This is a genomic window from Micromonospora sp. NPDC049662 (assembly GCF_040675055.1).
Lineage (GTDB): Bacteria > Actinomycetota > Actinomycetes > Mycobacteriales > Micromonosporaceae > Micromonospora.
This window is the reverse complement of the sequence record NZ_JBFAOC010000023.1, coordinates 1-53,657: the sequence shown is the minus strand read 5'-3', so window position 1 is coordinate 53,657 and position 53,657 is coordinate 1. Positions and strand designations below refer to the sequence as shown.

Annotated in this window: 61 protein-coding genes and 1 pseudogene (1 of these 62 running past the window's edge); 46 read left to right on the top strand and 16 right to left on the bottom strand. The window is 69.1% G+C overall.

The window, feature by feature from the left end:
• Both AB0J36_RS18900 and AB0J36_RS18895 read left to right on the top strand, forming a co-directional pair.
• Positions 1-1,439: the 3' portion of an RNA-directed DNA polymerase gene (locus AB0J36_RS18900; protein ID WP_357393498.1), read on the top strand. Its footprint begins 91 nt before the window's first position; only the last 1,439 of its 1,530 coding nucleotides appear in the window; its start codon lies off the left edge, out of view; it ends in the stop codon at positions 1,437-1,439.
• A complete protein-coding gene (locus tag AB0J36_RS18895; RefSeq protein ID WP_357393495.1) occupies positions 1,417-1,911 on the top strand; it encodes an SLATT domain-containing protein in 495 nt (164 codons plus the stop codon). The genes AB0J36_RS18900 and AB0J36_RS18895 overlap by 23 nt, the downstream gene beginning before the upstream one ends.
• Positions 1,912-2,928: 1,017 nt before the next feature.
• Here the strand turns inward: AB0J36_RS18895 and AB0J36_RS18890 are convergent.
• Positions 2,929-3,372 carry a GntR family transcriptional regulator gene (locus tag AB0J36_RS18890; protein WP_357393493.1) on the bottom strand — a complete coding sequence of 148 codons (444 nt, stop codon included), beginning with the start codon at positions 3,370-3,372 and terminating at the stop codon, positions 2,929-2,931.
• A gap of 350 nt (positions 3,373-3,722) precedes the next feature.
• Between AB0J36_RS18890 and AB0J36_RS18885 the strand changes: the two genes are divergently transcribed.
• From AB0J36_RS18885 to AB0J36_RS18870, 4 genes are all read left to right on the top strand, one after another.
• Positions 3,723-4,253, top strand: a complete 531-nt coding sequence (locus AB0J36_RS18885; RefSeq protein ID WP_357393491.1) for a hypothetical protein — start codon at positions 3,723-3,725, stop codon at positions 4,251-4,253.
• Positions 4,246-4,590, top strand: coding sequence for a hypothetical protein (locus tag AB0J36_RS18880; RefSeq protein ID WP_357393489.1), 345 nt, complete (start codon positions 4,246-4,248; stop codon positions 4,588-4,590). The genes AB0J36_RS18885 and AB0J36_RS18880 overlap by 8 nt, the downstream gene beginning before the upstream one ends.
• Before the next feature lie 133 nt (positions 4,591-4,723).
• Positions 4,724-5,545, top strand: coding sequence for a GntR family transcriptional regulator (locus AB0J36_RS18875; RefSeq protein WP_357393487.1), 822 nt, complete (start codon positions 4,724-4,726; stop codon positions 5,543-5,545).
• Positions 5,533-6,309, top strand: a complete 777-nt coding sequence (locus AB0J36_RS18870) for a glycosyltransferase (protein ID WP_357393485.1) — start codon at positions 5,533-5,535, stop codon at positions 6,307-6,309. The genes AB0J36_RS18875 and AB0J36_RS18870 overlap by 13 nt, the downstream gene beginning before the upstream one ends.
• Here the strand turns inward: AB0J36_RS18870 and AB0J36_RS18865 are convergent.
• A complete protein-coding gene (locus AB0J36_RS18865; RefSeq protein ID WP_357393483.1) occupies positions 6,293-6,736 on the bottom strand; it encodes a hypothetical protein in 444 nt (147 codons plus the stop codon). The genes AB0J36_RS18870 and AB0J36_RS18865 overlap by 17 nt on opposite strands.
• 161 nt (positions 6,737-6,897) lie before the next feature.
• Between AB0J36_RS18865 and AB0J36_RS18860 the strand changes: the two genes are divergently transcribed.
• The 9 genes from AB0J36_RS18860 to AB0J36_RS18820 all read left to right on the top strand — a co-directional run bounded on the left by AB0J36_RS18860 (position 6,898) and on the right by AB0J36_RS18820 (position 14,899).
• Positions 6,898-7,293 (top strand): transcriptional regulator, encoded by a 396-nt coding sequence (locus AB0J36_RS18860; protein ID WP_357393481.1) that lies wholly within the window; start codon positions 6,898-6,900, stop codon positions 7,291-7,293.
• 208 nt (positions 7,294-7,501) lie between these two features.
• Entirely contained in the window at positions 7,502-9,094 is a 1,593-nt protein-coding gene (locus tag AB0J36_RS18855) for a cell division protein FtsK (RefSeq protein ID WP_357393537.1), read from the top strand.
• Complete coding sequence (locus tag AB0J36_RS18850; RefSeq protein WP_357393479.1) at positions 9,091-9,333, top strand: hypothetical protein; 243 nt, start codon at positions 9,091-9,093, stop codon at positions 9,331-9,333. Before AB0J36_RS18855 ends, AB0J36_RS18850 begins: the two co-directional genes overlap by 4 nt.
• Before the next feature lie 5 nt (positions 9,334-9,338).
• Positions 9,339-9,530 (top strand): hypothetical protein, encoded by a 192-nt coding sequence (locus AB0J36_RS18845; RefSeq protein WP_357393477.1) that lies wholly within the window; start codon positions 9,339-9,341, stop codon positions 9,528-9,530.
• Positions 9,527-10,066 (top strand): DUF2637 domain-containing protein, encoded by a 540-nt coding sequence (locus AB0J36_RS18840; protein WP_357393475.1) that lies wholly within the window; start codon positions 9,527-9,529, stop codon positions 10,064-10,066. The genes AB0J36_RS18845 and AB0J36_RS18840 overlap by 4 nt, the downstream gene beginning before the upstream one ends.
• The gene (locus tag AB0J36_RS18835; protein ID WP_357393473.1) at positions 10,063-11,811 is read left to right on the top strand and encodes a replication initiator; all 1,749 of its coding nucleotides are present in this window, start codon (positions 10,063-10,065) and stop codon (positions 11,809-11,811) included. Before AB0J36_RS18840 ends, AB0J36_RS18835 begins: the two co-directional genes overlap by 4 nt.
• Entirely contained in the window at positions 11,811-11,993 is a 183-nt protein-coding gene (locus AB0J36_RS18830; RefSeq protein WP_357393471.1) for a helix-turn-helix domain-containing protein, read from the top strand. The genes AB0J36_RS18835 and AB0J36_RS18830 overlap by 1 nt, the downstream gene beginning before the upstream one ends.
• Positions 11,993-13,195, top strand: a complete 1,203-nt coding sequence (locus tag AB0J36_RS18825) for a tyrosine-type recombinase/integrase (protein ID WP_357393469.1) — start codon at positions 11,993-11,995, stop codon at positions 13,193-13,195. Before AB0J36_RS18830 ends, AB0J36_RS18825 begins: the two co-directional genes overlap by 1 nt.
• A 135-nt stretch (positions 13,196-13,330) precedes the next feature.
• Complete coding sequence (locus AB0J36_RS18820; RefSeq protein ID WP_357393467.1) at positions 13,331-14,899, top strand: RNA-directed DNA polymerase; 1,569 nt, start codon at positions 13,331-13,333, stop codon at positions 14,897-14,899.
• 747 nt (positions 14,900-15,646) lie between these two features.
• Here AB0J36_RS18820 and AB0J36_RS18815 read toward each other — a convergent pair.
• Complete coding sequence (locus AB0J36_RS18815; RefSeq protein ID WP_357132656.1) at positions 15,647-15,838, bottom strand: hypothetical protein; 192 nt, start codon at positions 15,836-15,838, stop codon at positions 15,647-15,649.
• Between the two features lie 426 nt (positions 15,839-16,264).
• Between AB0J36_RS18815 and AB0J36_RS18810 the strand changes: the two genes are divergently transcribed.
• From AB0J36_RS18810 to AB0J36_RS18795, 4 genes are all read left to right on the top strand, one after another.
• Positions 16,265-16,666 (top strand): hypothetical protein, encoded by a 402-nt coding sequence (locus AB0J36_RS18810; RefSeq protein WP_357393465.1) that lies wholly within the window; start codon positions 16,265-16,267, stop codon positions 16,664-16,666.
• A gap of 162 nt (positions 16,667-16,828) precedes the next feature.
• Positions 16,829-17,386 (top strand): HNH endonuclease, encoded by a 558-nt coding sequence (locus AB0J36_RS18805; protein ID WP_357173788.1) that lies wholly within the window; start codon positions 16,829-16,831, stop codon positions 17,384-17,386.
• Positions 17,387-17,611: 225 nt separating this feature from the next.
• A complete protein-coding gene (locus AB0J36_RS18800; protein WP_357132665.1) occupies positions 17,612-18,286 on the top strand; it encodes a hypothetical protein in 675 nt (224 codons plus the stop codon).
• 41 nt (positions 18,287-18,327) lie between these two features.
• Complete coding sequence (locus AB0J36_RS18795) at positions 18,328-19,008, top strand: hypothetical protein (protein ID WP_357393461.1); 681 nt, start codon at positions 18,328-18,330, stop codon at positions 19,006-19,008.
• Here the strand turns inward: AB0J36_RS18795 and AB0J36_RS18790 are convergent.
• Positions 18,987-19,100, bottom strand: a pseudogene (locus AB0J36_RS18790) (DUF397 domain-containing protein); the annotation flags it as partial. The gene AB0J36_RS18795 and the pseudogene AB0J36_RS18790 sit on opposite strands and share 22 nt — an antisense overlap.
• Positions 19,101-19,105: 5 nt before the next feature.
• Here AB0J36_RS18790 and AB0J36_RS18785 point away from each other — a divergent pair.
• Complete coding sequence (locus AB0J36_RS18785) at positions 19,106-19,282, top strand: hypothetical protein (RefSeq protein ID WP_357132671.1); 177 nt, start codon at positions 19,106-19,108, stop codon at positions 19,280-19,282.
• A complete protein-coding gene (locus tag AB0J36_RS18780; RefSeq protein ID WP_357173797.1) occupies positions 19,279-19,554 on the top strand; it encodes a hypothetical protein in 276 nt (91 codons plus the stop codon). The genes AB0J36_RS18785 and AB0J36_RS18780 overlap by 4 nt, the downstream gene beginning before the upstream one ends.
• 29 nt (positions 19,555-19,583) lie before the next feature.
• Here AB0J36_RS18780 and AB0J36_RS18775 read toward each other — a convergent pair whose 3' ends face one another.
• The gene (locus AB0J36_RS18775; protein ID WP_357393459.1) at positions 19,584-20,378 is read right to left on the bottom strand and encodes a helix-turn-helix transcriptional regulator; all 795 of its coding nucleotides are present in this window, start codon (positions 20,376-20,378) and stop codon (positions 19,584-19,586) included.
• Positions 20,379-20,446: 68 nt separating this feature from the next.
• Here AB0J36_RS18775 and AB0J36_RS18770 point away from each other — a divergent pair, with 68 nt between their 5' ends.
• Both AB0J36_RS18770 and AB0J36_RS18765 read left to right on the top strand, forming a co-directional pair.
• A complete protein-coding gene (locus tag AB0J36_RS18770) occupies positions 20,447-21,499 on the top strand; it encodes a zinc-binding dehydrogenase (RefSeq protein ID WP_363660918.1) in 1,053 nt (350 codons plus the stop codon).
• A gap of 105 nt (positions 21,500-21,604) precedes the next feature.
• Positions 21,605-22,207 (top strand): hypothetical protein, encoded by a 603-nt coding sequence (locus AB0J36_RS18765; protein ID WP_357132683.1) that lies wholly within the window; start codon positions 21,605-21,607, stop codon positions 22,205-22,207.
• Between the two features lie 128 nt (positions 22,208-22,335).
• Here AB0J36_RS18765 and AB0J36_RS18760 read toward each other — a convergent pair whose 3' ends face one another.
• A complete protein-coding gene (locus AB0J36_RS18760) occupies positions 22,336-22,692 on the bottom strand; it encodes a hypothetical protein (RefSeq protein ID WP_357132686.1) in 357 nt (118 codons plus the stop codon).
• 129 nt (positions 22,693-22,821) lie between these two features.
• Here AB0J36_RS18760 and AB0J36_RS18755 point away from each other — a divergent pair, with 129 nt between their 5' ends.
• On the top strand, positions 22,822-23,406 hold the full coding sequence (locus AB0J36_RS18755; protein WP_363660917.1) for a hypothetical protein: 585 nt from the start codon (positions 22,822-22,824) through the stop codon (positions 23,404-23,406).
• Here AB0J36_RS18755 and AB0J36_RS18750 read toward each other — a convergent pair.
• Positions 23,393-26,188 carry a TIM-barrel domain-containing protein gene (locus tag AB0J36_RS18750; RefSeq protein WP_363660916.1) on the bottom strand — a complete coding sequence of 932 codons (2,796 nt, stop codon included), beginning with the start codon at positions 26,186-26,188 and terminating at the stop codon, positions 23,393-23,395. The genes AB0J36_RS18755 and AB0J36_RS18750 overlap by 14 nt on opposite strands.
• Before the next feature lie 258 nt (positions 26,189-26,446).
• On the opposite strand from AB0J36_RS18750, the gene AB0J36_RS18745 reads away from it, so the two are divergent.
• Entirely contained in the window at positions 26,447-26,620 is a 174-nt protein-coding gene (locus AB0J36_RS18745; protein WP_357132695.1) for a hypothetical protein, read from the top strand.
• Between the two features lie 214 nt (positions 26,621-26,834).
• On the opposite strand, the gene AB0J36_RS18740 is transcribed toward AB0J36_RS18745, so the two are convergent.
• Positions 26,835-27,674, bottom strand: coding sequence for an expansin EXLX1 family cellulose-binding protein (locus AB0J36_RS18740; RefSeq protein ID WP_357393453.1), 840 nt, complete (start codon positions 27,672-27,674; stop codon positions 26,835-26,837).
• A 330-nt stretch (positions 27,675-28,004) separates the two neighbouring features.
• Between AB0J36_RS18740 and AB0J36_RS18735 the strand changes: the two genes are divergently transcribed.
• The 5 genes from AB0J36_RS18735 (at position 28,005) to AB0J36_RS18715 (ending at position 32,283) form a co-directional block, all read left to right on the top strand.
• Complete coding sequence (locus AB0J36_RS18735) at positions 28,005-28,451, top strand: DUF3592 domain-containing protein (protein ID WP_357132700.1); 447 nt, start codon at positions 28,005-28,007, stop codon at positions 28,449-28,451.
• A gap of 191 nt (positions 28,452-28,642) precedes the next feature.
• Positions 28,643-29,044 (top strand): hypothetical protein, encoded by a 402-nt coding sequence (locus AB0J36_RS18730; protein WP_363660915.1) that lies wholly within the window; start codon positions 28,643-28,645, stop codon positions 29,042-29,044.
• Between the two features lies 1 nt (position 29,045).
• Positions 29,046-29,714 carry a haloacid dehalogenase-like hydrolase gene (locus AB0J36_RS18725; RefSeq protein WP_357173825.1) on the top strand — a complete coding sequence of 223 codons (669 nt, stop codon included), beginning with the start codon at positions 29,046-29,048 and terminating at the stop codon, positions 29,712-29,714.
• Positions 29,715-30,102: 388 nt separating this feature from the next.
• Positions 30,103-31,329, top strand: a complete 1,227-nt coding sequence (locus tag AB0J36_RS18720; protein WP_357173828.1) for an epoxide hydrolase family protein — start codon at positions 30,103-30,105, stop codon at positions 31,327-31,329.
• Complete coding sequence (locus tag AB0J36_RS18715; protein WP_363660914.1) at positions 31,330-32,283, top strand: redoxin family protein; 954 nt, start codon at positions 31,330-31,332, stop codon at positions 32,281-32,283.
• On the opposite strand, the gene AB0J36_RS18710 is transcribed toward AB0J36_RS18715, so the two are convergent.
• Entirely contained in the window at positions 32,270-33,154 is an 885-nt protein-coding gene (locus AB0J36_RS18710; RefSeq protein WP_357132711.1) for a transglutaminase domain-containing protein, read from the bottom strand. The genes AB0J36_RS18715 and AB0J36_RS18710 overlap by 14 nt on opposite strands.
• Positions 33,155-33,220: 66 nt before the next feature.
• On the opposite strand from AB0J36_RS18710, the gene AB0J36_RS18705 reads away from it, so the two are divergent.
• Together AB0J36_RS18705 and AB0J36_RS18700 are read left to right on the top strand one after the other, a co-directional pair.
• Positions 33,221-33,832 (top strand): GNAT family N-acetyltransferase, encoded by a 612-nt coding sequence (locus tag AB0J36_RS18705; protein ID WP_357173834.1) that lies wholly within the window; start codon positions 33,221-33,223, stop codon positions 33,830-33,832.
• Between the two features lie 118 nt (positions 33,833-33,950).
• Entirely contained in the window at positions 33,951-34,817 is an 867-nt protein-coding gene (locus AB0J36_RS18700; RefSeq protein ID WP_357173837.1) for an AraC family transcriptional regulator, read from the top strand.
• Between the two features lie 19 nt (positions 34,818-34,836).
• On the opposite strand, the gene AB0J36_RS18695 is transcribed toward AB0J36_RS18700, so the two are convergent.
• Both AB0J36_RS18695 and AB0J36_RS18690 read right to left on the bottom strand, forming a co-directional pair.
• Positions 34,837-35,334: an NUDIX domain-containing protein gene (locus AB0J36_RS18695; RefSeq protein WP_357132717.1), complete on the bottom strand. Its 498-nt coding sequence runs from the start codon at positions 35,332-35,334 to the stop codon at positions 34,837-34,839.
• Positions 35,335-35,393: 59 nt separating this feature from the next.
• A complete protein-coding gene (locus tag AB0J36_RS18690; RefSeq protein ID WP_357173840.1) occupies positions 35,394-36,668 on the bottom strand; it encodes a M48 family metallopeptidase in 1,275 nt (424 codons plus the stop codon).
• Positions 36,669-36,868: 200 nt separating this feature from the next.
• Between AB0J36_RS18690 and AB0J36_RS18685 the strand changes: the two genes are divergently transcribed.
• The 5 genes from AB0J36_RS18685 (at position 36,869) to AB0J36_RS18665 (ending at position 40,794) form a co-directional block, all read left to right on the top strand.
• Positions 36,869-37,072, top strand: a complete 204-nt coding sequence (locus AB0J36_RS18685; protein ID WP_357132722.1) for a hypothetical protein — start codon at positions 36,869-36,871, stop codon at positions 37,070-37,072.
• Between the two features lie 82 nt (positions 37,073-37,154).
• Complete coding sequence (locus tag AB0J36_RS18680; RefSeq protein WP_357173843.1) at positions 37,155-38,042, top strand: histone; 888 nt, start codon at positions 37,155-37,157, stop codon at positions 38,040-38,042.
• 167 nt (positions 38,043-38,209) lie between these two features.
• A complete protein-coding gene (locus AB0J36_RS18675; protein ID WP_357173846.1) occupies positions 38,210-39,640 on the top strand; it encodes an RNB domain-containing ribonuclease in 1,431 nt (476 codons plus the stop codon).
• 89 nt (positions 39,641-39,729) lie between these two features.
• Positions 39,730-40,428, top strand: coding sequence for an NADPH-dependent F420 reductase (npdG, locus tag AB0J36_RS18670; RefSeq protein WP_357132728.1), 699 nt, complete (start codon positions 39,730-39,732; stop codon positions 40,426-40,428).
• 24 nt (positions 40,429-40,452) lie between these two features.
• Positions 40,453-40,794 carry a hypothetical protein gene (locus tag AB0J36_RS18665; protein WP_357132730.1) on the top strand — a complete coding sequence of 114 codons (342 nt, stop codon included), beginning with the start codon at positions 40,453-40,455 and terminating at the stop codon, positions 40,792-40,794.
• Positions 40,795-41,043: 249 nt separating this feature from the next.
• On the opposite strand, the gene AB0J36_RS18660 is transcribed toward AB0J36_RS18665, so the two are convergent.
• The gene (locus AB0J36_RS18660; RefSeq protein ID WP_363660913.1) at positions 41,044-42,294 is read right to left on the bottom strand and encodes a DUF222 domain-containing protein; all 1,251 of its coding nucleotides are present in this window, start codon (positions 42,292-42,294) and stop codon (positions 41,044-41,046) included.
• Positions 42,295-42,464: 170 nt separating this feature from the next.
• On the opposite strand from AB0J36_RS18660, the gene AB0J36_RS18655 reads away from it, so the two are divergent.
• From AB0J36_RS18655 to AB0J36_RS18645, 3 genes are read left to right on the top strand one after another with little or no spacing between them, the layout of a single operon-like run.
• Complete coding sequence (locus tag AB0J36_RS18655) at positions 42,465-42,893, top strand: hypothetical protein (RefSeq protein ID WP_357132734.1); 429 nt, start codon at positions 42,465-42,467, stop codon at positions 42,891-42,893.
• Between the two features lie 23 nt (positions 42,894-42,916).
• Positions 42,917-43,114: a helix-turn-helix transcriptional regulator gene (locus tag AB0J36_RS18650; protein WP_355051501.1), complete on the top strand. Its 198-nt coding sequence runs from the start codon at positions 42,917-42,919 to the stop codon at positions 43,112-43,114.
• Positions 43,111-44,088 carry an NAD(P)-dependent alcohol dehydrogenase gene (locus tag AB0J36_RS18645; RefSeq protein WP_363660912.1) on the top strand — a complete coding sequence of 326 codons (978 nt, stop codon included), beginning with the start codon at positions 43,111-43,113 and terminating at the stop codon, positions 44,086-44,088. Before AB0J36_RS18650 ends, AB0J36_RS18645 begins: the two co-directional genes overlap by 4 nt.
• A 135-nt stretch (positions 44,089-44,223) precedes the next feature.
• On the opposite strand, the gene panB is transcribed toward AB0J36_RS18645, so the two are convergent.
• Complete coding sequence (panB, locus tag AB0J36_RS18640; protein ID WP_363660911.1) at positions 44,224-45,069, bottom strand: 3-methyl-2-oxobutanoate hydroxymethyltransferase; 846 nt, start codon at positions 45,067-45,069, stop codon at positions 44,224-44,226.
• A gap of 117 nt (positions 45,070-45,186) precedes the next feature.
• Positions 45,187-46,944, bottom strand: a complete 1,758-nt coding sequence (locus tag AB0J36_RS18635; protein WP_357134864.1) for an NAD+ synthase — start codon at positions 46,942-46,944, stop codon at positions 45,187-45,189.
• 237 nt (positions 46,945-47,181) lie between these two features.
• Here AB0J36_RS18635 and glnA point away from each other — a divergent pair, with 237 nt between their 5' ends.
• From glnA to AB0J36_RS18615, 4 genes are all read left to right on the top strand, one after another.
• A complete protein-coding gene (glnA, locus tag AB0J36_RS18630) occupies positions 47,182-48,531 on the top strand; it encodes a type I glutamate--ammonia ligase (RefSeq protein ID WP_355051478.1) in 1,350 nt (449 codons plus the stop codon).
• Positions 48,532-48,631: 100 nt separating this feature from the next.
• Positions 48,632-49,057, top strand: a complete 426-nt coding sequence (locus AB0J36_RS18625; protein WP_355051479.1) for a DUF350 domain-containing protein — start codon at positions 48,632-48,634, stop codon at positions 49,055-49,057.
• Positions 49,058-49,123: 66 nt separating this feature from the next.
• On the top strand, positions 49,124-49,816 hold the full coding sequence (locus AB0J36_RS18620) for a WYL domain-containing protein (protein ID WP_363660910.1): 693 nt from the start codon (positions 49,124-49,126) through the stop codon (positions 49,814-49,816).
• A 127-nt stretch (positions 49,817-49,943) separates the two neighbouring features.
• Positions 49,944-50,321, top strand: coding sequence for a VOC family protein (locus AB0J36_RS18615; protein ID WP_357134861.1), 378 nt, complete (start codon positions 49,944-49,946; stop codon positions 50,319-50,321).
• A 28-nt stretch (positions 50,322-50,349) separates the two neighbouring features.
• Here the strand turns inward: AB0J36_RS18615 and AB0J36_RS18610 are convergent, their stop codons facing one another.
• The gene (locus AB0J36_RS18610; RefSeq protein ID WP_363660909.1) at positions 50,350-50,874 is read right to left on the bottom strand and encodes a helix-turn-helix domain-containing protein; all 525 of its coding nucleotides are present in this window, start codon (positions 50,872-50,874) and stop codon (positions 50,350-50,352) included.
• 83 nt (positions 50,875-50,957) lie between these two features.
• Between AB0J36_RS18610 and AB0J36_RS18605 the strand changes: the two genes are divergently transcribed.
• A complete protein-coding gene (locus AB0J36_RS18605; protein WP_363660908.1) occupies positions 50,958-51,866 on the top strand; it encodes an oxidoreductase in 909 nt (302 codons plus the stop codon).
• Between the two features lie 95 nt (positions 51,867-51,961).
• Here AB0J36_RS18605 and AB0J36_RS18600 read toward each other — a convergent pair whose 3' ends face one another.
• Positions 51,962-52,417, bottom strand: coding sequence for a hypothetical protein (locus AB0J36_RS18600; RefSeq protein WP_357393429.1), 456 nt, complete (start codon positions 52,415-52,417; stop codon positions 51,962-51,964).
• 178 nt (positions 52,418-52,595) lie between these two features.
• On the opposite strand from AB0J36_RS18600, the gene AB0J36_RS18595 reads away from it, so the two are divergent.
• Positions 52,596-53,474 (top strand): virginiamycin B lyase, encoded by an 879-nt coding sequence (locus AB0J36_RS18595; RefSeq protein WP_357170612.1) that lies wholly within the window; start codon positions 52,596-52,598, stop codon positions 53,472-53,474.
• Positions 53,475-53,657: the final 183 nt, after the last annotated feature.

Sequence of the window (53,657 nt, the reverse complement as noted above, 5' to 3'; positions counted from 1 at the left end):
ACCCCATCGCATTCGCTGATATGAAGCATGCGTGGCCGGCGCAGCGCGAGGCCTTGGCCGAACGAATACTCGGTGGTGACACGCGGCCCGCAGACCTCGAAGTCATCGAGATTCCCAAGGATGACTTACTTGTTCGTCCCCTTGCGCGAGTAAGTCTTGAAAGTCGCCTGATGTATGAGGCTGCCATCCTTTCTATCATTGAGCGGATTGATGCAGAGACATCAGGAGCAGTCTTCAGCCACAGGTGGCTCGCATGGGACAAGCGACTTTATGGTCCGGTCGGACGTTGGATGAAGATGTTCGAGGAGGCTGCGAATTTCCACCGATCGAACCCTCATCTGATGATGGCTCGAACCGACGTGTCAGCATTCTACGAAAATGTTGACTTGTCGATACTCCTGCGCGAAGTTGCGGCGCTGGATCCACCTCGGTGGGCGTTGGACACTATAGAAATTTTTCTCAGGGCATTCAACGAAATGAATAACGTCTGGGGCCTTCCGCAGGGCTTCGACGTCACGGGGGCACTGGCGAACTACTACCTGCTTCCGGTTGACAAGCTGCTTCAGCGGGAGGGGGTTACGCATTTTCGGTACTCTGACGATATCCTCCTATTTGGCGAGGATTGGCTCACTCTGCGAGCAACTCTCTTGGAGATATCCCGCGTGCTTCGAGCTCGTCGACTGGTCATTGCGGGATCCAAGACGTCCATAGTTGCGAACAGTGGCGTACTTGATGAGCTTTCAGATGCACGAAAAAATGCCATCAACTATGGAATCGCGACTGGAGATTTCACTGGGAGCAAGAAAGAGCTCCACGGGCTCTTCGATGCTGCTGTCGCGGGCACCCGCATTGATAAGCGGGACTTCACGTACAGCCTCACGAAGCTGGCCTCACTCCGAGACGATTATGCTGTTCCGTGGATCCTAGAAAACATCGGCTCTGCTCCTCATATCATTCGCGAGGCGCTTTCGTATCTCGCACGGTTTCATAATCAGCTGACCATTGGATCCCGAGTTGCGGACCTGCTTCTTAACAGCAAGCTTGTGCATTATCCTTTTGCGCAGCAACACCTGCTTTTGTACTTCATACGGCATCAGGTGACTGAGGAATCTGCACTAAAAAGTGCATGGCAGTTGCTTATTGACAAAAACGTATCAGGCTTCGTTAGAGAGTTTGCCGCCCGATATCTTGGGCGATCCGAGGGGCCGTATGGCCTCTGGCTGAAAAGCCAATTTAAGGAAGAGAGGGACGTTAAAGTTCGGCGAGCGCTTCTCGTTGCTTGCTACGAAAGCGGAAATTATGAGCAAGAATCTCTTGCTTTGATTTCGAGATCCCTCCCTGAACTCCGCCTGACTGCGGAGTATCTCAGATCAAACCCCGCAACCATCCCGGTCCCAACAGCAGGTAGGTTCCCGTATGGTCGTCTCCGAGTCTCGTAGCCGGCTTGAAAGAGAGTATTCTCGCCTCTATGAAGACTGCAATTATTCTTCTCTCACCTATTTCAATGCGGCCAAGTCGACAGATTTCTGGGCCAAGAACGTCGTCTTCGTTCCTGCTGTCGTGAGTGCTGCTGCGTCGCTCCTTGTAGCGCTGGGTCAGTCGAAGCAGTGGGCTGCTGTAAGCGCTCTGGCAAGTGCCATAGTTGCTACGGCTACCTTCATGGGTAGCAGTAAGAGGGCGGACTCGTTGAAGGATTCGGCCAAACGACTGACAAATCTGCGCCACAAAGTCAGGTTAGAGATGGCACTTGCGCCTGATCGTGACCTTGAAGAGCTTGAGCGTACTATCCGCGATCTTCGTGATGAGTACAGTGCAATCGTGGCCAGCAACGAAACAGTGTCCGACCGCTTCTTCACTCGGGCGCAGAAGCAGATGAGCAAGGAAGTGCTTGAGTACGAAGACTTGTCCTAGCTTGGATGGCTGCGGCCCTCACCATTTCTAGAGGCGAGATGCTTCCATTTCTTAACGCGCTCCTTGCGCTGCCCGCCGTAACCGGTTTAATGACCCTTGGGTGGGGTGCGTTCGCGCTCTTCTACAAAACAGTCGAATATTTCGTCTTGCGGAATATGGCTAGCGACGTTTACCGTCTACACGCCTATGAGCCTGATTACATACGATCCGTAATCACTTTGCCCGGTGCGTCGGTGTTCATTGCAATCATTGCGGGGGTTGGAGTAAATCTTGCTACTGGCGATCGCGGCAGCGAGGTAATGACGGCCGGTTTGACCTTGATGGCTGTCAGTTTGCCAATGGCTTGGTGGATTGGATTTGTGATGATAACAGCGTCCAACGGCCAGGTCGGTCGATCTCGTGCTGCGCTAGTTCGAATTGCGCGTGTCTCTGCCGCCTTGGAAGACCCGCTAGTGTCTCCTGAGCAGTTGATTAGGCTTATACCGGAGGTCCGTCGCCTTCGAGGGGCAGGGATGCGACTATCGGCCGAACGTAGCGTGATAGGCTTCCGATCCTGGCTGGGTATAGTGCTGAGAAGTCAGACTGATCGCGTTCTCACCATTACGGCGTATGTGATGCCGGCGTTCACCGTGACGGTGGTAGGGATCAACATCTCTGCTAAGGGACTGCCGCGCAACCCTTGGTCTCTGGGGTTCCTGCTGGCCTTTTTGGTCCTAGGGGCGTGTGGCGGAGCGGCCGGTCCCCTCCTCAGCTGGATGAACTATAGGCTGAGGTGCCTACACTACGGTAACCATCTGAGTTCCGAGGCAGGTCGCCTTCTGCATCGACTAGAGCGGATCCAGGCAAAGGCACTCAGGCCTAAACTGCAACCATCGTCCCCCAAGGGGCCTTCGGATGCTCTTACAGGTTGGTTTCGAACTACGTTGCGGAGCATCCGACGCAACTTCTAGTAGGGTCCCATGGATGACTTATGCTAGGTCGACCTAGAAAAGCGGCGGGCTTTAACTTGAGTCGAAGTTAGTTGGAATCGGTGAGGGACGACTCGCTCTCGATCTGTTGACGTAGTTGATAAGTTCGTACGATTGCTACAACTACGCTTCCACGCCGGGTGATTTTCTCGATCTCAATTATGGGTTCCCCCGCGTCAACGCCAAAGAGGCGTGCGAGCTCAGGACCGGCAGCGAGTTCTCGCTGTTTCGCTCCTACCTCAGCCGTTTCTTCCGCGTCAGCGGGGGGGAGTGCTGCAAGATTGCCGCGGCCATGTTCGGTGGTAACCCAACCATCTTCTCGCAGCACGGCTATGGCATGACGAATGGTGCCGCGACTTGCGCGGAACTCGACAGTCAGGGCGCTTTCGGTCGGTAGAAGCGCGCCAGGCGAGATGCTGCCGCTTTCGATGCGCTGCCGGAGCTGGTCCGCGATGACGCGGTAACGGGGCTGTCCGTAGTGCGGGGTGGGCACCCGGTCACCGTACCTGGCACTTGTCGTATCAAGTGTCAACCAGCGAGCACGTTTCGATGTCTAGACAACTCATTCACTTGTAGGTACGTTTCTGGATGTGCGGTCAGGATGACGGCTCGTATCAGGGGTGGTGTCGCGCTGCTCCTGGTCGCACATGACGCGCGGCGTCCTGTCGGACCGGTTGCGGTAGCTGCGCGTACAACCTGGCTCGGCGATACCCGACCCGTCTGCGTCGGACGGTGCGCCGTGCCCTCATCCGGGACCGGTGGCCGACTGCGCACCTGCGTTGCTGACCACCGGTCCCGGCCTACCCGTGGAGGTGCGATGTTTGGCTCTCATCGTCGGCGGCGTTGGTCCTCGATCTGGCGATTCCGCAAACGTCCGCTGCCCAGTCCCGGCAGGTACGCGGTCACCTCGGGCCGCTCCGCGCCCTGCCGGACCCCAATCCGGGCATGGGCCAATGCGCCAACCCGGATACGGCCGCTGCTGAGGAGTGCGCCCCTGATGACGCCGGCCCAGATCTACCGGGGCAATGGTGGGCGGTGGGTGCGGTGAGTAACGCGGGCAAGCTGACCAGCGGCAGCCACCCGGCATGGTGTGCGCCCGACCGATGCGGCCACCTGGTGCCGCCCGTGATGGCCCACATGCCGCGTCGTCACCGTGGCGCGATGCACCGCCTGGGCGAGAGTCGGCAAAGCGGCCAGGTCGTGACGTACCTCGTCGGCTCCGACGCTCGCGTGCCCCTGGTCGCGGTGCACGTGACGAGCCGGGGCGGGATCGCCTGGGTGGAGCTGTCTCCTTCGCAGGTTGCCCACCTGATCGGGCAGCTTCGCTCCTTGTTGGTGCAGGCCGGAACCCACGCGGAGGCCACCGGTGACTGAACCCGAGGCCACGAACGACCACGGATCGACTCCGTCCACGAGTCCCGCCGACTGCCCGAGCTGGTGTCGGGGCTGCGGCCCGAACGATCCGATGCATCGAGGGCTGCTGCGCACCATCGGCCGGGAGCGAACCGGCTGGATCAGCGTGCAACTGCTGACCGACCGATTCTTTCGCCGCGACCTGGCCGTGGAGCTCGACGCCAGCCGCAGCGGTGCCACCGAATCGGTCCTGCTCTCCCGAACTCAGCTCGACCGGCTCATCTACGAGTTGACCTACGCCCGCCTGGTGATGATGACCAAGGGGCAGCCTCTGGAAGGGTGCCATGAACACCTCTGAGCGTCGGCCCATCGGTCGGATGCCGTCGACGACTACCCGGCCCGTGAAGCGCCCGACGCCCGTCGTGCCCCCGGTGCCGGAGCGGCCGGCCGGTGGGACCGCCTGGCAGACGTTGGAACGTCTAGGGGGTACGGTGACCGGTGTGCAAGGCCGGGACTGGCGCCCTCGTTACCTGCAACTCGCAGAAGAGTTGCGGGCAAAGATCGTGGCCGGAGAACTGGCCCCCGGCACGCTGATGCCGAGCGAGACCGAGCTGGCCGACTCATCCGGCCTGTCCCGCACCAGCGTCCGCAACGCCATCCGCCAGCTCCGCGAGTGGGGCCTGGTCCGCGCGGAGCAGGGGCGCGGCACTTACGTACGGGCACCCCGTCAGCGGGTACGGCGTCGCAATGCCGAGCGCTACCAGTGGGAGAAGGACCGGGCACTGCTCAACGAGTCGGAGCGGCTGAAGACCGGGGCCACCGAGCACGACACCGGCCTGACCGTCGATGACCTGAAGTTCCACGCCGAGTACGCCCGCGTGGAAGCGGATTCGGACATGGCGGCGGCCTTGCAGGTCGAGCCGGGTATGCCGTTGCTGCGGCGGGTCTACTGGACGACCTCCCGGCATGAGAACGCGCCGCTGACCATGTCGTACTCCTATCTGCCCTACGACCTGGTGGCCGCGAACCCGGACCTGCTCGACGCGGGTAAGGAGCCCTGGCCGGGCGGCACGCAGCACCAGCTTCACACCCTCGGTATCGAGGTGGACCGGATCGACGACGAGATCCGTGCGCGCCCGCCGTCGCCGGACGAGGCCGAGCTACTGGACATCGACCCGGGCGTCTCGGTGCTCACCGTGCGCAAGACCTCGATCGACACCAAGGGCCGCGTTGTCGAGGTGGCCGACGTGGTGATGCCGGGGGACCGGACAGAGTTGGTCTACTCCCACAAACTGCAACGGTGGAAAACTTGACGCAGCTCGTCTCGGTCATCACCCCAGTTCACGCGCCCAGCATTGAGCACCTGACCGGCGCGTACGACTCGCTCGTCAAGCAGGAGATGCCGGACGGGTGGGACTGGCAGTGGCTCGTCCAGGAGGACGGGCAGACCGGCGCGCTGAACGGCGTCCTGCCGGACGACCCTCGCATCAGCATCGGCGGCGGTCGTCCCGGCGGGCCAGGTGTTGCCCGTACCTCCGCTCTTTCCCGTGTTGCCGGTCAACACGTGAAGGTCTTGGACGCGGACGACCAGCTCACTCCCGGTGCCCTCGCCCGGGACATCGCCGCCTTCGAGGCGCATCCCCAGATCGGCTGGACGACCTCCCGCGTCCTGGACCTCATGCCGGACGGATCTACTCATGGCTGGGACAAGGACCCGGAAGGCGGAACCATCGCCCGCGGTGCAGTCCTGGCCTTCTGGCAGACCAACGGATACCGCTCCCAGGTGCACCCCGCCACCCTGTGCATCCATCGGGATCTGCTCCTGGCCCTCGGCGGCTGGATGGCGCTCCCCGCCTCCGAGGACACCGGCCTGCTCCTGGCCGCGAGCGCGATCAGCGATGGTTACTTCACCCGGGAACACGGCCTGCTCTACCGCAAGTGGCCCGGCCAGGTCACCAGCCAAGCCGCTCACCGCGAACCCGTCGAGTACGAGGGCCGCATGAAGATCATCGAGGCCCGAGCCGTAGCCCTAGCCTCGATGCTCCCGAACGGCTTGCCGCTCACTCCTGCGGCGTAGCCTCGTGCCCCGGCATCCCGTGGGTACGCCGCCGCTGCTTCATCTCCGCCTCGTAGATGTGCCGACGACCGCCGGCTAGCTTCTCTCGCGCATCCCGCTCGATCTCCTGGAACGCGGCGTAGTACCCATCGTCGAACTCCTCCACGATCTGAAACGTCCACCGGCCGGGTAGCACGTTGCGCCCCAACAGCTCGTGCTCAACTCGGTCGGCCACCTCGTCGTGTCCAGCCTCGCGGAGCAGCCTCACCACCCGATCAAGCGTGAGGTCCGCACCGCCGACGAGCTGATGCGCCGAGTACAGGTGACCGCGCACGCGGTGGATCGTCTCCATAGCTTTGCTCAGCTCACCCAACGCCTCGACGGTCGTGTCGTCGACTCCGGCTGGCCGTGCGTGCGTCTCATCCACTGATCTCAAGTCACCGGGCATGGTGCCCGAGATACCCCAAACAGTCGAGTTAGTACCACCTCTGAAGGCCCGAAAAGCCTTGTGGCTCAACGCATCTGGGCAAACTTGTTGACTTGTCTGCCAAGTGCCGTCTACCTTCAATCGCAACTTGGCAGACAAGTTAACAAGTTGGAGGTTGAGCGATGGCTCTGCGAGGCGGAACGCGGTTCGCTGTGCGGTTCGAGGACGTGTTCCCGGCTGGGTGCGCGCTGGTGCCCGAGTCCCTGGGCGAGGTCGAGGACTACGACGAGAAGACGGGCCGACGGTCGCCGGCCAAGGACAAGGTGACCGGCCAGCGGGTGTGGCAGGTCCGGGTCATGGATCTCGACCCTGAGCTTGGCAAGCGGTCCCGGGAGACGACGGTGAAGATCTCGGCTGATTACCAGCCGGTGCCGCCCACGGGCGGGCTGTTCGAGGCGGTCGAGTTCGACGGGATGACCGTCACGCCGTACGTGGCGAATAACGGTCGGATGGCGTACTCGCTGCGGGCGACCGGGCTGCGTGCCCCGGCGGGCGCCAACCAGAAGGCGTCCGCGTAACCGGTTCTGGTCAGGGCGGGGCTGTCAGGTCTTGGCGGACGGCAGCCCCGCCCCGGTGTCTCTTCCCCTGCTCTGTCGAGAGAGGTACAGACGTGTCCAAGGGTAGGCGTCGGGCTGGCCGTGACTGGCCCCGGTGCGGTGTGTGTCAGGTCCGATCCAACCTGGCCGGAGGTGCCAAGTGATCGGGCGGCCTCGCGGTGAGGTGTTGATGACCTCGGCCGGGGATCTGCTGGTGATCCGGCCGAAGAAGCTCAAGCTGCCGTTCTGGATGGTGCTACTCGGCCTGCTGCTCAGGTGGTCCGGGCGGCTGCTCTGGTGGTGCCTGCGACATCCGGTGGCTACCGCCTCGGTGGTGTTGGCGCTCTGGCTCTACGTCGAGTTGGACTGGCTCGGCCTGGTGGTGCCGCTCGTGCTGGCGTCGGCGGCCTCGGCGGTCTGGCGGTGGCGCGACGAGTCGTCCTGGTGGACCTGGCTGGCGGGCCCGCTGCTCGGCTCGTGGCGGCGGGTGTTCGTCTACCGGCGGGCGTGGCGTGAAGCTATGACCCTCTGCGGACTATCCGAGACGTACGACCACCGTCCGATCCTGCCCGAGCTGCTGCGGGTGCGCTCGGACCAGGCGCTCGACGTGCTGACCGTCCGCATGGTCCGGGGGCAGACGCCGGAGCAGTTCCAGGCGGTCAGTGCCAACCTGGCGTACGCGTTCGGCCGGCGGCACGCACGGGTCTACTCCGAGCGTCCCGGCGACCCGCCGACCCGGACCGGCCGGGGCGCCTGGTTGCTGCGGCTCGTCGACCGGGTCCGGTATCGGGACCGCCCGACGCTGGTCTACCTGGCGTTGGTCCGTACCGATGCGCTGCGGACTGTGGTTCCGCCGTTCGCGGTGCCGGCGGTGCCGGACTTCACCGCGCTTCCGCTGGCGCGGCGGGAAGACCTGCGTACCTGGTCGCTGCACCTGCTCTCCACGCATGTCCTGGTCGGCGGTGCGACCCGGTCCGGTAAGGGGTCGGTGTTGTGGTCGCTGGTCCGGGTCCTCGGTGGTGGCATCGCCTCCGGCCTCGTCCGGCTGTGGGTGATCGACCCCAAGGGCGGGATGGAATTCGCGCTTGGCCGCCCGATGTTCGCCCGGTTCGCCGGCCGGTCGTTCGAGGCCATGGCCGATCTGCTCGACGAAGCGGTAGAGGTGCTGCGGGAGCGGCAGACGCGGCTTGCCGGCCGGGTTCGCGTCCACACCCCGAGGGAAGCTGACCCCCTGGTCGTGGTCGTCATCGACGAGATGGCCGCGCTGACCGCGTACCTGCAAGACGTCGAGCTGCGCAAGCGCATCGCGTCGTCGCTGGGGCTGCTGCTGTCCCAGGGGGCCGGCGTCGGCGTCCTGGTGGTCGCCGCGTTGCAGGACCCGCGCAAGGACGTGCTGCCGTTCCGGGATCTGTTCCCGACCCGGATCGCGCTGGGCCTGACCGAGGCATCGCAGGTCGACATGGTTCTTGGTGACGGTGCCCGCAAGCGGGGCGCGCTCGCTGACCAGATGCCCCGGTGGGCAAAGGGCGTCGGGTACGTGATCCTCGACGGCACTCCCGACCCGATGCGGGTCCGGTTCTCGTACGTCAGCGACGACGACATCCGCGACATGGCCCGGCAGTACTCGGCCCCGGCCGACGCGTCGGACATCCTCGCCCAGGTCGGCCGGGAAACCGCCGCCGAACCGGTCCGGATGCCGCTGCCCCGTAAGCCGTCCGGGCCGCTGCTCCCCGAATCCCTGCGCAACCTGCTCGACCGGGACGCCGGGGGCGACGCCCGATGACGGGCCGCCGTTTCTACCGGCTGCGTACCCCCGAACCGGTCACCGCCGTCTCCGTCCGCGTCGACCCGGAACGGCCCGACCCGTACCCCGTCTATCTGGCGGTCGGTGCCGGCCAGCGACGGATGGCCCTGACCCCCGACGAGGCGTGGGCGCTGTGGCGCTGCCTCTCCGAAGCGGTCGCCGCGCTCGGCACCCCACCCGACTACATCCGCACCGATATCCGACCGGCCCGGAGGTAACCACCGTGAACCCCTTCACCCGCCTCATCGACCGGCTCCGGCGACCGCTGCGCATCCGGCTCGTCGGCCCCTCCGACCAGACCGCCGCCGCCCTGCACGGCGTGGCGCACATGGTCAACCGCCGCCCCGACATGAACGGCCGGCGCATCCGCATCGACCTGACCATCCGCGAAAAGCCGCTGGAGGAATGGCGATGAGCAACGGCACCGAATCGGCGGTACGCCTGCTGATCCTGCTCGCCATCGGCACCATGGCCGGTGCCGCCGCCTTCACCCACGTACACGACCTGTCCGTCGCCCACGGCCAGCCCGACTGGATCGGCTGGGCCAACGCGGTAGCGGTCGAGCTGATGGCGATCTACCTCGGCTTGGAGATCCGCGCCCGGCGGCGTGCCGGTCGCCCGGTCGGCCTGGTCGGCTCACTCCTGGTGGCGTTCGCGCTGCTCTCCCTCGCCGCCCAGGTCGCAGAAGCCGAACCGTCAATGTGGGGCTGGACCGTGGCGGCGGTGCCGTCGCTGGCGTTCCTCGCACTGGTCAAGATCGTCCTGTCCAACACCCCGGCCACCCCGCCGGTCGACGAACCGGACCAGCCGAACGCGTACCAGTACGAGGAAACTGCCACCGTCGAGCCGGTCCGCCCAGTGGAGCCGATGCCGTCCATCGCCCCGGCCGTGGTGCCTCCGCGCGTTGTCGTCCCGTCCAACCGGCCGCACGTCGTCGGGATCATTCAGTGACCGCTCCGACCCTGCCGGGCCTCGAACCCGCCCCGACCCCGGTTGCACCTCGGCCGGGGTCGCGGGCAGCCCGCATGGCGCTACCTCGCTCGGTCGACGTCCTCAAGGAGATCGCCGCCGAGTACGGCGTCTGCGTCCGACCACTCGCCATGCGCCGCACGGACCTCGCCACCGGTTTGACCGAGGTCATCGACCTGCCCTGTGGGGCGACCCGTGAGGACAAGTGCGCACCGTGCGCCAAGAAGAACCGCCGGCTGCGGCAGGCGCAGATTCGGGAAGGCTGGCACCGCGACGACGAGCCGCTGCCGCCGCCGGAGCCGGCGACCGAGGAACAGAAGGCGCTTGTCCTGCTGCGCGGGCACCTGGAGTTCTCCCGCGACGAGGCGTCCCGGGCGAGCCAGTGGGACCAGGTCGCCGACCTCGACGAAGCGATTCAGGAGGTGGAAGAGGCGATCACGGCCGAAGGACTCCGGGACCGGATTGCACCGCCACACTCGACCGGCGACGAGGACCAGGACGACGAGGACACCGGCAGGCGCCGCAAGCGTTCCACCCGGCGACGGCAGGATGCCCCGGACCTGCCCCGGCGCAAAGTCGAGCGCCGCACGGTCGGCAAGACGTACACCGCGCCGGACGGCTCGACCTACCGGCCGTCGATGTGGCTGACGCTCACCCTCGACTCGTACGGCCCGGTCCGCCCCGACGGCACCCCGGTCAACCCCGACCGGTACGACTACCGCCGCGCGGCCTGGGATGCGGTGCACTTCCCCCGGCTACTCGACCGGTTCTGGCAGAACCTGCGCCGCTGCGAGGGCTGGAACGTCCAGTACGCGGGTTGCGTCGAGCCGCAACGCCGCCTCGCCCCACACGCTCACTTCGCTATCCGGGGCACCATCCCGCGCGACGTGCTGCGGACCGTGGCGGCGGCGACCTATCACCAGGTGTGGTGGCCGAGCGTGGATGTGCAGCGGTACACCCTCGACCGGCTCCCGGTCTGGGACGAGCAGGCGTCGGCGTGGGTCGACCCGGACACCCGCGCGCCGCTGACCACCTGGTCGGAAGCGCTCGACGCGATCGACGACGACCCCGACGCGGAACCGGTACACGTGGTGCGCTTCGGCTCCCAGGTCGACGCACGCGGCGTCATGCCTGGCACCGAGGACGCTGAGCGGACCATCCGGTACGTCACGAAGTACATCACCAAGCACACCGGCGACGTCCACACGATCACCAGCGGTCGGCAGCGGGCGCACCTGGACAGGCTGTGGCAGGAACTCCAGCTGACCCCGTGCACCGACCGCTGCGCGAACTGGCTGCTCTACGGCGTCCAGCCGAAGGGGTCGAACGCGAAGCTCAAGCCGGGCCGGTGCAAGGGCAAGGTCCACCAGCGCGACACCCTCGGCATCGGCGGCCGGCGCATCCTCATCTCCCGCGACTGGTCCGGCAAGACGCTCTCCGACCACAAGCACGATGTGCGGGCCTGGGTGCGGGCTCTGCTCGGCGTGAGCGTCGGTCTGGATGGCGTCGACGACCAGGGCGCGACCGTCGAACCGATCCGGCACGCCTGGGAACTCGCCCGACCCGACGACCCCGACGTGCCGGCCATGGCTCACCGGCTGCTGCGGTCGATCAGCGAACGCGCCCGCTGGCGCTCCGAACTCCTCGCCGCGAAGGACCGGGCCGCGCAGCTATCCGAGGCCGGATCGACGACGGGAGCAGACGGCACGACGGGGGAGAGGCTTTGATGGCGGCGACCGATGGGCTCTGGACGATCCGGGACGTGGCGGCGTACCTGCGGGTGCCGACCGAGACGCTGTACCGCTGGCGGAAGGTCAAGTACGGACCGCCGGCGGCCCGGGTCGGCCGACACCTGCGGTACGAGCCGGAGACGGTCCGATCCTGGGTACGTGAGCAGGCGGCGGCCTGATGGGACACGTGGAGGACCGCTGGTACAAGGTGATCCGGCACGAAGGCGGTCGGAAGGAGCGGATCAAGTCGGATCTGTTCGGCAAGGGGATGCGCTACCGGGTGCGGTACATCGGCCCGGACGGCCGCGAACGTAGCCAGTCCTTCCCCGACCGGGCGAAGCGCGAGGCTGACGCGTTCCTCGTCTCCACCGAGACCGACAAACTCCGAGGCTCCTATGTCGACCCTTCCGCCGGTCGGATGGCCTTCGCCGAGTACGCCGAGAACTGGTTGCGTACGCGCTCCTTCGACGAGTCGACCCGGGAGAGCACCGAGTTTCGGGTACGCAAGCACCTGCTGCCGTTCTTCGGCTCTCGGCAACTGGCCTTGATCAAGCCGGGTCATATCCGGGAGTGGGACGCCGGGATGGTCGGCAAGCTGGCCCCGGCGACCCGGGCCGTCGTCTTCGCCCACCTGCGGACCATCCTCGGCGCGGCGGTCGACGACGAGCGGATTGCCAAGAATCCGTGCTCGGCAAAGTCGGTCAAGCCTCCGCGACCGGTACAGCGTCGCGTCGTTCCATGGCGGGCCGACGAGGTTTCGGCAATCCGCGGTGGGCTCGCTGAGCGGTACCGCCCGATGGTCGACCTGGGCGCGGGCTGTGGCATGCGGCAGGGGGAGATCTTCGGTCTGGGCGTCGATGACATCGACCTCGACTCGGGCTGGCTGCATATCGTCCGGCAGGTCAAGGTGGTCCGCTCCCGGCTGGTCTTCGGCCTGCCCAAGAACGATCGGGATCGCCGTGTACCGCTGCCGGACTCGGTAGCTCAGTCGCTCAAGGAGCACGCCGAGAAGTACTCCCCGCTGTCGATCACGCTGCCGTGGGAAGACCCGTTCAGCAACGAGCGGGTGACGGTACCGCTGATGTTTACCACCACTCGGCGGGGAGCGATCAAGCGGGCGACCTTCGACGGCAAGAGCTGGCGTCCGGCGGTCGAAGCGGCCGGCATCGTCCCGACCAGGGCGACCGGGATGCACGCCCTGCGCCACTTCTATGCCTCGGCCTTGCTCGACGCGGGGGAGAGCATTAAGGCACTCGCCTCGTACCTCGGGCACTCGGACCCCGGCTTCACGCTCCGGGTCTACACACACTTGATGCCCGCCAGTGAGGAACGCACCAGGCGAGCCATTGACGATCTTTTTACCGAACATACGAAGTCGTAGGGCCGGCGCATCCTCGGGAAGAGGTTGATGGCCTGTCCGGCAGCGCGTCACCCCTCCGCCTGGTGCTGGTCCGATGGATGTCGGCAGACAAACTACTGCGAATGGCCTACCCTTGCCGGGTTGAGGGGAGGGTGCATGTACTTGGGGTTGGATTTCGAGGCGGGCTGCAAGGTTGCCATTGATGAGATGTACGGTGACTGGTATCGCGATCCGTGGGGTTGGCCGGAGTTTCAATGGTTTAGTAAGAATATAGCCAAGGTCGAAATCGCGTCCTTTATTCGCAAAGGTGGGGGAGTCGGGCATTCATTGGCAAACCCGGCCTCCTTTCATCTGATGGAAGTTCCTAAGAATCGCCTAGCCGTTAGGCCTGCTGTCGTTCAAGACTCGGCCTCCCGCCTTCTGTATGCGACTGCTGTCGCATCTAATGCTCGCGCTTTGCATGACGGCCTAGCTGATTGGGTTTTCGGATGGCGAACCAGAGGCGATGCCTCCTTCGCAAAAAACAGAGACGAGTGGCAGGCGTACATCGCAAGCTTTTCTGAGAATGAGATTGGAGGCCTTGCCGGGCTCCACGTCGATATAGCATCCTGTTTCGCCTCAATTGACGTAGAGCGGCTTAGTGAGATTATTTACGGCAGGCTGGGCAAGACGGCGGCCTCTGGGTTGATATCTGACGTCATGCTAAGCCATGATTCGCTGATTACTAGAAGTGGTATACCCCAACGGAGCTTCTCTTCGGCTGCGCTGGCGCACCTGTATTTCCAGCCGATTGATGACGCACTTCGCCTTGCTCGGCAGGAGGGGGTTCATGTAGTTCGGTGGATGGATGACATCACCGCTATAGGTCCCGAAGAGGTACTGTATGGGCTTTATATGAACCTGCAAGACAAGGCGGCGCAGTTGGGCCTCACTCTGAACGCCGCTAAGAGCCGCTTGGTCGACGCGGATGACGTGATCGGTTCCATTCGCGATGAGGATCTGAAAGAGATCGAAACGGATAGGGTGGTCGAAGGGGACTACGGAACCTTCGGGGTTGTCCGGGATCCCACCCATCTTCTCTCGCTTCAAGAAGAGTTCCTGGAAGACCCTGGGGCTGTTCCCCGAACGAAATTACGCGCAGTTCTAACAACGCTTGTCCGTTGTTCGAGCTTCGATCATTGGGACGACTGGATGGGCGCGGCCCATCGAATTCCTCACGTCGCTGACGCGTTGGGCAGGTACCTCCAAAAAGGCGCCGAACATCTCGACATGCCTGGACTGGTGGAATCGTCGCGGTGGGAGCCGCTTCAAGAATTCGTTGTCGACTTTGCGCAACGCAGATGGGGGAAGGTCAACTGGGTCGCGGCCCAGTTGGCACTTTCGGTACCTGCCGGGAAAATGGGCGCAAGTATGGTTGAAATGATGAAGCTCTGGCTAGCTGAGGGCGATGACGTGCAGAAAGTAGCGATTGCTGTGCAGCGCCTAGCGGCGGAACGTCCGGTCGATTGCCGCGATATTATACGGAGCAAGATAGATCGAACGACGGACCCAGTCCTTCTCCGGGTGCTTGCCCTAGGGCTAGTGGCAGCAAAGGATGAGCGAAGGCTCGTTCGGTCAGTCCTAGACCGCGACCATAGGAATTCGCTCGTGCTTTCGATGCTTGAAGATACCAACTGGAAGATTCCAGAAGTCGCGAAAGATTTCGACATCGGAGAACCCGGCTAATCGGCAATCTCGGCATCTGCGGCGCTGTCCGTTGAGCAGTGCAGGGGTCGAGCGGCCCCGGTGAACGACGTCGTGGGATTTCATCGGTACGGCCTGGCGACGGCCCAATAGCGCCCGGGCCAGGTCCCGCCCCTGGTCATCCGGGGTGTGAAGATCTTAATCCGGCGTACAGGTCGGCTCGTCCGTCGCCCACCAGCTCAGAGCCGTGATCAAGGCTCTGAGCTGGTTCTGTGTGCGGGCATCGATGGTCGTTCGTGGTCAACATTGGGCGGCGTTTGACGCCCTGACGCCCTGGAGACGCCCTGAGCGCGGGCTCAGTTGACCTCCTTTCGCGTTGGGCTGGCTGTGCCGCTGTGGGGCCTCGCGGGGGTGGGCCGCGCCCCTGCGGGTCGATGGCGGACGGCGCGGATGGCCGAGGGCGGACACCACATTGGGCATGATGCCTGTGAGTCATCTTGATGACCCACAGGCATCACGCTCATTGGAGCGGGTGGCTCCGGTCCGGCCGGACCACGGGCCCACGAGCGGCGTGCCACCAGCGGCCGAAGCGGCCGGCGCTCGGTGGTCCTGAAGTTGGGGCCGGCGGCTGTGGGGGAGGGGCGGGCACGTCTTGGCGGTGGAGCCGGTGCCGCGACCCGGTGATGCGGTGGCAAGCCTGTCCCGGGGTTGGACTGGCGCGGCAGTCGGAAGCCCTGCCCCCGATGGCAGTCGAGGTGCCGGCTTCCGTACCGCTCGCTGGCAAACCGGCTACGCGAATCTCCCGGTGCCGCCCAACCGAATGTCCAGGTCTCGCAGGAGGGCGCCGAGCCGTCTGCTGGTCTCGGCGTCCATGGAGGGGATCGGTCTGCCTGCGGCCTGATGCTCGCCCAGGTCGTAGAGCGCGATGCGAAGGTCCTCGGCGGTGGCGAGGTCGAGACGCAGCTCGATCGGGTCGTCCATGCTGTGACCGTAGGACTCTGCCGGGCCACATCCGTGAGTGGGACGCGAACATGGTCGGCAAGCTGGCCCCGGCGACCCGGGCCGTGGTCTTCGCCCACCTGCGGACCATCCTTGGCGCGGCCGTCGACGACGAGCGGATCGTCAAGAATCCGTGTTCGGCAAAGTCGGTCAAGCCTCCGCGACCGGTGCAGCGCCGGGTGGTGCCGTGGACGTACGACGAGGTTTCGGCAATCCGCGGTGGCCTTGTCCAGCGGTATCGCGCGATGGTTGACCTGGGCGCCGGCTGCGGGCTGCGGCGGGGCGAGATTCTGGGGCTCGGTGTCGACGACATCGACCTCGACGCGGGATGGGTACACGTCTCACATCAGGTCAAGCGGCCGCTCCCGGCTCGTCCTCGGCCTACCCAAGAACGACCGGGACCGCCGGGTGCCGCTGCCGGACTCCGTCGCCCAGGTGCTGCGGCAGCACATCAAGGACTGCGAGCCGGTGACGCTCACCCTGCCGTGGGAGAACCCAGCCGACGACGAGCGGGTCAGCGGCCGCTTCTGTTTACCAGCACCCGGCGAGGTGCGATCAACCGGCGCACCTTCGACAACAAGAGTTGGCGCCCCGCCGTGGTGTCGGCCAGCATCACGCCGACCCGGGCCAGCGGCATGCACGCGCTACGCCTCGTCGCTGCTCGACGCAGGGGAGAGCATCAAGGCGCTCGCGTCGTACCTCGGCCACGCTGATCCCGGGTTCACCCTCCGGGTCTACACGCACCTGATGCCGGTCAGCGAGGAACGCACCCGAAACGCGATCGACACTCTGTTCGGTAACGGATTGTGAGCAGGCGCGCTCCCGCCGGCCACTGCCACAGGATGTTCGCTGGCCGAATTTCGTCGTAGGCGTGGGCTAACCTCCCGCCGGGCGATGGACGCACATGGGGAGGACTGGATGGGGCAGAGTCGCGGAGTGATGCCCAGCCTTTACCGGGTAGCGGAGTACTGGATGTCGCGATACGAGGTCGTCTTCCCTGATCTCTACGCCACCTACATCGGTTGGGGTGAGCCGTTCTGCTTCAGGTGCAGCTGGCTGGCACCCGTTGACGACACGCAGGGGAGCCTTGCTGCGGTATGGGGTTCGGCAGGTGGATGGCTGGAGAGAGCGCATCTGCACGACTGGGCGCTCGGTGGATCAAATGAGCCGGACAACTTGGTGCCACTGTGCCGGCAATGCCACGACATCATGCCGGAGTTCTCGTGCAGGCAGTCGGCGATCTCCTATGTTCGCGATGGTGTGCGGAAGAATAGTTGGTGGCAGTTCTATACCGATGGGGCATTTGGGGCAAGCGCCGGTTTCCCTAACCCTCCCTTCAAGGCCAAGCTGATGCGTGATGCCTACGTGCGTTTTATCGAGATTGAGAGGCTGATCGCGGCGGCCACCAAGGGTGATGAGCGCGCCGTGGCGCGGGTGCGAGGGCTGCTGGGCGACGAGTCCTGGCCGGCCCTTCCCCCGGGATTGCGCGATCGTCCGGCCATCGACTCGGACGCCCTGGCCACGCCCTAACGAGGTGTCAGGCGAACGAAGCGCCTGCTCAGGGCACGTTTCGCGTTCATAAACCGGCGTACAGGGTCGACTCGTCCGTCGCCCACCAGCTCAGGGCCGTGATCGAGGCTCTGAGCTCAACGCTCCAGGGAAAAAGGTCGCCCGGCCGGTGAACCATAACGCCGCTCGTCCCGTTGGAGTGCCGACAGGCATCTGCATCGGTAGTCTCCGGGAGGGCCAGCGCTGATGAACAACTCGGGAACTGTCGGCCTTGAATACATGTCAAATGCCGACTCGTACAACGGGCCTTCTGATTTTGTTTCGAACCCCAGCACGTTCTATCGTCCCGTCGAGATGGGCGCGGCCATCCGATTCTCGGCCCCGCCCATCAAATCGCGTGAGTACCGGAAAGCCCTGAAAGAGTTGAAGGACGCGGTCAAGAGGGGTTCGGATCCAGGGCTGCAAGAATATCAACGGAATGATCTGGGTAGGCTAGTGGGAAAGATGGATGCGGGAACGCCTCCACGGAATGCTGATCATGCATTCAACATGATGTGGTACCTTCGCGTCAACGTGCGTGATTACCCGACGAGTGGGCCAACGTTCCAGAAGATTGAAGCGTTCTATAAACTGCACTCTCCACAACTCGTCCACGACAAATATCACCGACCGTCGGCGCAGCACGATATCGAGCCGTCGCGGTCGCAAGGTGAGGCTGCCGCCAGCGGAGACCTCGGCCGTAGGGTCGGCTTGCGCGAGAAGGCCAAGATCGGAACATCCGCCTTCGTGGAATTGGCCTCGATGCAAATGACTGGGACGGCCCATTTGTCCTACGACGGCGATGAAAAGTTTGGAACCCGACTCCGGGACAGGTTTAACAACAACGTCGACGAAACTAGAAGAGCACCTGGTCGGAAGTAGTGATGTCGGCGTATTCGACGTGAGGGCGGTAGCGTCCCGGGGTGAGCTTCGGCACCTACGCCCGCCGCGTGCGCGACGCTGCGCTGCCGTACCGGCACCGGGTTGGCGCGTTGAGGTCGTGCGTGCAGTTGTACCGACCGATCGGCTTCCACGCCACGCTGAGTTTTCTCGAGGAGATCGCTGGACCGTTTCACCGCGACGAGGCCGCGTTGCTGCGCGCGTTGGACGCTCTCGTGGCGAGCCGTGCGGGCTGGCATGCCGATCTCCGCGACTACACCGCCGAACGGAAGCTCGCCAAGCACCGGGGCCAGCGGAGCCTTCGTCCGACTGAGCCGAACCCGAACGGCTCTCCTCGCTGTTGGTACGGCGTTCCCGGAGCGGCTGCCCTGCACGCCGTGCGGTACTGGCAGCGTCATGAGGCACCTGCGCTGCTGGCAGAGCCGGATTCGACCACCTTGGAGCTGGCCGCCTGCGTCACCGCGTCCCTGGAAGCCGGCGGCGCACTGCTTCCCGCCCAACGAGAAATGTTGAGCGCAACCGTCGAAGCGCTACGGCAGCGGATGGGACCTGAGACGTGGCGCGATGACTCGCGCGCCTACTACCGGGCTTTCAACCTGCTGACGGTCGCACGGCACCTTGAGACGGCGGCCGATGCGGCGCCCACATCCGTCGGCATCGCGCGACCTGAAACGGTCGCGGGTTACGGACGCGCGGCGACCTGAGCGACGAACGCCCGCCAAGCCGACGGACCGAAGGTCAGTGCCGGACCAGCAGGGTCTTTGCTGTCCCGTACGCCGACGATGCCAGGCAGATTTATGCGTGATCCGCGAGTTGCCCGAGCGGCACACGTACGACGGGTGGGTCTGGATCGAGGGTTACCAGCTCAACGCGGCGGGCGACGCGGTCGCGCGGCGCGAGTTGTACGTGCGACGGGCGGGCGGGTGGGCGCAGGCCCTGCCGGCCGGACATCGGCGAGGCACGGTGCGGATCGGATGAACGCCCGCCCCCGCCCGCACCTGCCGATGCGTCCGAGGCGGCTGTGCCGCAACTGCGCCGCACCCTGGCCGTGCGGCCCGGCCCAGCTCACTCTCACGGCCGAGTTCTACGGCCACTCCGTCGCCTTGGCGTTCTACCTGGCCGCGTCGATGCACGATGCGGTCGACGACGCGTACGGCCTGGGGTTGCGCCCGAACCTGCCGGCGATGCACGCCAGGTTCCTCGGGTGGTTGTCCCAGGCCCGGCGGCCTCGCCGGTCCGGTCGGGCTTGAAGTCCTGTCGGCGGCCTACACATGACGGCTCACGCGGGAACTGTCGCTCCCGCAGAGAGGTCGGTGCTGTCCGGCAGGTGGTAGACCACCAGCGTCTGTTCGGGTCGCTCGGCGACGTGGAACGCGGCGTGCGATACGGCGATCACACCCAGTCGGGGATGCCGGAGGCGTTTGCGGCCCGCGTGGCTGAACTGGATGTCGTACTGCGGCCACCACTGGCGTACCTCGGGGCTGATCTCGGTGAGTTCGGCCACGAGCCGGGTTACCCGCGGGTGACCGGGATGCTGTCCGGCGATCGCCCGCAGCCGGGCCAGGATGCTGCGCGCCTCCTGTTCCCAGTCGACCAGCACCTGGCGGGCGGCGGGCTCGGTGAATACCCAGCGTACGACGTTGCCACCCGGCCCCACGCCCTGGAACAGCTCCGCTGCGGCGTGGTTGGTCGCGAGTACGTCGTAGCAGATGCCGGTGACGTACGCGGGGTTGTTGCCGAGCAACGCCGGAACACCGGCGATCTCGGGTGTCGCCTCCTCGGAGACGTCCTGCTCCGGCGCGGCTCCTGCGCCGGCGAGGTGGTGCAGGTGTTCCTGCTCGGCGTCGGTCAACCGCAGCGCTCGGGCGAGGGCGTCGAGCACCTGGCCGGAGGGGCGGACATCGCGGCCCTGCTCGAGATAGGTGAGCCAGGTGGCACTGATACCGGCCAGCAGGGCCAGTTCCTCCCGGCGTAACCCTGGTGTGCGGCGGCGCCGCGTGACCGGCAGACCCGCATCGGCTGGGGCTATCCGCTCGCGCCGGCTGCGAAGGAACGTGCCCAGCTCCTTGCTCACCCTGGGACCTCCAATACCAGAATAAAGCGGCTCTGGATACCACTCTAACGAGTCGTCAGGCTTGTCCCATGCGTGCTTGGACTGTTGCTTCAGAAGACGACGACGTACAGCTTTCCGATGTTGCCTCGCCGACCCTTCAGGGCGGTGGCGTGCTCGTGGAGGTGCTCGCCGCGCACCTGCCGGCGTACACGAAAATGGTGGTGAAGGGCAACCGCGGCGGCCTGCCCGTGCCGCTCATCCTGGGTCCCTCCTGCGTCGGCCGGGTGACTGACGTTGCGCCCGACGTGTTCCACGTCGCCCCGGGCGACGTCGTGCTGGACACGGCGCTGCTCGATGCGGGCGGCGGAGACGAGATCCTGGTGGGCTGGGTCGGCCTTGGCGGTTCCGGGGCCGGCAGCGAGCGGACGGATCGCATGCGTACGGTGTGGCGCGACGGTGTCTTCGCGGAAACGGCGCTGTGCGCCAAGGAAACGCTCGTCAAGCTGCCCGGCGCGGAGAACTACCCGGACCCGGCCCGTCTGTCGTTTGTGCCGTGGCTCTGCATCGCCGCCACGGGCCTGCACGCGGCGGGTCCGCTGGCCGGCCGCGACGTCGCGGTGATCGGTGCGACGGGCCAACTCGGCGGCGCGGCGGTGCTGCTGGCGCTCGCTGAGGGCGCCGCGACGGTGACAGCGGTGGGCCGCAACAAGGGGTCGCTCGACCGGCTGGCCGAGCTCGACCCCCGCATGCGTATCCACCGGCTGACCGGCGACCGTACGACGGATGCGGTGGGTATCGGCCCGGTCGACATCGCCCTCGACGCCCTCGGCGCTACGCCAACGGCGGACGCGACCATGGCCGCCTACGACAGCTTGCGGGGGCGCGGCACTCTTGTGCTCATCGGCGGCGTACGCCAAGACCTCACCATCGGGTACGGCGACCTGATGCGCCGCAGGCTCACCCTGCGCGGCTCCTGGATGAGCAACGACGAGACCGTGACCAACGTGTGGAACCTGGTCCGCTCCGGACTGCTGGACCTCTCCGCGATCGAGATGCGGACGGTCGGCCTGGACGACCCGGCGGCCGCCCTCGACCTGGCGGAGCACACGACGGGCCTCAGCTTCGTAGCCCTCGTCCCCTGACCGTCTGAGGGTCGCCACCTGGACGTGCCCGTCGGCAGGGCGGCGCAGGTCAACCCCGGGTGCCGGCATCCGGGGTTGACCACGCCGTGTACGTTCGCCGCCGTTATGACCAGCGACCGCGACGCGACGCCCAGCGAGGTGGCTACGCCGACGTGGCGAGGCAACGTCGGCTGTCTCGCGGCCGTCGTCATGCTGTGCGCCGTCTGGGCCGGGGCGACGTTTGTGCTCGGCTCGGCGATCGACTTCCGGCAACGCTTCGTTCCGTGGTTCGCCGAGCTGGCTTGCCAGGCCTCCGGCTGCGGCCGGCTCCCTATGGTCACGATCGGCTGGGGTGTGCGGGCGACTGCTGTCGTTGTCGTGGCCGTGCTTGCGCTCGCGTTTCGGCCGCGTCGACGGCTCTTCTACGTTCTTTTGCTCCCAGCTGTGGGGCTGGTTGTTCCAGGTCTGTTGCTCTCGGACGTCACGTACAAGACTGGCCACGAGCCGTGGATGAGAGACCTCGTGGTCGGGGTGCCGAACGGAGACGCCCTCGTGGTCGGGATTCACTGCGGGACGTGGGCCGGCTGGTTGGCGCTCTTGACTATGTGGCTCGCGAGCGGCCGCGTGAAGCACGGTTCACCCCGCAACGTCTGGGCGTGGCAGCTCGTCCGCCTTGCGGCGCCCCTCCTGATGCTGCCTGCCCTGGTGATCGCGCTGGTCCTAGCGTAGTTCCCAGCCGAGACCGGAAAGCATTGGCGAGGCATGTTGTCAGGTGTCCGGCTATCTGACCGGACCGCTGAGGCGCAGCAGAGCTGCTACCTCTGGCTGATCGTCCCGACTGCACCACGGGGTGAGGCTCAGGACCCAGGGTCTTCGGCGTCCCAGCCGAGATCGGCGAGTTTACGCAGGACCGCGCCAACGCGCGGAGTCCAGAAGAGCAGAACCTGGTCGCGTCCCTCGACCTGGAAGGAGACGGCGGTCGCCGGCAGCGGAAACCGTCCGTGCAGAGGTCGGTGCGGCAGTGCCTCCACCTGGACGTGCCGCAAGGTGTCCGAGCTGGTACGTGACGACAGGGTCAATGTGCTGTCGTCAACGTGCAGCTTGACCGTTGGCCAGGCCATCCGGCGGACAGCCCTGAGCGGGCTGCCTCGGGTGAAGTCGAGGCGGTCGACGTAGGTGAGCCCACCGCGCGTATCGAAGGCATTCGAGATCACTGAGGGATGGTAAGGGGGCGAGCACCGGGTGGGCGGGGTCGGCTCACCGTCCCGTGCCGCGGGGATGACGGTGGGGCAGTGCCGTTGGGCTTGCATCTGGTACCCGGGTACAGGCTTACCGTCGAGGTTATGAGTGATCGCCACGTCACGGCGGACGAGGCCTGGGTGCCGGATGCCTGCACCCTCCCGACGGCCGAACGGCCGCTGCGGCTCGCCGAGTTCGATCGGTTCTTCACCACCGAGGTACGAGGCGTCGACCGACTGTCGGCGCGGCATCTGCGGTTGCGCCTCGACGGTGCCGCCCGGGTCGAGGAGTTGGCGCGGGACCTGACGGCCCGAGAGTCGTCCTGCTGCGCGTTCTTCACCTTCGGCTTCTCCCGGCCGGACCCCGACCTGCTCGACGCCGGCAGACACCAGCACCGGGGCCGATCCGACACCGGCCTCCAGGCGCGTGCCAGGGAGAAGCTTGTGGAGATCGAGCAGAAGTTGGCCGACCTGACGGTCATCCGCGACACGTTGCGGGACGCCATCTCGGCCGGCTGTGACGACCTGGTCACCTGCGCCGGAAGCACCTGCTGCCCCCTGCCCTTCGCCGAACTGGCGGAGCAACGTCAAGAGGGGAGCCGCGCCCGCTCAGTCCAGCCAAGCGACGAACCGGCCGGGTGGGTTGCCCCACCCGGCCGGTGTCAGGAACGCCGTCTCAGTGCTTCTTGAACACCGGCATGGTGTCCAGGGTGGTGGTGATGTTCTGCGTGGTGCCGCCCCGGTACGTCTTGCCGGTGAAGATGTCCGTCCAGCTGTTGCCCGGCGGGAACCACACCGACGTGGTGGCGGTGTCGCCCGGTGTCGTCACCGGTGCCACCAGGTAGTCCGGACCGTAGAGGTACTGCGAGCCGGCGGTGGCGTACGCGGCCTGCTCGTTCGGGTACGCCAGGTACATCGAGCGGACGATGGGCGTACCCGTGCGGGTGGCCTCCTTGGCGGCGGCGTAGGTGTACGGCTGCAGTTCCTTGCGCAGGTTCAGGAACTTCTTGGCCGACGCGTTGGCTGCCGGGCCGTACTGCCAGGGCAGCCGGTCGCTGTGGTTGGAGTGCAGCCGGTCGATCGGCTGGAACGTGCCGAACTGCACCCAGCGGGCGTACAGGTCGTCGGGCAGCTTGGTGCTGCCCGGCTCGCTGCCCGGCTCCCGCAGGCCACCGGTGTGCCCGCCGATGTCGTGGCTGACGGCGGCCAGCCCGGTCGCGGCCGACTCGCCCGGCGTGTAGCCGACCTCCATCTGCAGGGTCGACCAGTCGCTGGTGGTGTCGCCGGTGAAGTGCAGCGTGGTGCGCTTGTCGGCCCACGGTCCGGTCGCCACCGGGGTCGGGCTGCTGTAGCCGCCGGCCTGCAACGACCCGTACGCCCGGGAGAACGCGAAGCCGGTCTTGTCGGCGTACTGCTGGTTGATCCACGCGTCACCGGTCACGCCGGCGAGCGACGACTTCGTGTTGTCGCAGCACCAGTCCAGCCACCACAGGTCCGGGCCCTTGCTGCCCTTCGGGATCATCCCGTCGTGCAGCTGCATATACGCCTTGAGCTGGTCCGGGTCGCCGAAGTCGAACGTGTAGCAGTCCGGGCCGCCGTTGCAGCCGACGCGCTGGAGCTTGCCCTTCGCGGTGGCCTGCGCCTGGGCGAACTTCGGGTCCGAGCCGAGGATGCTCGGGTGGATGTTGATGCCGGTGTGCAGGCCCTGCTTCTTCGCCCAGTCGAAGAACGCCTTCGGGTCGGGAATGCGGGTGGGGTCGATGCTCCAGCCGTTCCACTTGTCCGGCGCCTTGATGTCGGTGTCAAGGACAAGAACATCCATGGGTACGCCCTCAGCCCTGGCCCGGTCCACCAGTGCCTGGAACTCGGCGGCGGTGCGGTCGTAGTACTCGGAGTACCACACCCCGTACGCCCACTTGGGCAGCAGCTTCGTGGGGCCGGTCAGGGTCGACAGGTCCGCCAGGCCACGGGTGAAGTCCTGCCCGTACGCGAAGACGTAGCCGTCCTGCTCGGGAGCGGGCCGGGGCTTGGTGGTGCGCAGGGCCGAGGCCGAGTCGTCGAGCAGGTACCAGCCGTCCTGGTAGAGCAGGCCCGGTGCGGTGAGCGCGGAGCCGGTCACGCCGTCCAGCCCCCGGCGGTAGCCGCCGAGCGGCGCGTGCGGGGCGAGCAGCGGGGAGTCCTTGCCCGTGACGGCGACCGTGTCGACGTTGATGTTGCAGCTGGCGTCGGTGGGGCAGCCCAGCGTCACGGTGTTGGTGCCACCGTCCAGGTGGACCGGGACGGCCACCGTGTTCCAGTAGTCCCATCCGCTGGTCGGCGGCAGGGTCGCCGTGACCGGTGCCGCCGTCCCCGGCGTCACCGACATGGTGCGCGTCTGGCTCGGCTGGGCGCCGGCCTGGCCGTTGGCGTAGCGGATCTGCACCTGGTAGTCACCGGCGGCGGGTACGTCCGTCACGGTGAGCGCCACGGCGGCGCTGGTGTTCTCCAGGCCGGCCAGGAAACCCGTACCCGAAGCGCCGTTGTGGTCGTTCGCAGGCCGCGCGCCGCCGGCGAGCGCGCCGGTCTCGGCCTCTCCCAGGGTGCCGAAGCGCAGGGGCTGCGGCCGGGGTGCGGACGGCGCGGGGAACGGGTCACCCGGGTTGACCACCGCGAGGCTGTCGATGTTCACGTTGCCGGAGTCGTTGGGACCCCGCACGACGCTGATCTCGTGCCGGCCGGGGGTGAGGTCGACCGGCACGGTGGCCAGGCCCCAGGTGTCCCAGTTCGCGGTCGGCGGCAGGGTCAGCGTGCGGCCGGCGTCGCCGTCGACCTGCACGGTCAGGGTGCGGTCCACGTTCTGGCCGTCGCCGCCGGTGCTGTTGGCGTAGCGGACGGCGAGCTGCCTGGTGCCGCCCTCCGGCGCGTCGAGCGCGAACGTCACCGAGTCGCCGGACGCGGAGAAGCCCGCCGCGAAGCCGCGTCCGGTGTATCCCCGGTGGTCGGTGGCCACGCCGGGACCGTTGAGTTGCAGCGACTCGGCCTCGCAGAGCGCGCCGAACGCGCAGGCCGGCGCGGTGTGGCCGGCCCAGGGCTGGCCCTGCACGGTCTGCTTGCCGGTCTTGAGCCGCACGGTCAGGTTGTCGGCGGTGAACGCGCCCGAGCCGACCTGGTAGCGCAGCGTCATCGCGCCGGTGTCGATGGTGAGCCAGCCGTGCTCGACGCGCTTGGTGAAACGCGTACGGGCGAAGTCGTCGCGCCCGATGGCGTTGAACGTGGCGGCGTCGGTGAACCGGCCGTTCTTCTGGTACTCGGTGCGGATCAGGGTCGGGGAGAGCACTTCGAACCGTGCGTTGCCCGACCGTACGGCCTCGTCCTGCGCGCCGTGAGGTTTGGCCTGGGCGGGCGCGGAGGGGGCGAGCGCCAGGCCCGTGACGAGAATGCCGACCGCGGCGGCTGCTGTCGCCCGGCGGCGGGGTGAGTTCCGATAGAGCAAGATGCGCTCCTCGTCTCATATGGAGGAAATGAGTCGATGACAACGCTGTCACTCGCCTGAAACGCATGTCAACGGGCGGCAGCGGGTGTCTCTTCTCTCTTTCCGGCGCGATGTGCGGGCGGCCGGTACGCGATGTGCGGGCGGCCGGTACGCGATGTGCGGGCGATGTGCGGGCGGCCTGCCTACGGCCGTCCGCTCGCCCGACAGCACGCCTTCTGATCGGTTTGCCGTCGCCGGACCGCGGGGATGGTCTGACGCATGTCTTTCTGGAACCGGTTGAAGCAGAGGCGTAACGAGCAGATCGAGCAACGGCGTCAGGAGGCCATGGCCAAGGCGATGGCCCGTGGCGCCACCCCGGAAGAGGTGGTGGCCGCCGGCGAGCGTGCCGCCCGTGGCAACACCGCCGCCGTGCTGGGCGCCATCAGCACCTGACGCGCCACGGGTGGGCGTGATCCACCCCAGGTCGGCGACGTGGGGGTGTCACGCCGCCCGGATGCCGCCACTTCGGCGATCCGGAGTCGATCACGCCGCAGGCGCAGGCGCAGGCGCACGCCGAGCGCCGCACGCCGGTGGCAGCCGCACGACGGCCGCACTCGCACGCCGGTCGCACCCGCGCGCATGACAAGCGCCGCAGCGGGGCGCGGGGTCAGCAGCGGGCGGCGGCCAGCGGAGCTGCGCCTGCCAGGGCCTCGACCGTCGTCGTGGGCGCGGCTGACTCCGCCGTTGGCGTCGGCGAGGTGGAGAGTGACGGCGAGGGCGACGCGGGCGTTGGGGAGGCGCTGGGCGGGGCGGCGACGAGGGACGCCGTGGTGCGTTGGACCTTCCTCGGCGTCATGCGGATGCCGGTGGCGGTGCTCTGGTGGCCGTACACGTCGGTGACCCGGATCGTGTACGGGCCGGAGCCGATTCCGTCGTCGACGGTCCAGTAGTTGTCGGCCTGGCGGGTCGTCTTGCGGAAGCCGCCGGTCGGGCCCTTGGCCTCGACCGAGCGCAGCGGGTTGCCGTGGTTGCCGACCTGGACCGCGAACCACCACTGCGACGCCCCGCCCTTGATCCGGAAGGTGAGACCGCCGTCGAGCGGCGGGTCGACCACCGCCCGGTACGCCACGGAGGCGATGCCCTGCGAGCGGTCGGCGATCCGGGCGAACGCCTCCTCGGACAGGTCGATCTTGCTGCTTCCGCAGCCGGCGCACTGGTCCATGACGAGCACCCGGACCGTGCCCTTCGGGCCGGTGACGTCCAGGTAGCTGCCGCAGGCGGCCGCGTTGGCGTACTGCGACGAGCCGACAGCCGCGTAGAGCCGGTCGGCCGGCGGGCCCGGGAAGGAACAGGTGCCGCCCGAGCGGCCCCCGTCGTAGAAGCTGGCTGTTCCCCTGTGGACGGTGCCGCCGCTGGGCGGCGCGGCGCAGGCCGGGGCGGCGCCGCCGCGTACGGCGAGGGTGACGCCGAGGGCGGCGGCCAGAGCGGCGATTCCGGTGCCGGCCATCCAGCGTCGGACCCGCCGACTCGACCGGGGTGTTCTGGCCGGGCTGTCGCTTGCGGGTTCCGTGCCCGGTGCCGTCACGCCGCCTGATGTTGCCGCATGATCCGCGGCCAGCGCAAAGCCGGTAAGCATTCCGTCACGCGCCGGATCGACGGGCGCGCAGTCCGTCGCGGGCTCGCCGTAGATCCACTCGACTTCGCTGACGTTGGGGTGTCCGGGGGCCTGGGATAGGCCGGTTTCACGGAAGACGAGTGGATCAAGCCTGCCCGCGCGAGATTCACCCGGCCGCTCGCGGCAACTGGCGCCTTGCGGACCCCTTCTAGAGTCCCGGCCATGAACCGTCGACGCCCGAGTCGGACCTTCCTGCGGGTGTTCTCTGCGTTCTACCTCATCTTCGCGATGACGCTCACAGGCCTGGTGATCGGGTCGATCGTGGCGGACGATCGGGCATCGGAGGCGTCGGCCGTGGTGCGCGAGGTCGAGCATCGCGGTGCGCGAACACTCGTCGCGATTCAATTCACGACCAGCCGCGGCGAGACGTGTGACGCGCACTTTCGGGTGGCGGTCAAGGCGAACCGGACCGTGACCACCGGCGATCGCATCCGCGTCCACTACGCCGAGAGTGATCCCTGCTTCGGGGTGCAGGAGGTCGGCGACCGATCGGCATGGTTCATCGCCCTCATCGGTGTGGTGCTCCTGGCCGTCGCCGCCATCCTGGCGTACGTCGTCTGGCGTCGGCCGCGACCTCCGCTCCCACTCCGGTACGCGGGCATGCCCTGAGGATCCGGCAGCCGCGCGGCGCTGGTGCGCCTCGGCAGGCCCGCGGTCCGTCGCTCGCGCTAGATCTACTCGACTTCGCTGACGTTGGGGTGTCCGGGGGCCTGGGATAGGCCGGTTTCACGGAAGACGAGTGGATCTTGGCCCTCCGTGTTGCTCCGCGTCCGTACCGTGTCGTTGAGGGAGGTACGGGGATGATTGATCTGGTGACGGTCGGTGCGGTCGTGGGCGTACTGGTCGTCGGTGTCGGTGTCGTGGTCCGCAAGCCGGTCGACGCCCGGCGGGTGCTGCGGTGGTCGGCCCTGGCGATCACCGTGCTGGTGGCCGCCGCGCTGACGCCCTTCACCGTGGACGACTCCGGTTCTGCCGCCAGCTACCTGCTCGGCGTTCCGGTCGTCGCCGCGGTGCTGCCGGTTCTTGCGCAGCGATTCGGCCGGCTGGCCGGCGTCGTCGACCTGGTGGCCGCGCTGGTCATCGGCGGGTGGGGTCTGCTGCTCGGGCTGGGCATCGGCGCCGCGTTCCTGCCGGCGACGGTGCTCTTGATCGCCAGCGCCGTTGTCGGCACCAGGCCAGCTCGACCGTCCAACGCCACCTGAGATGGGGCAGGACCGCGAGGAAACGACCCCGACCGTCGTCTTCGATCTCGACGGCGTGCTGCTGCGCGGGGACGCGTTCGGGCTCTTCATGCGTCGCGTCGTCTTCACGGGTGCCCGGCTGCCGCTGGCCGTCGGTCTGCTCGTCCTCCTCGCGCCCATGATCGCCGTTCCCGCCTACCGCGTGCGGGCGGCGCAATGGATGAGTCGGATCGGCCTGTGCGGCCGGAACGCGGATCGGTTGCAGGCCGAGCTGGGGCGTTTCGGCGCCGACCTCGGCGCCGAGCCAGGTCGGCTCATCGCACCGGGTCTGCGGATGATCCGTGCCCACCTCGCGGCGGGTGACCGCGTCGTCGTGGTGACTGCGTGTGAGCACACCCTGGCACGCGCGTTGCTCGACGCCATCGGCCTCGCCGAGGTCGACCTGGTGGCGTCGCACATCCGTGGCCCGAAGCTGATCGTGCACAACTACGGCCCGACGAAGATGGTGCAACTGGCCGCCCGCAGGGTGACGCCACCCTGGCGGGTGGCCTACAGCGACTCGCTGTCGGATCTTCCCATTCTCGCCGCCGCGGAGCAGGCGGTGCTGGTCAACGCGAGCGCCCGTCAGGTCTCCCGGGCGCGGCGGCTGCTCGGTGCCCGGCTGACCACCGTGACCTGGACGGGCAGCTAGGTCCTGTTCCATAAGAACTGGTCGGCCTGCGGCGGGCCCGGACGACGCCCAGCGGCGTTGCGGTGGTGTCCGGATACAACACCGGTATCCGGACGCCACCGCGCCTTGCCGGATCGCCGCCCGGACTCCGCCTCGGCCCGACCGCCTTATGAAACCGGACCCAGGGCGTGGGTCAAGGCCCTCGGCTCGACCGAGGACTTTGACACCCGCTAGGAAATCTCCGCCGACCGCGTGACTGCTCGTATCGCCACGACCGCGAGGTGCCGCGTTCTAGGCTCCGAGACAGGGGGCGGCGTGCCTTTCTCGAATTGGCGCACACATCCGGGTAGTGCCCTCACCCCATGATTCCCCTCGCGAGGCGTGAACTGGTGACAGAGAGGACGAAAGCATGGCGGTCAAGACGAAGACGCGGCCCGGCATCACGGAGATCCGGCCATTCACGGTGGAAATTCCCCAGGCGGACCTCGACGACCTGAAACGGCGGATCGCCGCCACCCGTTGGCCGGAGAAGGAAATCGTCGACGACCAGTCGCAGGGCGTGCCACTCGCGACCATCCAGGCCGTCGCGCGTTACTGGGAAAACGAGTACGACTGGCGCAAGGTCGAGTCACGGCTGAATGCCGTACCGCAGTTCATGACCACCATCGACGGGGTGGACATCCACTTCATCCACGTGCGCTCGAAGCACGAGGACGCGCTCCCGCTCATCGTCACGCACGGGTGGCCCGGGTCGGTGATCGAGCAGATGAAGATCATCGAGCCGTTGACCGACCCGACGGCCCACGGCGCGAGCGCGTCGGACGCCTTCCACCTGGTGATCCCGTCCCTGCCCGGCCACGGCTTCTCGGGCAAGCCCACCGCGACGGGCTGGAACCCGCAGAAGATCGCCACCGCCTGGACCGAGCTGATGAAGCGCCTCGGGTACGACCGGTTCGTCGCCCAGGGCGGCGACTGGGGAGCGGTCGTCGTGGACCAGATGGGCGTGCAGGCCCCGCCGGAGCTGCTCGGGATCCACACCAACATGCCCGGCGCGGTCCCGCCCGAGATCGACCTGCTGTTCCAGGGCGACACCACCGGAGCGAACAACGCCATGGGATCGCTGCCCTCGGGCCTGTCCGACGACGAGATGCGCGCGGCCACCGAGCTGGACTACGTCTGGAAGCACGTCGCGTACGCCCTGATGATGGCGACGCGCCCGCAGACGCTGACCGCCCTGGCGGACTCTCCGGTGGGCCTGGCGTCGTTCCTGCTCGACCACGACGCGAAGAGCCTCGCCCTGATCGCGAAGGTCTTCGAGGGCGCCCAGGCGGGCCTGACCCGCGACGACATCCTGGACAACATCTCGCTCTACTGGTTGACGAACACCGCGGTCTCCGCGTCCCGCCTCTACGCGGAGAACAAGCTCTCGTTCTTCGCCACCAAGGGCGTCAACGTCCCCGTCGCGGTGAGCGTCTTCCCCGACGAGCTGTACGAGGCCCCGCAGAGCTGGGCGGAGCAGGCGTACCCGAACCTCATCTACTACAACAAGCTCGACGTCGGTGGGCACTTCGCGGCGTGGGAGCAGCCGAAGATCTTCTCCGAGGAGCTGCGGACCGCCTTCCGGTCGCTGCGGTAGATGGCCGCGTTCGGTCGGGTGCACCTGCCGCCGCTCGGCGGGGCGGTCGAGTGGCTCAACTCCGAGCCGCTCGGCCCCGCCGAGCTGCGCGGACGCGTCGTACTCGTGAACTTCTGGACGCTGACCTGCATCAACTGGCTGCGCCAGGAGCCGTACGTCCGGGCCTGGTCGCGGGCGTACCGCAACGACGGCCTGGTCGTCGTCGGGGTGCACACGCCGGAGTTCGGCTTCGAGCATCAGGTGGATTGGGTACGCGCCGCGGTGGCGGCGCGCGACATCGACTACCCGGTCGCGGTCGACAGCGACTACGCGATCTGGCGCGCCTTCGCCAACCAGTACTGGCCGGCGCTCTACTTCGTCGACACCGACGGCGTGCTCAGCGACGAGCACTTCGGTGAGGGTCGCTACGAGCAGTCCGAGCGGACCATCCAGCGTCTGCTCGGTGTCGAGCGGGACCTCGTACCCGTCGCCGGGATCGGCCCGGAGGTGGCGGCCGACTGGGACAGTCTGCGGACGCCCGAGACGTACCTCGGGTTCAGTCGCGGCGAACACTTCGCGTCGCCGAACGGCCCCGCGCTCGACGAACGCCGCGCCTACGACCTCCCCGAGAGCCTGGCACTCAACCAGTGGGCCCTGTCGGGCGAGTGGACGATCGGGTCGGAGAACGTCGCGGTCGGTCGAGCCGGCGCCAGCATCGCCGTCCGGTTCCACGCCCGCGACGCGCATCTCGTGCTGGCCCCCGGAACGGGACGGCCGGTCCCGTTCCGGGTGCTCCTCGACGGCGAGGCCCCCGGCCCGTCCCACGGCGTCGACGTCGACGAGGCCGGCAACGGCGTGCTGGAGGACGGCCGCCTCTACCAGCTCGTCCGCCAGGACGGCGCGGTCCGCGAGCGGACCCTGGAGGTCACGTTCGGCGACCCCGGCGGCGAGGCGTACGCCCTCACCTTCGGCTGACGCGCAGATCGACAGTGCTCACCGTGCCGGAGACCGGTGAGAAGCTGCGTACCTGAGCGCCGGGACGCAGACGGCTGTCGGTGGCGTACCGGTCGGCGAGCGCCTTCTCCGCGGCCTCGTCGCCGTCGTCGGCCTTGAGCAGCAGCGCGGCGATCTCGTCGGCGAGCGTGAGGTCGGCGTCGGCGAGGTCGTCGGTCATCGCGCCGAAGCTGTCCCACAGCAGCAGCTCGTCCTTCTGCCGATGGGCCAGCTCGTGCAGGAGGTAGTCGTAGATGAACCAGGCGCCGTGGACCGGCAGGTCGGGGGCCACGCCGTAGACGTCGGGATCGATCGTTCCGGCCCGGTACGCCGACCAGACCCGCGCCGCCGAATCGAAGAGCCCCGCCGTCGGATCGATGTCGTAGCCGTCGAACCGCCGGTCGCCGGCCGGGTCGGCCTCCGGGTCGGCCCAGACCCAGCGGTGGCCGTTCCAGTACTCCACCAGCACGTGATCGTGGTGCCAGTCGGGCGTGAAATAGGAGGCGAAGCCGACCCGGCTGCGGCTCGGGACGCCGTGTTGACGCAGCAGCGCGACCGAGAGCAGCGTGTGGTCCCGGCAGCAGCCGGCCACCCGGTCGACGGCCGGGCGCTCGGTGCGCAGGGGCAGGGCGAAGCGGGACTGGTCGGTGTCGAGAATGCGCTCCACCCAGCGGCTGTTCACCTCCTCCAGCCGGTCGCCGGGCAACTCGACGCCGCCGGCGCGGTAGTGGACTATCAGGTTGCGGGCGGTCGCCGCCACGGTGGCGATGTCGGCGGGCACGGCGTCGAGCAGTGCGGCATGCCGGCCCGGGTCGCTGTACGGGGAGTGCTGTCGGTAGCTGTCGACGTCCATGAGGCGAGTCTTCGTCCTGCCACCGTGTCAGGGTCAAGGCGCTTTTCCCGGCTAGTGTCGACTGCTGTGACAGCGCCCGAGATCACCATCGCCACCCCAGCCGACCGCGATGCGGTGGTCGGTTCACTGGTCGCCGCGTTCGTCAAGGATCCCATCCTGCGGTTCCTGTTCCCCGACGAGGAGACCTACCCGCGCCACGCCGCCACCTTCTTCGGGGACCTCTTCGACAAGCGGGTGCACCTGTCGTCGATCTGGACGACAGGTGGCGGTGCGTCCGTCGCCATCTGGGAGCCGCCGGCCAAGCAACCGACTGCCGGGCCGGCCGACGTGCGGACTGCCGGGCCGGCAGCCGTGCACAGGTCGCCGAAGGAAGGTTCCTACCCGGCCGACGTGCTGGCCCGGGTGCAGGGCTACGACCACACCGTGCACGCCGCACTGCCGACATACCCGTTCTGGTATCTCGGTGTCCTGGGCACCCACCCCGACAGCGCCGGACGCGGCTGGGGCCGCGCCGTCATGCGGGCCGGGCTGGCCCGTGCCGCCGCCGACGGACTGCCGGCGATCCTGGAGACCAGCAACCCGGGCAACGTCGACCTGTACCGCCGGGCCGGCTGGGAGGTGGTGGGCACCCTGTCGGAGCCGGTGCCCACCTGGATCATGCAGCAGCCGCCCCGCTGAGATGTCCCGGTTGGCGGTTCAACCCCGGACCGCGGCCCGACCGATGCGGGCACCGGATGTCGGGTGGACCACCTGGCCCGCCGCCTAGCGTTGCTGCTCGTAAGGGAAGGAGGCCCGGGTGCTGGAGCGGCTCAACGAGGCCATGGCGCACATCGAGCGGCACCTCGACCAGCAGATCGAGGTGACCGACCTGGCGCGGATCGCGCTCACGTCGGAGTACCACTTCCGGCGGCTGTTCTCCGCGCTGGCCGGCATGCCGCTGTCGGAGTACGTCCGCCGCCGTCGGCTCACCGTCGCCGGCGCGCACGTGCTGGCCGGGGAGCGGACGCTGCTCGACATCGCGGTGCGCTACGGCTACGGCTCGGCCGAGGCGTTCGCCCGTGCGTTCCACGCCGTGCACGGCGTGGGGCCCGGAGAAGCCCGGCGTACGGGGGCGGCGTTGCGTTCCCAGCCCCGGATGTCCTTCCGACTCACCGTGGAAGGGAGCGGCAGCATGGAGTACCGAATCGTCACCAAGGACGCGTTCGCGCTGGTGGGGCGCAAGGCCCGGGTTCCGCTGGTGCACGAGGGGATGAACCCGTCGATCGTCGCGTTCGTCAGGAGCATCGACAAGGAGACGACCGCCCGGATCGAGGCGCTCTCCGACCAGGAGCCGGCCGGGATCGTCAACGTCAGCGACAACCTGGCCGACACCCGGGCCGAGGGCAGCGAGCTGGACTACTGGCATGGGGCCGTCACCGGGGCCACGCCCCCGGACGACCTGGACGCGCTGCCGGTGGCGGCCGGGTCGTGGGCGGTGTTCACCACCTCCGGCGCGTTCCCGCAGGCGGTGCAGTTCCTGTGGCGGGACGTGTTCACCCAGTGGTTCCCGTCGAACCCGTACCGCAGCCGGCCCGGACCGGAGATCTCCCGGGTGCGGGTGTCCGCGGACGGGAGCACGGCGGACGCGGAGCTGTGGATCCCCGTCGAACGGGTCGCGGTCTGAGGACGTCGCGGCCGGAGGCTCAGTCGGGTACGTCGTCCCAGGTGGTGCCCGGCGGCAGATAGCCGGCCGACGGGTTGTCGCGCAACGCGTAGGCGATGACCAGCAGCGCGTGCCGGTCCAACTCGGGCAGCCGGTCCAGCGCGAACCACCGCACGTCCAGCGACTCGTCGTCGTTGACCCGCGCGGTGCCGGACACCACCTGGCAGACGAAGCCCAGGTTGAGGTATTCGCAGCGGTCGCCGTTGGGGTAGGTGTGCGGGTGGGAGACGGCACTGGTCAGGCGCAGCGGCGTCACGTCCAGGCCGGTCTCCTCCCGCACCTCCCGGACCAGCGCGGTGGCCGGCTGCTCGCCCGGCTCGACGAAGCCGCTGATCACCGACCACCGCCCGTCGTCCGAGCGTTGGCCGAGCAGCAGCTCACCGGCGTCGTTGCGGATGACCGCGCTGACGCTGGGCAGCCACAGCAGGTCGTGGCCGACGTGCTTTCGCATCCGCACGATGTAGTCCGGTACCGCCATCGGGCGATCATAGGCCGCGCGTCGGCGGCCACCGCCGTCGCGTCGAGGTCGCGTCGTGCTCAGCCCGACCATTCGACGGTACGACGAAAGCGCTTGTACTCCGCGGTCAGCTCGGCGTCGATGCGCTCCAGCCGGGCGGGGGTGAGCACCACCGACGGGTCCTGCCACGGCCGTCCGGCGAGCAGTTGGCGACGCAGCCCGAGCGGCGGGTGGGCGGCGAAGAGCGAGGCCTCGTCACGGACCGACAGTTGGCGCAGCAGCGGCAGCCGGTGACTGTTCGCCGCGCGGGCCTCGGCGAACGCCGACCGCCAACGGTCCGGGCCGTGCCCCGCTCGTGCGTGGACACGTACCGCCAACGCCATCGACTCGCCGGCCAGCAGGGCGTCGAGCAGATCGGTGGCGGCCGTCGTGCCGGCGACCCGGGCGGCCAGGTCGTCGGCGAGGTACTCGGCGCGCTGGCTGTCCCGCAGCGCCACGCTCACCAGCACGAGGTGCGCGCCGAACAGCACCCGGGACACCACCCACTGGAACGCGCGGCCCAGCGCGTCACCCACCATCTCCAGCAGCCCGGCCCCGACGGTGGTCTGCACCGGCCGGAACAGGTCGGCGGCCGAGGCGAGCGTGGTGAACGCGGGTTGGGTGAGCAGACCCCGACGCGGGTCGCCGTTGACGAAATGGCCGAGTTCGTGCCCGAGCAGCGCCACCCGTTCACCGGCGGGCAGCGAGCCCCACAGTGGCAGCCCGAGCGCCAACACCCGGCGGCGTCGCACCCCGACCGCGCCCGCGTACGCGTTGATGGCGTTGTCGACGCCGACCACGTCCGGCACCGGCGCGCCGATCGCCGCGGCCACCTCGTCGATCAGCCCGAACAGCTCCGGCGCACGGTCGCGGGACAGGACCTCCAGATTCGGGTCGACTAGGCCGAAGCGGGGCCGCAGGGCGACCGCCAGGGCGACCATCGCCACACCCAGCACGATCGCCAGGTTGGGAAAGGGGAACGCCACGATCAGCCAACCGCCGACGACCGCGAGGGCGAGCACGGCCGCGATCAGCAGCAGGGACACCACCGCGGTCAGCGTCCGTGCCGCACTCGACCCGCCGTCGCCGAGCGGACGGCCGAGCAACTGGCGGAACTGCTGCCCGGTCGCCTGAAACGCCAACCGGTGGGTCCACCGGTCGACCCAGGTCCAGCCGAACTCGCGCTCGCGCCGCCCGGGGTCGTACGCCTCCAGGTTCCACTCGCAGCCGGGGCACCACGGCGCCGCGTCCCTCAGCGACGCGGTGGTCGTTCCGCATCGCGGGCACGCCCCCGCGCCCGTCACCGTGTTGATCACGGCCACGAATCCTGCCCCGGAGCGTCGTGCCGGGGAATCGACCGTTCGGCCACCGGTGTTCCCGCGCCTTCCAACGCCCCCACCTGCACTTCTTTCGGCGTTTTCGCCCGCGGTGCGGTAAGCGTCTCTACTGTGGAGAGGGTTAGGCGACTTGCGTGATCCGGTGGCGGGCAACCGGTTCGCGGTGCACAGTGTTTCCCATGAGCGACAGCGAACGTAGTGGGCAGTTCTACTGGTGCACCCGACACCACCGGGTCGAGACGGACGCCGACGTGTGTCCGGCGAAGCACGTCCTCGGCCCGTACGACTCGGCGGCCGACGCGGAGAACGCCCTGCAGCGAGTGCAGGAGCGGAATGAGGCGTGGGAGGCCGAGGACGCGCGTTGGGCCGGGGAGGACAGGTAGACGGCGCGGGACGGCCCGCGTCGCGGTAGTTCGTGCTCCGCGAGGACGCACGCGAGAGCACGTCCCCAAGGAGGGAACCACGATGGCCGTTACACAGCAGGCCACCACCCGCCCGGCCGCCCGCAAGACCACCGCGAAGAAGACCGCCGCGGCGGAGCGTGGCACGTCGGCGAGCCGGACCACCCCCGTGCGCAAGTCCACCACGGGCGCGGCGAAGGCGCCGGCCCGCAAGGCGGCCGGCGGCGCGGGGCGTGCCCCGGCGACGAAGACGACCACCGCGGCGAAGAAGGCCCCCGCCAAGAAGGCAACGGCGACGAAGACGACGAAGACCACGGCGGCGGCCAAGAGGACCACGGCGGCCAAGAAGGCGCCCGCGAAGAAGACCGCGACCACGGCCAGGACCACGGCGGCCAAGAACACGGCGGCGGCCAGGAAGGCGCCCGCGAAGACCGCGTCCGCCCGCGGGACGGCCACCGCCGCGAAGCGGAGCCCGGCAGCCACGGCGCGCAAGAGCGGCACCGCGACCAAGGCGACGAGCGCGGCGAAGAAGACCACCAGCGCGGCGAAGAAGACCACCGCCTCGGCGGCCAAGAGGACCACGGCCGCGACGAAGGCGCCCGCCCGCAAGGTCGCGACCAAGGCGTCGGCGGTGAAGAAGACGGCCGCGAAGAAGGCTCCCGCCAAGAAGGCGCCCGCGAAGAAGACCACGGCGGCGAAGAAGACGGCGACCCGTCCGGCCGGCGGCGCGCGCAAGGCGGCGGCGAAGAAGGCCCCGGCCTCGAAGGTGACCGGCACGTCGTCGACGACCGCCCGTAAGGCGGCGGCGAAGAAGGCCCCGGCGAAGAAGACCACCGCCGCCAAGGCGCCGGCCCGCAAGGTGACCGCCCGCAAGTCGCCGTCGCAGCCGGTCGCCGCACGGGCAACCGCCCCCCGGGGTACGCGGACCACGGCGCGGAGGGCGACCGGCTGACGCTGGTCGTCCCCGGGCTGGCCGCCCCGCCTCGGCCGGGGTCGCCCCGCCTCGGCCGGGGTCGCCCCGGCTGGCGCTGGTCGTCGCCCCGGGCTGGCCGGGCGGCGCGGCGTGGACTCGGCCGGTCACCGGAAGCGGATCACCGGCGGCGCTGTCAGGATTGACCCGTGGTCATCCGACGCGTACTCGCCCCCCGCATCGACTTCGGCGCGCTGCGCCGCGAGCTCGGCCTGCCCGAGAGCTTCCCCACGGCCGCCCAGCGGGAGGCCGACGCGGCGGCCGCCGCGCCGCCCCGGCCGGCCGTCGACCGCACCGACATACCGTTCGTCACCGTCGACCCGGCCACCTCCCGTGACCTGGACCAGGCGATGCACCTGGCCCGCCGGACGGGAGGTGGCTACCGCGTGCGGTACGCGATCGCGGACGTCGCCGCGCACGTCGAGCCGGGCGGCGCGCTGGAGGAGGAGACCTGGCGGCGCGGGCAGACGGTCTACCTGCCCGACGGCAACGTGCCGCTGCACCCGGTGACGCTCAGCGAGGGTGCGGCCAGCCTGCTGCCCGACGACGACCGCGCCGCCGTGGTGTGGACCATCGACCTGGACGCCGACGGCGCCACGGTGGCCGTCGAGCTGGAGCGCGCCCTGGTCCGCAGTCGGGCCAAGCTCGACTACACCGGCGTGCAGGCGGCGGCCGACGCCGGTCGGCTGCCCGAGCCGATCGCGCTGCTGCCCGAGATCGGCGACCGGCTGACCGCCCGTGGGCTGCGCCGGGGGGCCATCAACCTGCCGCTGCCCGAGCAGGACGTGGAGCCCGACGGCGACGGGTGGCGGCTGGTGCTGCGCGGGCCGGCGCCCATGGAGGAGCACAACGCGCAGATCTCGCTGCTGACCGGGATGGCCGCCGCCGACATCATGCTGGCCGGCGGGATCGGCCTGCTGCGGACGATGCCCCCACCGAAGCCGGAGGCGGTGCAACGCCTGCGGGCGGCCGCCGCCCCGCTGGGCGTGCGCTGGCCGGACGGCGCGAGCCCCGGCGAGGTCATCGCCGGTCTGGACGCCGCGCAGCCACGTGCCGCCGCGTTCATCGACCAGGCCGCCGAGTTGATGCGCGGCGCCGCGTACACCGCCTTCGACGGCAGCCGCCCGGAGCAGCCGGAGCACGGCGGGGTCGCGGCCGCGTACGCCCATGTCACGGCGCCGTTGCGGCGCCTGGCCGACCGGTACGCCACCGAGGTCTGCCTGGCCCTGCACGCGGGCCGGGAGGTGCCCGACTGGGCCCGCGCCGCGCTGCCCCGGCTGCCCGAGGTGATGGCCAGCACCGACCGCACCGCCTCGGCGGCCAGCCGGGGCGCGGTTGAACTGGCCGAGGCGGTGCTGCTGGAACACCGGGTGGGGGAGACCTTCGACGCGGCGGTGCTCGACGTCGACGCCCCTGCCAACGGCAAGTCCCGGCCGCGGCCGCCCGGCGGAACCGTGGCCCTGGACGCCCCGCCGGTCCGCAGCCGCTGCCTCGGTGAACTTCCGCTCGGCGAACGGGTCCGCGTCCGCCTGGTCACCGCCGACCCGGCGGCCCGTACGGTGCTGTTCGAGCTGGCCTGAGTCGCCGCGCGGTCGGGTCGCGCGGGCAGCGGGGATTGTCACAGTGGCTGGCGACTCTGGCGCGCCGAGCGGTTTGCGAGGATGAGCCCATGGCATACGACGCGAGCACGCTGCCCGACGTTTCCGGGCTGACGGTCGGCATCATCGGCGGCACCGGCGACCAGGGCCGTGGCCTTGCCTATCGACTCGCCCGGGCCGGCCAGACGGTGCTGATCGGCTCCCGGTCCGCCGAGCGGGCCACCGAGTCCGCCGCCGAGATCGCCGCGCTGCCCCGGATGCCGGCCGAGGTGCGGATCACCGGCGCGGCCAACGACGAGGTGGCCCGCCGCAGCGACGTGGTGATCATCGCGGTGCCGTGGGACGGCCACGCGGCCACCGTCGCCGCCCTGGCGGAGCCGTTGGCCGGCACGATCGTCGTCGACTGCGTCAACCCGCTGGGCTTCGACAAGCAGGGTCCGTACGCGCTCACCGTCGCCGAGGGCAGCGCCGTCCAGCAGGCTGCCGCGCTGCTGCCCGACTCCCGCGTCTGCGCCGCGTTCAACCACGTGAGCGCACCACTGCTGGCCGACCCCGAGGTCGACCGGATCGACCTCGACGTGCTGATCTGCACCGAGGACCGGGAACTCGTCGACATCGTCGGGGCGCTCGCCGCGCGGATCCCCGGCATGCGCGGCATCTACGCCGGTCGGCTGCGCAACGCCCACCAGATCGAGGCGTTCACCGCGAACCTGATCGCCATCAACAAGCGCTACAAAGCCCACGCCGGCATCCGCGTCACCGACCTCTGACAGTGCCCTGAGGGATCCTGGGGCATGACCGATGCTGACGGGGTGTTGCGGATCGCGGATCTGCGCCGAGCGTGCTCGATGTTGTTGGATGCGGCGGAGAGCCGATTCGGTCCGGAGATCCAGCTGTCACAGCTTGGCGTCGACCACTACTGGAACATGGACCTGGGTGCGGCGTTCGGGATGGTCCAGCGCCCCGAGTTGGAGATCGACTGCGGGCAGAGTAGCGACGATGTCGCCGAGCTGACGAGCCTCCTGCGGCGGGGTGGTCCAGACGGCTTCGTGTCGCTGTGGCACGACCTTTCGCACGTCAGCGGGCTGCTGCGGCTGCTGGCGTACCTCGATCTGCCCGACAATCGCGAGAGCTAGCCTGCGCGGGGGACGGGCCGACCGGTGGGCACACCGGCACCAAGCCGAGGCCCTGCTCGCCGCCCCGTGTCCCGCCGCACCGTCGTTCGAGGGCCGCACGCCTGCGGTGAGCGCACCGCCGTGCGGCTCCGCCCGCGCCCCGTGCAGGCCGTGCCCACGGCACGCTCGCCAGCTCCGGAACGCGCGGCGCAGCCACGAATCGAGAGGTCGAACGGCACCGTCATCGGGTGCGTGGCTGACCCGCTGCCGTCATGTTCGCCGGTGGTAGTGGTTGCGGCGGGGGAGCTGGTCGGGATCGAGCCAGGCGGGCGGGATGAATTCGGGGTGGCCGTTGCCGCCCAACTGGACGGCCCACTCGCCACGGTGGAGGTGGCGGTGGTGGTGGCCGCAGAGCAGCACCGCGTTGGCCAGGTTGGTGTTGCCGCCGTCGGCCCAGTGTCGGAGGTGGTGGGCGTCGCACCAGCGGGGTGGTCGGTCGCAGCCGGGGAAGGCGCAGCCTCGGTCGCGCAGGATCAGGGCGCGGCGCAGGGGGCCGGTGACGAGTCGGCGCTGGCGGCCGACGTCGAGTGTCTGGCCGGCGCTGCCGAGCACGGCGGGCAGGATGGCGGCGTCGCAGGCGAGGCGACGTACCGTCTCCGGGGTGAGCCCGAAGCCAGCGTCGAGGGTGCCGGCACCGAGCTGCCGGACCAGGCCGTCGAAGCTGGTGGTGACGACGAGCTGGGCCGGCTCGCCGCCGTGCTCGGGCAGCTCCTTGGTGCGCAGGGCGAGTCGGCAGAGGTCGCCGAGGGCGTCGTGCCGCCGTTGCCCCGGTGACCGGTGGTCGTCCTGACCGGAGGGTGCGGTCAGTGGGTCGAGGGCGGCGCGGAGCAGGCCGGCGGTCTCCGCGTCGAGGGTGCCGCTCAACCGCAGCCGGCCGTCGGTCAGCTCGGACAGGGTGAGGTGACGATCCCGGGTGGCCCGGCGGGCTTCGGCGTCGAGGGCGGCCTTGGCGGCGGCGTCGGCGACCTCGGGTGCGACGTGGTCGAGGATGCGGGTGGCGAGCTTGCGCAGCAGCGTGGGGTCGAACTGGCCGGCCCAGTCGACGAGGACGCCGACCGCTCTGGTGGCGACGTCGGTGCCGGCGGCGGCCCGCACGGTGTCGACGGTGTCGGCGATGACGCGGGCCTGCTCCAGGCTGACGTCTCCGTCGGCCAGCGCCCGGCGGACCTCGGGAGCGCCCGTGTCGAGGGCGTGAGCGAACTCGACCAACCGGCGGGCTGCGGGAACTGTCAACCGTAGGCGGTCGCGCAACCAGACCGCCGTCGACGAAGCGCCCTGCGCCAGGGCCGTGCCCCGGCCGTCCAGCTCGCGCACGAGGGTCAGCTTGACGGCCGCGAGCTGCTGCTCGAGCCGGTGCGCGGCGTCGAGCGCAGCCACCAGGTCATGCTCCGCGAGGGCCCAGGCCGGCGCGGCGGCGGCATCCGCCACCGCGCCCCGCGCCTGCGCCAACTCTTCGATCACACCCCGAACCTAGAACAGGTGTACGACAAAACCAGTCACCATGATCAATGAGGGTGACCTCGCGGCCCGATCGGGGGCGGCGCACGACGCCGATGTAAAGCTTTCTAGACATGATGTCAAAGACGCCATACTATGAGCATGTCAAGAATTCTTTACAGCAGGAGGCGGTCGTGACGCACGAGGAGAAACGCGCCTGGATCATGCTGGTGGTCAGTGTGGTGGGCTACGCCGCCTACGCGGCCGTGGTCCTGAACCGGGCCGACGGTGGTCCGCTCACCGCCACGCCGTACGCCGGGGTGCTGTTGTGGACCATCGGCGGGGCCGTCGTCGCGAGCATCGTGGCCGAGATCGGGATGGGTGTGCTGAACCCGGGCGCCTCCCGTGCCAAGGACGTCCGGGACCGGGAGATCGGACGGCTCGGTGACCACGTCGGTCAGGCGTTCGTGGCCATCGGCGCGGTGTCGGCGATGCTGATGGCGTTGGCCGAATGGGACTGGTTCTGGATCGCGAACGTCATCTACCTGTGCTTCGTCCTGTCGGCGGCGGTTGGCGCCCTGGCGAAGGTGATCGTCTACCGCAAGGGTGTCCCGCAGTGGTGAAGCCGACCCGCGTCACGAACAACATCCGCGCGCTGCGCTTCGCGCACGGCGAGATGACCCAGGCCGAGCTCGCCGAGCGGATCGGCGTGACCCGACAGACCGTCATCGCCATCGAGCAGAGTCGTTACTCGCCGTCGCTGGAGATGGCGTTCAAGATCGCGCGCTTGTTCGACGCACGTCTCGACGACGTGTTCCAGTACCCCGAGGAGGCGACACCGTGAAGGCCATCGTCCAGGACAGCTACGGCCCGCCCGACGTGCTCCACCTTCGCGACATCGACCAACCCGCCGTGAACGACGAGGAGGTCCTCGTCCAGGTCCGCGCCGCCGGGGTCGACCCCGGGGTGTGGATCTTCATGACCGGTCGCCCCTACCTGGCGCGGCTGGCCGCAGGGCCGCGCCGGCCCCGGGCGCCGGTGCGCGGGCGGGACCTGGCCGGGGTGGTGGTCGCGGTCGGTGCTCGGGTGACCCGGTTCCGGCCCGGCGACGAGGTGTTCGGCACCTGTCCGCGTGGCTCGTACGCCGAGTTCGCGAGCGCGCCGGAGCGGCGGCTGGCCCGCAAACCGGCCAACCTGTCGTTCGCGCAGGCCGCCGCCGCGCCGGTCTCCGGGATGACGGCGCTGCGTGCGGTCCGCGACAGCGGCGCGGTACGCCCAGGGCAGCGCGTGCTGGTCATCGGCGCATCCGGCGGCGTCGGGTCGCACGCCGTACAGATCGCCAAGGCGTACGGGGCGACGGTCACCGCCGTCTGCGCGCCGGCCAGGGCCGCGTTCGTACGCGGCCTCGGCGCCGACGACACCCTCGACTACACCAGCGAGGAGGTCGACAGCCGTGGCCCGATCTACGACGTGGTCATCGACACCGGCGGCGATCGGCCGGTCTCCCTGCTGCGCCGCGCCCTCACCCCACACGGGACACTGGCGCTGGTCGGCGGCACGTACACCAAGGGCCCCGTGCTCAGCGGCTACGACCGGCAGATGTTCCGCGCGCCGCTGCTGTCCCTGTTCGTCGGTCAACGCCTGCGTAGCGTGAGCGCGGTCGAACGCACCAGGGACCTGAGCGAGCTGGGAAACCTCATCGAATCGGGAGCGCTCACCCCGGCGGTCGACCGCACCTATCCGCTGGCCCAGGCGGCGGACGCGATCCGCCACCTCCGGCACGGGCACCCGGCGGGAAAGATCGTCGTCACCGTGTGACGCGGTGGCCGCCGAGACCGCTCACCGGGGCCCGCACCGACCGAAACCCGCGCGCGGACCGTCGTTCTCGGCTGGGCGGGCAGGGCCGGATGGCGGGGGTGGGCCCCAACCCCGCCCGCCCAGGCCACCGGACGGCTAGAAGGTGTGCTCGGCGGCCGGGAACTCGCCGCCCCGGACCTCCTCGGCGAAGCGCCGGGTGGCGTCGGTGAGGACGTCCGCGAGGTCCGCGTACCGCTTCACGAAGCGTGGCGCCTTGCCGGTGCGCAGACCGGCCATGTCCTGCCAGACGAGCACCTGGGCGTCGGTGTCCGGGCCGGCGCCGATGCCGACGGTGGGGATGGGCAGCTCGTGGGTGATCTGCTTGGCCACCACGCCCGGCACCATCTCCAGCACCACCGCGAACGCGCCGGCCTCGGCCACCGCCCGCGCGTCCGCCAGCACCTCGTCGGCCGTGTCGCCCCGCCCCTGCACCCGGTAGCCGCCCAGGGTGTGTTCACTCTGCGGGGTGAAGCCGATGTGCGCCATCACCGGGATGCCGGCGCCGACGATCGCGGCGATCTGCGCGGCGCAGCGTCGGCCGCCCTCCAACTTCACCGCGTGGCAGCCACCCTCCTTCATGAACCGGACGGCGGTGCGCAGCGCCTGGGCCGGGCCCTCCTCGTACGAGCCGAACGGCAGGTCACCGACGACCAGGGTCTGCCGGGTCGAGCGCACCACGGCCCGTACCAGCGGCAACAGGTCGTCGGCGGTGATCGGCAGGGTCGTCTCGTAGCCGAAGACGTTGTTCGCCGCCGAATCACCGACCAGCAGCACCGGTACGCCGGCCCGGTCGAAGATCCCCGCCGTGTACTGGTCGTACGAGGTGAGCATCGGCCACCGTTCGCCGCGCTCCTTCGCGGCGATCAGGTCGCGGGTGCGGACCCGACGGGTGGCCGGTCCGCCGTACAGCGCGGTCACCTCGTGCGGAGTGGACTCGATCATGACTGTCTCCCTTCCTCGAGGCCGCCTGCGCGGTCCCCGGGCTTCGCCGATCGTCGCACCGCGCGACAGCCTGGCGGCAGGGCCCAGTGGAAGATGTCACTCGGGAGGCGCGGGACATCAGCCGTGCTCGCGCCACCGATTCGTGATCGGCAGTCGACGGTCCCGGCCGAACGCCTTCATGGAGATCTTCGTGCCCGGCGCGGACTGGCGTCGCTTGTACTCGGCGGTATCCACCAGTCGCAGCACCTTGTCGACCACGGCCGGGTCGTGGCCCGACTCGACCAGCCCGTCGCGGCCCAGGTCGCCGTCGACGTAGCCGATGAGGATCGGGTCCAGCACGTCGTAGTCGGGCAGGGAGTCGCTGTCGAGCTGGCCCGGGCTCAACTCGGCGCTCGGCGGCTTGCCGATCGAGTTCTCCGGGATGGGGGCGGTCTCGCCGCGACGGGCCGCGTCCGCGTTGCGCCACTTCGCCAGACGCCACACCAGCGTCTTCCAGACGTCCTTGATCGGGTTGAAGCCGCCGACCGAGTCGCCGTACAGGGTGGAGTAGCCGACCGCCAGCTCGCTCTTGTTGCCGGTGGTCAACACCAGGTGGCCCTCCTGGTTCGACAGCGCCATCAGGATGACCCCGCGTACCCGGGCCTGGAGGTTCTCCACGGCGATCCCGGACAGCGACAGGTTCGCCAGGAAGGCGTCCACCATCGGCTGGATCGGCTCGACGCGGTAGTCGAGCCCGGTGCGCTTGGCCAGGTCGGCGGCGTCCTCCCGAGAGTGCTCGGAGGAGTGCTGGCTGGGCAGTGACACGCCGACCACCCGGTCCGGGCCGAGCGCGTCGACGGCGATGGCGGCCACCACCGCCGAGTCGATGCCACCGGAGAGTCCGAGCACCACCGAGGCGAACCGGTTCTTGTTGACGTAGTCGCGCAGGCCCAGCACGAGCGCGTGCCAGACCTCGGCCTCGTCGGCGACCGGCTCGATCAGCCCGCCGGTGACGGCCGGGCCGGACGGCGCGGGCGGAGCCGCCTCCACCGCGTGGTACGACACCCGCATGCCGTCGGCGACGCTCTCGCCGCCCGGGGTCGTCGTGGCGGCCGGCAGCTCGACGTCGTGCACGAGCAGGTGCTCGACGAACTGTGGGGCGCGGGTGAGCAGGTCGCCGTTGGCGGCGACGATCATCGAGTCGCCCTCGAAGACCAGCTCGTCCTGGCCGCCGATCATGTTGACGTACGCGATGGTGGCGTTCGCCTCGGCCGCCCGGCGGCGGACCAGCGGCAGCCGGATGTCGTCCTTGTTCAACTCGTACGGCGAGCCGTTGATGTTGACCACGAGGCCGACGCCGGCCTGCCGGGCGGCGGCGAACGGCCCGCCGGCCTGCCACAGGTCCTCGCAGATGGTCAGCGCGACGTCCACCCCGCCGATCCGCACGACGGTCAGCTCCTCGCCGGAGACGAAGTAGCGGTCCTCGTCGAAGACGCCGTAGTTGGGCAGGTGGTGCTTGAAGTAGCGGGCGACCACCTCGCCGCGGTGCAGCAGCGCGGCGGCGTTGCGCGCGCCCCGCCCCGGCTCGGCGTCCCCACTGACCTGCGGCGGGCCGTCGGCGTCCAGGTAGCCGACGACGACCGGCAGGTCACCGAGACCGTCCCCGGCGAGGTCGGCCGCGAGCTGCCGCAGGGCGGCCTGGGACGCGGCGACGAAGGACCGCCGGAAGACCAGGTCCTCGACCGGGTAGCCGGTCAACATCATCTCCGGGAAGAGCACCAACTGGGCGCCGGCGTTGGCGGCCTGGCGGGTCCAGTTGCGGACCAGGTCGGCGTTGCCGGCGAGGTCGCCGACGCTCGGGTTGACCTGTGACAGGGCGAGACGCAGGGTGGGCATGTCCTCATCTTGCCTCAGCTTCGGCCGAGCAATCCGTACCCTCGGACGAGACGGCGGCCACGTGCGGACGCCGCGCGGCCGGCGTGCCGCATCGGTACCGCTCGCCGGGCGGGACGCGAGGGGACGGGCGGCGGCGGTTCGCGTAACGTCTGCGTAACCAGGCCCGGGAACACTGGGCGGTCAGGTCGGGCGCAGCCCGGCCAAGGCGGACAAAGAGTGTCGCGAGGGGTTGGGGAAGTGGACCGTCAGCAGGAGTTCGTCCTCCGTACGCTGGAAGAGCGGGACATCCGGTTCGTCCGGCTGTGGTTCACGGACGTGCTGGGCACGCTCAAGAGCGTCTCGGTGGCGCCCGCGGAGTTGGAAGCGGCCTTCGAGGAGGGCATCGGCTTCGACGGCTCGGCGATCGAGGGCTTCGCGCGCGTCTTCGAATCGGACATGGTCGCGATGCCCGACCCGACCACCTTCCAGGTCTTCCCGTTCGAGGGTGGGGTCAGCGGCGAGAGCGCCCGGATGTTCTGCGACATCCTGCTGCCCGACGGCGGGCCGTCCTGGGCCGACCCGCGGCACGTGCTGCGCCGCGCGCTGTCCAAGGCTGCCGAGAAGGGCTTCACCTTCTACACCCACCCCGAGATCGAGTTCTTCCTGCTGGAGAACGGCCCGCAGGACGGCTCGGTGCCCACCCCGGTGGACACCGGCGGCTACTTCGAGCACACCACCCACGCCGTGGCCCGCGACTTCCGTCGCCAGGGCGTGCTGGCGCTGGAGCGGATCGGCATCTCGGTGGAGTTCAGCCACCACGAGGTTGCGCCCGGCCAGCAGGAGATCGATCTGCGCTACGCCGACGCGCTGACCACCGCCGACAACATCATGACCTTCCGGCACGTGGTCAAGGAGGTCGCGCTCTCCACCGGCGTGCAGGCCAGCTTCATGCCGAAGCCGTTCACCGACCAGCCCGGCAGCGGCATGCACACCCACCTGTCGCTGTTCGAGGGCGAGCGCAACGCCTTCCACGACGGTGGCGACCCGATGAAGCTCTCCAAGGTGGCGAAGTCCTTCATCGCCGGCCTGCTGATGCACGCCCGGGAGTACACGGCGGTCACCAACCAGTGGGTCAACTCGTACAAGCGGCTCTTCCCGCAGGCGCTGCCGGACCGGATCACCGAGAGCCCGGCGTACGTCTGCTGGGGTCACCTGAACCGCTCCGCGCTGGTCCGGGTGCCCGCGTACGGCAAGCCGAACTCGGCCCGGGTCGAGGTCCGCTCGCTGGACTCGGCCACCAACCCGTACCTCGCCTTCGCGGTGCTGCTCGGCGCGGGCCTCAAGGGCATCGAGGAGGGCTACGAGCTGCCGCCGGGCGCCGAGGACGACGTCTGGTCGCTGAGCAGCGCCGAGCGCCGCGCCATGGGGTACGAGGCGCTGCCGGAGAACCTGGCCGAGGCGATCGACGTGATGGCCGAGTCCGAACTGGTCGCCGAGGTGCTGGGCGAGCACGTCTTCGACTTCTTCCTGCGCAACAAGCGGGCCGAGTGGGAGCAGTACCGCCGCGAGGTCACCCCGTACGAGCGGCAGCGTTACCTGGCGCTCTAGGGCAGGGCATCGGCGCGGGGCTGACGCGCTTGCCCGCTGCGGCTATCGTCTCGATCACCGCGCCGGTACCCCTTCCGGGCGGAGAGTCGGGAGGCAGTCGGTGCTGGAGGACCTGCTCAGCGGTGCCTGGCAGAGCGTCGTGTTCGGGATCGTGGGCGTCGGGCTCATGGCGGCCGGGTTCGGGCTCGTCGACCTGCTGACCCCGGGGCGGTTGCGCGAGCTGATCTGGGTCGAGCGCAACACCAACGCGGGTCTGCTGCTCGCCGCCAACCAGCTCGGCATCGCCGGCATCGTCTTCACGGCGATCCTGACCAGCTACAGCGACTTCGCCAAGGGGCTCGCCTCGACCGTGGTCTTCGGACTGGTCGGGCTGGCCATCATGGCGCTGGCCTTCTTCGTGCTGGACCTGCTCACCCCCGGCAAGCTCGGTGAGGTCATCTGCTCGTCCGAGCCGCACCCGGCGGCCCGGGTCAGCGCCGCCACGCACTTCGGTGCCGCGCTGATCGTCTGCGCCTGCATCGCCTGAGCCTGCACGGCCTGAGCCCGCACGGCCTGATTGTGGGCGTCGTACCCCGGTCGTAGCGTGCCGGGCATGAACCGTACGGACCGCCTCTACGCCCTGGTCGAGGAGCTGCGGGCGGTGTCGCCACGGCCGCGCAGCGCGCGCTGGCTGGCCGTGCGCTTCGAGGTGAGCAGCCGGACCATCGAGCGGGACATCGGCGCGCTCCAGCAGGCCGGGGTGCCGATCTGGGCCGAGTCGGGGCGTACCGGCGGCTACGTCCTGGACCGCGCCCACACCCTGCCGCCGGTCAACCTGACCGCCGCCGAGGCGGTCGCGATGGCGGTGGCGCTGCACCGGCTCGCCGGCTCGCCGTTCGCCGGGCCGGGTGCCACCGCGCTGCGCAAGCTGCTGGCGGTGCTGCCGGCCGCCGACGCCGCCGAGGCGCACCGGCTCGCCGGCCGGGTGCACCTGGTCGGCGACGGGCCGGCCACGCCCGTCCCGGCCACCGTCGCCCACGCGGTCACCGCCCGGCGGGTGCTGCGCATCCGGTACGACGACCGCGCCGGCGTCGACTCGCTGCGGGACGTCGAGCCGCTGGGCTACCTCGGCAACTCCCACCACTGGTACCTGGTGGCCTGGTGCCGCCTGCGCGCCGAGGTGCGATGTTTCCGCACCGACCGGATCCGCGAGGTCGAGGCCCTGCCAGAGGGGGTGCTCCGGGACCTCCGTCCGGAGGACCTGGACATCCCCCACGAGCGGGTCCGCGCGCTGAGTCTGGTCTGAGCGCGCGGTCCGGGTGGCCCACCCGGCCGGGTGATCGGGAAACACCGACAGGACGTTGTCGCGGACGACGTCGAGACTCCTCCGGGAGACGGCCGGACGGCCGGAAACGCGAAGACCTGGAGGCAGTATGTCCGCGACGCCCATCACGTGGTTCGAGATCGGCACCGACCGGCCGGAGGAGGCGGAGCGCTTCTATGGCGAGCTGTTCGGCTGGACCTTCAACGAGGAGGGCTCGGCCGACGGCGGTTCCTACCGGGTGACCGGGGCCGGTGGCGACACCGGGATCGGCGGCGGAATCCGGGCGACCGGCGGCACGTCGCCGAACTACGCGATCCTCTACGCCGAGGTGGCCGACGTCGAGGAGACCTGTCGGCGGGCCGAGGCGGCCGGCGCCCAGGTGGTGGTGCCGGCCCGGACCACGCCCACCGGGCTCACGTTGGCCCAGCTGATCGACCCGGTCGGCAACCGCCTGGGCGTGTTCGCGCCCCCGCCCCGACAGAGCTGATCACTCCTCGGCTGGCCCGGACTGAAGCTCAGGTCCGGGCCGGGCTGAGGCCCTGATCGCGTAGGCCGGCAACGACGATCTGAACGAGGGCGCTGCTGCCACGGTGCCGCGCGGTCGCGGCGCAGCCGATCACGAGGGCTTGAATGTCGTCGGGAGTGACGTCCGGCCGGATGGTTCCGCGTTGCTGCGCCTCGTGCAGGAGGTCGGCGAAGGCGGCGTTGAGGGCGGCGTCCGCGTCGGCGGGTATGTGGTATCCACCGCGGTCCAGAGCGTCCGCCATGGCGCGATTGGTGCGGCAGGCCTCCACCATGACGGTGAAGAACTCGGCGAAGTCGATGCCGGAACGGGCCTTGTCGGTCAGGGCGTGGAGCCGGTCGAGCACCACGGCCTCGATGAGCGACTCCTTGGTCGGAAAGTGCCGATACACGGTGCCGGCGCCGACGCCCGCGCGACGGGCGATCTCGTCGATGGGCACGTCCAGGCCCTCGGCGGCCAGGCTCTCGTAGGCGGCGTTCAGGACGCTCTGGCGATTGCGGCGAGCATCGGCACGCATGAGGATCCTCCGGCCTGTCGACAAGCGGGGCGGCCGTTCCGTATAGTTGAAACGGGGCGACCGTTCCGATTATAGGAGACGCCGTGTGGAGTGCGCGCGACATACCCCGGCTCGACGGCACCACCGCGTTGGTGACCGGAGCTACCGCCGGAATCGGCCTGGAAACGGCAATGGCCTTGAGCGCTCAGGGAGCCCACGTGGTGATCGGCGCTCGCAACGCGGCACGCGGTGCGGACACCCTGCGCGCGTTACCCGGCAGAGGCAGCGTCCTCGCCCTCGAACTCGCCAGCCTCCAAGCCGTGCGGCAGGCGGCAAGCGACCTCCACCAGCGCTTCGAGCGACTCGACATCCTGATCAACAACGCCGGCCTGTGGTGGCAGCCCGCACGGCGTACCCAGGACGGCTTCGAGTCTCAGTTTGGCGTCAACCACCTCGGCCACTTCGCGTTGACCGGTCTCCTCCTCGACATGCTTGAGCGGTCACCGGCCGGGCGGATCGTCACGGTCAGCAGCAAGGGGGCCGCCGCCGGGTCCGTCACGCACCTCGACCCCAGGAACCTCGACGGGTACCGGCCAGCCAAGGCCTACAACGGCGCAAAACTCGCGAATCTGCTGTTCGCGTTCGAACTGCAGCATCGACTCGCCGCGTCCGACTCATCGACGATCAGCCTCGCGGCCCACCCCGGTGGAGCACGCACCAGCCTGTTTCGTGACGCATCGCCAGGCTTCCGCATCGCCAACGCGACGATTGGGTGGCTGTTCACCCAGTCTGCCCAGGCCGGTGCGCTGCCCGTACTCCGGGCGGCGACCGACCCGCGGGCCGCCGGCGGCGAGTACTACGGGCCGGGTGGCCCCGGCCAGTTCAAGGGCGCCCCGAAACCGCAGCGGGCCCCGAAAGGCGCCTACGACCCGGCCACCCGACGTCGACTGTGGGAGATGTCCGAAGTGGCGACAGGCGTCGCCTACCCCTTGCGTGCCGAAGCTGCGCACTGACGATTCCTGCGGCCCGCCCCAGGAGGCCGGACCTGGTCTGACCGGAGGACCAGGGCCGGCCGGGGGCCTACCGGGGCGGCCCTGGTTCCGCCGGGTTACTTGCCGGGCGTACCTGCCGGTGCGCCGTGGCCGCCCAGGCCGCGGTGGCCGCCCGGACCGGGGAAGACGCCGGCCTCCACGGCCTTGGTGATGGCGTCGGCCTGCTCCTGGGTGAGTTTGCCGTCCTTGACCGCCTGGTCCAGCCGCTCCTTGAGCGCGGCCTTGCGATCCTCGGCGGAGTGGCGCTGCGGCCGGTCGGCTGGCCGGTGCTGCTCGCGGATCTTCTCCAGCGCGGCGGTCACCTTGTCGGTCGGCACGCCCAGCTCCTTGGCCAGATCCTCGGCGAACTGACCCTGCCGGTCGGCCTTGGCTCCGGGCGCCGGGGCGGTGCTGGCGCTCGGCGACGGCGAATCGGCGGCGAAGGCGATCGTCGGGGCCGCGATCCCGACGCCGAGGATGCCGGCGGCGGCCAGGCCGGCCAGCATGTGCTTCCTACTGATGGTGCGGGACATGCTCTCCTCCAGAAAGCTAGGTGGTACGTGATGTCGTCACCGACAGTGACGGGTGAGCCTGGGCGCGACCCGTGGCGAACCTGTCAGCGAGCTGACAATCGAAGGCGGAAATCGGTTGTGTCGTCGCTTGTCGGGCGGTCAGGGTCGGTCCACCGCCAACGAAGGGACGTACGCCGGGATGAGAGTCGAGATCCGGGAGATCGCACTCGTCGAGCCGGACGCCGGCCCGTACGGCATCACGGTCGGGCCCGACGGCGCGCTGTGGCTGACGCTGGTCCACGGCGGTGGCATCGCCCGCCTGGACCCCGACGGCTCGGTCCGAACCCATTCGCTGGAGCCAGCCGGCGGCCGTCCGTTGATCATCACGACGGGTCCGGACGGTGCGCTCTGGTTCACCCGCTCCGGTGATGACCGGATCGGTCGGATCACCGTCGACGGCGAGCAGCGCACGGTCGCCCTGCCGGCCGGTACCGGGCCGGGTGGCATCGCGGCCGGACCCGACGGGGCACTCTGGTACGCGGGGATGACCTCCGACACGATCGGCCGGGTAACCACCGACGGCACGGCGACCGCCTTTCCGCTGCCGGTCACCGGCGGGTTCCCCTCGATGATCACCGCCGGCGCGGACCACGCCCTCTGGTTCACCCTCAACCGCGCGAACGCGATCGGCCGGATCGCCCTCGACGGCACGGTGAGGCTGTACCCTTTGCCCACCGCGGACGCCGGGCCGGTCGGCATCGCCCTGGGCGCGGACGGCGCCATCTGGTTCGTGGAAATCACCGCCGGCCAGGTCGGCCGGATCGACGTTGATGGCGTGATCGTCGAGTTCCCACTGCCGGACCGGGCCGCGCGCCCGCACGCGATCGTGGCCGACCCAGCGGGTGGGGCCTGGTTCACCGAGTGGGGCGCCAACCGGATCGGCCACCTCGATCCGAATGGACGATTCGAGAGCTACGCCCTACCGACCCCGCAGTCGGAACCACACGGCGTCGTCCACACCCCGGATGGAGTGTGGGCAGCCCTGGAAACCGGCGCACTAGCCCACCTGACCCCCTGACCCATACCCCTCCGACCCCCGGCCCCCGGCCCCCGGGCGTCCGGCCCCCTGGCCTCCCGGCCCCCTGGCCTCCCGGCCCCGGCCCCCTGGCTTCGTTGATCACCGAGCCGCCCCGGGAGACCCCGGCGGTCCGCGCCACCCGCAAGCCGTTCCGCCTGCACCGGGTCCGTCGCCGCTGATCGG

What these genes read in the sequence shown, in the direction of transcription:
- AB0J36_RS18865 (WP_357393483.1), bottom strand. Translation starts at nt 6,736, where the DNA reads ATGCCCGGTGACTTGAGATCAGTGGATGAGACGCACGCACGGCCAGCC.
- AB0J36_RS18855 (WP_357393537.1), top strand. Translation starts at nt 7,502, where the DNA reads ATGACCTCGGCCGGGGATCTGCTGGTGATCCGGCCGAAGAAGCTCAAG.
- panB (WP_363660911.1), bottom strand. Translation starts at nt 45,069, where the DNA reads ATGATCGAGTCCACTCCGCACGAGGTGACCGCGCTGTACGGCGGACCG.
- AB0J36_RS18730 (WP_363660915.1), top strand. Translation starts at nt 28,643, where the DNA reads ATGATTGATCTGGTGACGGTCGGTGCGGTCGTGGGCGTACTGGTCGTC.
- AB0J36_RS18765 (WP_357132683.1), top strand. Translation starts at nt 21,605, where the DNA reads ATGACCAGCGACCGCGACGCGACGCCCAGCGAGGTGGCTACGCCGACG.
- AB0J36_RS18805 (WP_357173788.1), top strand. Translation starts at nt 16,829, where the DNA reads ATGTCGCGATACGAGGTCGTCTTCCCTGATCTCTACGCCACCTACATC.
- AB0J36_RS18850 (WP_357393479.1), top strand. Translation starts at nt 9,091, where the DNA reads ATGACGGGCCGCCGTTTCTACCGGCTGCGTACCCCCGAACCGGTCACC.
- AB0J36_RS18620 (WP_363660910.1), top strand. Translation starts at nt 49,124, where the DNA reads ATGAACCGTACGGACCGCCTCTACGCCCTGGTCGAGGAGCTGCGGGCG.
- AB0J36_RS18720 (WP_357173828.1), top strand. Translation starts at nt 30,103, where the DNA reads ATGGCGGTCAAGACGAAGACGCGGCCCGGCATCACGGAGATCCGGCCA.
- AB0J36_RS18770 (WP_363660918.1), top strand. Translation starts at nt 20,447, where the DNA reads ATGCGTGCTTGGACTGTTGCTTCAGAAGACGACGACGTACAGCTTTCC.
- AB0J36_RS18755 (WP_363660917.1), top strand. Translation starts at nt 22,822, where the DNA reads ATGAGTGATCGCCACGTCACGGCGGACGAGGCCTGGGTGCCGGATGCC.
- AB0J36_RS18840 (WP_357393475.1), top strand. Translation starts at nt 9,527, where the DNA reads ATGAGCAACGGCACCGAATCGGCGGTACGCCTGCTGATCCTGCTCGCC.
- AB0J36_RS18815 (WP_357132656.1), bottom strand. Translation starts at nt 15,838, where the DNA reads ATGGACGACCCGATCGAGCTGCGTCTCGACCTCGCCACCGCCGAGGAC.
- AB0J36_RS18635 (WP_357134864.1), bottom strand. Translation starts at nt 46,944, where the DNA reads ATGCCCACCCTGCGTCTCGCCCTGTCACAGGTCAACCCGAGCGTCGGC.
- AB0J36_RS18860 (WP_357393481.1), top strand. Translation starts at nt 6,898, where the DNA reads ATGGCTCTGCGAGGCGGAACGCGGTTCGCTGTGCGGTTCGAGGACGTG.
- AB0J36_RS18780 (WP_357173797.1), top strand. Translation starts at nt 19,279, where the DNA reads ATGAACGCCCGCCCCCGCCCGCACCTGCCGATGCGTCCGAGGCGGCTG.
- AB0J36_RS18615 (WP_357134861.1), top strand. Translation starts at nt 49,944, where the DNA reads ATGTCCGCGACGCCCATCACGTGGTTCGAGATCGGCACCGACCGGCCG.
- AB0J36_RS18830 (WP_357393471.1), top strand. Translation starts at nt 11,811, where the DNA reads ATGGCGGCGACCGATGGGCTCTGGACGATCCGGGACGTGGCGGCGTAC.
- AB0J36_RS18735 (WP_357132700.1), top strand. Translation starts at nt 28,005, where the DNA reads ATGAACCGTCGACGCCCGAGTCGGACCTTCCTGCGGGTGTTCTCTGCG.
- AB0J36_RS18820 (WP_357393467.1), top strand. Translation starts at nt 13,331, where the DNA reads ATGTACTTGGGGTTGGATTTCGAGGCGGGCTGCAAGGTTGCCATTGAT.
- AB0J36_RS18600 (WP_357393429.1), bottom strand. Translation starts at nt 52,417, where the DNA reads ATGTCCCGCACCATCAGTAGGAAGCACATGCTGGCCGGCCTGGCCGCC.
- AB0J36_RS18895 (WP_357393495.1), top strand. Translation starts at nt 1,417, where the DNA reads ATGGTCGTCTCCGAGTCTCGTAGCCGGCTTGAAAGAGAGTATTCTCGC.
- npdG (WP_357132728.1), top strand. Translation starts at nt 39,730, where the DNA reads ATGGCATACGACGCGAGCACGCTGCCCGACGTTTCCGGGCTGACGGTC.
- AB0J36_RS18610 (WP_363660909.1), bottom strand. Translation starts at nt 50,874, where the DNA reads ATGCGTGCCGATGCTCGCCGCAATCGCCAGAGCGTCCTGAACGCCGCC.
- AB0J36_RS18715 (WP_363660914.1), top strand. Translation starts at nt 31,330, where the DNA reads ATGGCCGCGTTCGGTCGGGTGCACCTGCCGCCGCTCGGCGGGGCGGTC.
- AB0J36_RS18725 (WP_357173825.1), top strand. Translation starts at nt 29,046, where the DNA reads ATGGGGCAGGACCGCGAGGAAACGACCCCGACCGTCGTCTTCGATCTC.
- AB0J36_RS18745 (WP_357132695.1), top strand. Translation starts at nt 26,447, where the DNA reads ATGTCTTTCTGGAACCGGTTGAAGCAGAGGCGTAACGAGCAGATCGAG.
- AB0J36_RS18800 (WP_357132665.1), top strand. Translation starts at nt 17,612, where the DNA reads ATGAACAACTCGGGAACTGTCGGCCTTGAATACATGTCAAATGCCGAC.
- AB0J36_RS18680 (WP_357173843.1), top strand. Translation starts at nt 37,155, where the DNA reads ATGGCCGTTACACAGCAGGCCACCACCCGCCCGGCCGCCCGCAAGACC.
- AB0J36_RS18740 (WP_357393453.1), bottom strand. Translation starts at nt 27,674, where the DNA reads ATGGCCGGCACCGGAATCGCCGCTCTGGCCGCCGCCCTCGGCGTCACC.
- AB0J36_RS18710 (WP_357132711.1), bottom strand. Translation starts at nt 33,154, where the DNA reads ATGGACGTCGACAGCTACCGACAGCACTCCCCGTACAGCGACCCGGGC.
- AB0J36_RS18595 (WP_357170612.1), top strand. Translation starts at nt 52,596, where the DNA reads ATGAGAGTCGAGATCCGGGAGATCGCACTCGTCGAGCCGGACGCCGGC.
- AB0J36_RS18695 (WP_357132717.1), bottom strand. Translation starts at nt 35,334, where the DNA reads ATGGCGGTACCGGACTACATCGTGCGGATGCGAAAGCACGTCGGCCAC.
- AB0J36_RS18665 (WP_357132730.1), top strand. Translation starts at nt 40,453, where the DNA reads ATGACCGATGCTGACGGGGTGTTGCGGATCGCGGATCTGCGCCGAGCG.
- AB0J36_RS18685 (WP_357132722.1), top strand. Translation starts at nt 36,869, where the DNA reads ATGAGCGACAGCGAACGTAGTGGGCAGTTCTACTGGTGCACCCGACAC.
- AB0J36_RS18825 (WP_357393469.1), top strand. Translation starts at nt 11,993, where the DNA reads ATGGGACACGTGGAGGACCGCTGGTACAAGGTGATCCGGCACGAAGGC.